Here is a 57,671-nt window from a genome sequence, read left to right as displayed (position 1 = left end):
AAGTCGCGGCGCGGTTCTTCCTGCGCCAGCTCGAACTCACTCAACTCCTGCACGGACTCGTCGGCGGGGCCCATGAATACGCTGCGGGCGCCGAGGTTTTCGGTGTCGAGGCCGAGCACGTTGCGCACATCGATACTGCCCGGTGCCCACACCCGCCTGAACAGGCTGCGCACGTCTGGCCCGCCGAGTGCCCAGGCCCGCATTTCAGGGTCTTCGAGGCCCGGTACGTGAATGCCCGGTGTTCGTGCCCATTCTTCTACCGCAGGGGCGCTGGATGAGCCGACGCTGGCCGTCGGTGGTTTGATCGTACCGCCGCGCAGTCCCAGTTGCGGGGCGATTTCCCATTGCTCCGCCGCATTCAGGCGCACCGGGATCGAACCGGAAAACGCATCGGGCCGTGCCGGGTCGATGATTGCCCAGGTCCCGCGACCATTGAGGTCGGACTCATAGCGCACGTAATAAGCATTGCCATCGAGCCTGATCGCCGATGACGGATTGGACGCGAGTTGAAAGGTGCCCTTGAATCGTCCTGCTTCAGTAATCAGCCGCGCGTCGTCGAGCACGGTGTCGATCTTGAATGTCTGCGGAATGGGCGTTTGCTCTGCGACAGGCTCGGGACTTTCACTCACGGCTTCGGCTGATACCGGTTCGGCGGGGGCTGCGGTTGCTGACGATTGCTTCAGATCGGCCATCTCCTGCGCCTCGGCGGTCTCAAGTTCAGGACCGACTTCTTCCAGCGAGCCGGGACCTTTGAGCACCAGCAGGTTGAACAGCAGATCAATCCCGGCAAACACCGCGCCGAGCACGCCGGCCTTGCGCTCCTGAGCGGTTTTCGCATTGACCGCCTGATCGATGTTCAGGCCCAGACTGGCGATACTCGCGCCGACCACAGGCAGTGCAACCGGCCAGCCGACGACGGCCATAGGGCCGAACACCTTTATTCCGGCAGTGAGATAGCCGATCCACAGTTTTTCGCGCAGATCACCGTTGGAGGTCAGCAAAAGGTCGGCTTCGGCAAACATCGCATCTTTGCTTGAGTCGCGCAGCCAACTGAACGCGTCACCGTCAACGATGAGGTTCTTGCCGTTGATCAGGTGATGGTCGTATTTGCCCCAGCTACTGACCAGGCGGTTCATCAGGTCGGTGATGTTGTCGTTGATGGTCTGCCGCTCGGCGAGGGGGAAATGCGTCATGAACGCTTTGCGCTCGGCGTCCGTGTTCATCCGCTGCAAGACCCAGTAGTGCATGTCCACCGCGGTTTCCAGCACCTTGAAGGCGCTGCTCTCGCCGGGCAGATATATGATCTGCCGTCCCTTGGGGGCAACGAAACGAAGGAGGTTGGTGGCCGCATGGCCATCGATGTCGACCGCGCGTACGGTGCTCGGGCACGCATACTCTGTTTGCAGCATCTTCAGAGTTACAGGCCAGGTGAGCGGGCCTGTGACGGCCTCGGTAATGAACTGGAAGTCCTCGTCGCTCAGCTCGCGCTTGTCCCGGGCCTTGACGGCTTCGATGAGGAAATTGCATTTGGCCAGGGTGCGGAAGTCAGCGGCAGAGGTCTGCCAGAACGCTGTGAGGCGCTTTCGGTACAGGGCACTGAAGTTGATGTCCCAGAACGCTTTCAATACTTCGTCGCCGTGCAGGCGCACTTCGTTGGTTTCATTGAACCGCTTGGCGCTCGGGCCGGCGGTATAGAAACCGCTGTAAACGTCCAACAGGTCGGCGTTGTCCTGATCGCTGGGCCGAAAGCGCTGGACGACCAACTGCGTCAGGGTGACGGTGGATCTCAGGGTGGCGGGCACGTGCTCCCAACCGGTAAAGGCTTTCGAACGGCTTTCCGCGGTGTCGAACCGGTGGTAGTACACCTGATCCGGGTCGAGGCCGGTGATGCCGAATTTTTTCAGCAGGTCACTGGCGACGTCGTGGGCTGCCTCTTGCACGCTCTGGCAATTCTTGATGACGGTGCTGGCGATGGCCTTCAGTGCGGCTTTGTCGGCAGCATTAGGTAAAGCACGCGCTTCGTGGGTGTCCATGGACTCTCCTTCCTTGGGATGAGGGGGCGCCAAGGATGAGTCGTTTCCGCCGGGTATGTGCACTACATATATATACCGGCGCGCAGGTGCGGTCGCAGGTCGCCCTTACCGTTTCGCAATTGCAGGTGTATCGTATTCGCCTTTTGCGGGCCGCTCGCCCGACGCAGATACGTGAGGTAGTTGAGTTCATGTCCTTTACCCGTCGCCAAATCCTCGGTGGCCTGGCCGGTCTTGTTGTCGTTGGTGTCGGGGCGGGAGGCGCGTCGCGTTACTGGCTGGGCAAGGTCGCCGAGGCCGAAGCCGGTCACGACTACGAGTTGATCGCCGCACCGCTGGACGTCGAGCTGGTGCCGGGGCACAAGACCGAAGCGTGGGCGTTCGGCCCGTCGGCGCCGGGCACCGAATTGCGCGTGCGTCAGGGCGAATGGCTGCGGGTGCGGTTCATCAACCACTTGCCGGTGGCGACCACCATTCACTGGCACGGCATTCGTCTGCCGCTGGAAATGGACGGCGTGCCGTATGTGTCGCAATTGCCGGTGCTGCCTGGTGAATACTTTGATTACAAATTCCGCGTGCCCGACGCCGGCAGCTACTGGTATCACCCCCACGTCAGCAGCAGCGAAGAATTGGGGCGCGGGCTGGTCGGGCCGTTGATCGTCGAAGAGCGCGAGCCGACCGGTTTCAAGTATGAAAAGACCCTGAGCCTGAAGAACTGGCACATCGACGAAGAAGGCAACTTCGTCGAGTTCAGCATTCCCCGTGAAGCGGCCCGTGGCGGTACGGCTGGGCGCTTGTCGACCATCAACGGTGTGCCGGCTCCGGTGATCGAATTGCCGGCCGGGCAGATCACCCGGGTACGGCTGCTCAACCTCGACAACACCCTGACGTATCGCATCAACATTCCCGGCGTCGAAGCGCAGATCTACGCGCTGGACGGCAACCCGGTCGAGCCGCGCCCGCTGGGCAAGGAATACTGGCTGGGCCCGGGCATGCGCATTTGTCTGGCGATCAAGGCACCGCCGGCCGGCGAAGAGTTGTCGCTGCGTAACGGCCCGGTGCGCCTCGGTACCCTGCGTTCGGTGGCCAACAACGATGCACCGACCGAGTGGCCGAAAGCCCTGCCCGCCAACCCGGTGGCCGAGCCGGATCTGGCGAATGCCGAGAAACTCAACTTCAATTTCGAATGGGTCGGTTCGGTGTCGGTGAATGTCGACAACGGCAAGCCGCCGAGCCTGTGGCAGATCAACGGCAAGGCCTGGGACATCACCGACAAGACCTGCGCCGATCGGCCGATTGCCAGCCTGAAGCTGGGCCAGAGCTACATCTTCGAATTGAAAAACATGACCCAGTACCAGCACCCGATCCACCTGCACGGCATGAGCTTCAAGGTGATTGCGTCGAACCGGCACAAGATCATTCCGTACTTCACCGACACCTACCTGCTGGGCAAGAACGAGCGCGCGCAAGTGGCGCTGGTGGCGGATAACCCGGGCGTGTGGATGTTCCATTGCCATGTGATCGACCACATGGAAACCGGCCTGATGGCCGCCATCGAGGTGAAGTGATGCGCCAGATTCGCCCCGCCGCGATCATCGACCGCAGCCGTGACCGGGATTTCATGCGCGAAGCCCTGGCCCTTGCCGCCCAAGGCGCCGCCCTCGGCGAAGTGCCGGTGGGCGCGGTGCTGGTGCAGGACGGCGAGATCATCGGTCGCGGTTTTAACTGCCCGATCAGTGGCAGCGACCCGAGCGCCCACGCGGAAATGGTCGCCATCCGCGCCGCCGCTCAAGCCGTCAGCAACTATCGCCTGCCGGGCAGCACGCTCTACGTGACGCTGGAGCCGTGCAGCATGTGCGCCGGGCTGATCGTGCATTCTCGCGTTGCGCGGGTGGTGTATGGCGCGCTGGAGCCGAAAGCGGGGATTGTGCAGAGTCAGGGGCAGTTTTTTACCCAAGGCTTTTTGAATCACCGGGTGCTGTATGAAGGTGGGGTGCTGGCGGAGGAGTGTGGGGCGGTGTTGACCGAGTTTTTCCGCGCCCGGCGCGCCAAACCCGCTGAATAAACACCATCTAAAACTGTGGGAGTGAGCCTGCTCGCGATAGCGGTGTGACATTCAACGTTGCTGTGACTGTCACACCGCTATCGCGAGCAGGCTCACTCCTACAGGGTTATGCGGCGTCATCGAGTTACTTGCGAGCGACAATCACCGCCCGCATCGGCGCCGGCAGCCCTTCGATCGTCTTGCTGTGATCTTCCGGATCAAGGAAATCACTCAACGACTGATACTTCATCCACTCGGTGCCGCGCTGCTCTTCAACTGTGGTGGTGCTGACGTCCACACAACGGATATCGCTGAAGCCGGCACGGCGCAGCCACAGTTCCAGCGCCGGCACCGAGGGCAGGAACCACACGTTGCGCATTTGCGCGTAGCGATCTTCCGGCACCAGCACCTGATGCTTGTCGCCTTCGACCACCAGGGTTTCCAGCACCAGTTCACCGCCCTTGACCAGGCAATCTTTCAGCGCCAGCAAATGCTCGATTGGCGAACGACGGTGGTAGAACACGCCCATGGAAAACACCGTGTCGAAGCCTTCCAGGTTCGGCGGCAGGTCTTCGAACGGGAATGGCAGGTGCCACGCATTCGGCTCGGACAGGTAACGCTGCACCGCCTGGAACTGGCAGAAGAACAGCCAGTTCGGATCGACGCCGATCACACTGTCGGCGCCGGCACCGAGCATGCGCCACATGTAGTAGCCGTTGCCGCAGCCGACGTCGAGGATGCGTTTGCCCTTCAGGTCCAGGTGCGGAGCCACCCGCGACCACTTCCAGTCCGAGCGCCATTCGGTGTCGACGTGTACGCCGAACAAGTCGAACGGCCCCTTGCGCCACGGCGACAGGCCCATCAGCGCGGTACGCATTTGCGCGCGGGTGGCGTCGTCGCACTCGGTGTCGAGTGTCAGGCCATTGAGCAGATCGACTTTAGTCGGCAGCAGCTTGGGCAGCGCGTCCAGCGCACTTTGCCAGCGCTCCAGATCGCCGTGGCCCTTCTCCATTTTCTTGTCGAGTTGCACTTGCAGGGTGTTGGCCCAGTCGGCCAGCGGGGTACCGGCCAGACGGCGGGCAAGGGGAGACAGATCAATCATGGCAAGGCAATCAACGAGGCAAAGTTAAGACACTGGAACCACGGCACGACTTTCGAGAAGCCGGCGGCCAGCAGGCGTTCGCGGTGTTCTTCGAGGCTGTCGGGCTTCATGACGTTTTCGATGGCGCTGCGCTTCTGGGCAATCTCCAGTTCGCTGTAGCCGTTGGCGCGTTTGAACGCGACGTGCAGATCGGTGAGCAGCGCGTGTTCTTCGGCATCGTTGAAGCGCAGCTTTTCCGACAGGATCAAGGCACCGCCGGGCAGCAGCGATTGGCGGATGCGCGACAGCAACGCGGTACGCTGCTCGGGCGCAATGAATTGCAGGGTGAAGTTCAGCGCCACCACCGAGGCCGGTTTGAAATCCAGCGCGAGGATGTCGCCTTCGATCACCTCGACCGGCAGCAACTCCTGGAACATCGAATCCTGACCGTTGAGGTATTCGCGGCAGCGTTCGACCATCGCCGCCGAGTTATCCACCGCGATCACCCGGCAACCGTCGGTGCGCACGTGGCGGCGCAGGGCCTGGGTGACGGCACCGAGCGAAGCGCCGAGGTCGTACAGCACGCTGTTCGGCTGGGCGAACTGCGCCGCCAGCACGCCGAGGTTTTCGACAATCGTCGGGTAACCCGGCACCGAGCGCTTGATCATGTCCGGGAACACCCGCACCACGTCCTCGTTGAAGGTGAAGTCAGGCACCTGGGCCATCGGCTGGGCGAAAATGCGATCGGGTTCTTTGCTCACGGCGGTTCCGGCGGTGTCGGTGGAAAAGGCCGGCATTTTAGCCAAAGTGGCGCAGGGATGCTTGGGTTGTCGGATAAACCGCCGCACACCAGCCTGAAACACACACCTGTGGCGAGGGAGCTTGCTCCCGCTGGGTTGCGAAGCGACCCCAAAACCGCTGCATACGATGCTGCAGGTATACCTCGTACACAGGTTTAGCGACTGCTGCGCAGTCGAGCGGGAGCAAGCTCCCTCGCCACAGGGGTTTAGCGAGTTTTCTGAGAGAACGCGGAGGCAGCGATGCCCCACTGGCCCAGCCAGTAGCTGAGGATGATCACATACGGCGCGGCATGAAATGGCGATACAAACCGGTCAATGCCAATCACGCTGTCAGAGAACACAAACGCCACTGCACCGCCCGCCGCCAGTAGCGCCGAGCGTTTCGGCACATCGGTGTCCAGACGAGCGAGGGCGCGCCAGAGCATGGCGCTGATCGCCGTGCCATAGACAATCACTGGCACCAGCAATGGCCCAAGACCGCTGGAAATCAGAAGACCCAGCAGCACCGCGCCAACACCGAGAGCGAGCACCAGCGGCAACACCGCCAGACGTTTGCAGTCGCTGAGGTAAGCCTTCAGATACGCCAGATGCGCGACCAGAAACGCACCGAGGCCGAACACAAACAAATCACCCGGCCACGCCAGCAACACATCGCCCAGTAGCGAGAAAATCAGACCGAGGCTGATCCAGCGCCGATAGTCGCTGGGCGGCGCGTCATGCAGCCAGCCGAGCAGTGCGAGGACGGGCAACGGTTTGACCAACAGGCACAGCAGCGCCGCATGGGTGCTGACCCCGTAGAGAAACGTCACCGCGCCCATCAGCGCCAGAATCAGCCAGCCCACGATCAGTTCACCGAAATCGCGCAGTCGAAGGTTTCTGCCGGCGTGACTTCAGGCTCCCATGGCTGCTGCGAAGTCAGGCGCAGGCGCCCGGTCCCCGTAGCGAAGGCCTGAAAGCGCCAGGTGGAAAAACCGCCCGCGCCGACCATGCCGGCATCTTTCGGGCTGCTGTAGACCTCCGGGCTCAGCGCGCGCAGGACGCCGCCGGCAGAATCCTGAATGGCCCAGCGATAACCGGTGGTGGGGTTGCTCGGTAGCATCACGATCAGGGTTTGCCCGTTGGTGAGGCGCACCGGACATTCGCTCTGTTTTTCCACGGTCACGTTCTGTTTCGGTTGCGTGGCGCAGGCGGCCAGCAGAGAAAGGGCGAGGGGGACAAACAGGCGAGTGGGGGACATAAGGTCAGCGGCTCCGACGTTGGCGACGAACGGCGAGCATAACTGAAGATGAGACAAAGTGTGACAGTCTGGGAGTGTTGGTGTCTGGGCTGACGCCATCGCGAGCAGGCTCACTCCTACAGTGGGTTGTGGCGTTCACAAATCAACTGTTCACCACAGAACCCTGTAGGAGTGAGCCTGCTCGCGATAGCGGGGGTCATGTCACCGCATAACTATCAGAAGAGCACCTTCGCCACATCCGCGAACTTCTTCGCGAAATGCACGGTAATCCCTTCCTTCAAGTAGTCCGGCAGTTCCTCGAAATTACCCCGGTTCGGCTCCGGCAAAATCAGTTCGAAGATCTTCTGCCGCCGCGCCGCGATCACCTTCTCGCGTACCCCGCCAATCGGCAGGACGTGCCCGGTCAGGGTCAGTTCGCCGGTCATTGCCACACCTTTCTTCGGCGGCTGGTTGCGGGCGAGCGAGAGCAGGGCGCTGGCCATGGTCACGCCGGCGCTTGGGCCGTCCTTCGGAGTTGCGCCTTCCGGCACGTGCAGGTGGACAAAGGCTTCGTCGAAGAACTTCGGATCACCGCCGAATGCCTTCAGGTGCGAGCTGACGTAGCTGTAGGCGATCTCGGCCGACTCTTTCATCACGTCGCCCAGTTGTCCGGTGAGTTTGAACCCACGGTTGAGCGTGTGAATCCGCGTCGCTTCGATCGGCAAGGTTGCGCCGCCCATGCTGGTCCAGGCCAGACCGGTAATGACGCCGATGCCGGACAGCACTTGTTCGTTGCGGAACACCGGATGGCCCAGCGAGGCTTCGAGGTCTTTCGGCCCGAGCTTGATCACCGCTTTCGGGTCGTCGATCAGCTTCATCACCGCTTTGCGCACCAGTTTGCCCATTTGCTTTTCGAGCTGGCGTACGCCGGCTTCACGGGCGTAACCGTCGATCAAGGCTTTGAGCGCGCTGTCGCTGATGCTCAGGCTGCCCTTGGATACGCCGGCCTTCTCGAGCAGTTTCGGCCACAGGTGGCGCTTGGCGATGGCGACTTTTTCTTCGGTGATGTAGCCCGACAGGCGAATCACTTCCATCCGGTCCAGCAAGGGGCCGGGGATCGAATCCAGGGTGTTGGCGGTGCACACGAACAGGACTTTCGACAGGTCCATGCGCAGGTCGAGGTAGTGGTCGAGGAATTCGACGTTCTGTTCCGGGTCGAGGGTTTCCAGCAGCGCCGAGGCCGGGTCGCCCTGGTAGCTCTGGCCCATCTTGTCGATCTCGTCGAGCATGATCACCGGGTTCATCACTTCGACGTCTTTTAGTGCCTGGACGAGTTTGCCCGGCTGCGCGCCGATGTAGGTGCGGCGGTGGCCCTTGATCTCGGCTTCGTCGCGCATGCCGCCGAGGCTGAAGCGGTAGAACGGCCGGCCGAGGGATTCGGCGATGGATTTGCCGACGCTGGTCTTGCCCACGCCCGGCGGGCCGACCAGCAGCACGATCGAACCGCTGATCTCGCCTTTGTAGGCACCGACCGCGAGGAATTCGAGGATGCGATCCTTGATGTCGTCGAGGCCGGCGTGGTGTTTGTCGAGCACCTTGCGCGCGTGCTTGAGGTCGAGTTTGTCCTCACCGTACACGCCCCATGGCACCGAGGTCGCCCAGTCGAGGTAGTTGCGGGTGACCGCGTACTCGGGCGAACCGGTTTCGAGGATCGACAGCTTGTGCATTTCCTCTTCGATGCGTTTCTGCGCCTGTGCCGAGAGGACTTTGCCCTCCAGGCGCTGCTCGAACTGTTCGATGTCGGCGCTGCGGTCGTCCTTGGTCAGGCCGAGTTCCTGCTGGATCACCTTGAGTTGTTCTTTCAGGAAAAACTCGCGCTGATGCTCGCCGATCTTGCGGTTAACTTCGGCGGAAATCTCTTTTTGCAGGCGCGCGACTTCGACTTCCTTGCGCAGCATCGGCAGGACTTTTTCCATGCGCTTGAGCATCGGCACGCAGTCGAGCACTTCCTGCAGCTCAGGGCCGGTGGCCGAGGTCAGGGCGGCGGCGAAGTCGGTCAGTGGCGACGGGTCGTTGGGGCTGAAGCGGTTGAGGTAGTTTTTCAACTCTTCGCTGTACAGCGGGTTGAGCGGCAGCAGTTCCTTGATCGCGTTGATCAGCGCCATGCCGTAGGCCTTGACCTCGTCGGTCGGCTCGGTCGGCTGGTGCGGGTATTCGACTTCCACCAGGTACGGCGGGCGATGGTGTTTGAGCCAGGTCTTGATGCGCACGCGGCTCAGGCCCTGGGCGACGAACTGCAGTTTGCCGTTTTCGCGGCTGGCGTGATGGACTTTGACCAGCGTGCCGTATTCGGGGAGGGCGCCGGTGTTGAAGTGGCGCGGGTCTTCCTGGGGCGTGTCCATGAAGAACAGGGCCAGGGAGTGGTGCTCGGATTTGCTCACCAGATCGAGGGTTTCGGCCCAGGGTTCTTCGTTGACGATGACCGGCAGCACTTGGGCCGGGAAGAACGGGCGGTTGTGGATCGGGATGACGTAGACCTTGTCCGGCAGGTTCTGGCCGGGCAGGGCGAGGCCTTTGCCGGAGGAGGTGTGTTCGATGTGTTCGGCTTCGGTGTAGTCGTCGGGGTTGTCAGGGAATTCTTGCTGGTCGCTCATGGGGCACCTGCGCAATGGGGTATGGGTCTTAGATGGGGCAGGGCTTGGGTGGTTTCAATGGGGGGCGGTGTTTCTGATTGTGTTCAGGGTTTTGACAGGGGTGTGTTTTTTGGACTTGGCGGCCTCTGGGCCGACCATGCTCTTGGGTTTTGGGTGAATATCCGTTTTTGCGGGTGTGGCGGCTGGCGGTTTCGCTTTTACAGCGAGTCACTTTTGCAGACGCCCAAAAGTAACCAAAACGCTGGGCCCCGGCGTTCGGCCCTCGCCGTGGCTCGGGTTCCTTCGTTGCGGGGTTCATCCGGGGGCAGCGCCTACGGTTTGCTTCGCTGCACCTCCTCTCGCTGTGTTCGACTTCGTCGAACGGTCGCTGCGCTCCCACCCCCGGATGAACCCCTCCACTCAGCCTGCCGAAGGGGCCGGTACGGCAAGATCAAGAGCTGCAGCCGAGCTAACGCTCATCCTGTTGAGTGGTGAGAAGCGGATGCGGTCTGCTGTTGATTTCTGTGTGGCTTGCCAGCGATGGCGGCCTGACAGCCGACCAGTCTCCAGCTGAACGCACCCAATCCAACTGTAGGAGTGAGCCTGCTCGCGATGGCGGCCTGACAGCCGACCAGTCTCCAACTGAATGCACCCAATCCAACTGTAGGAGTGAGCCTGCTCGCGATGGCGGCCTGCGAGCCGACCAGTCTCCAACTGAACGCACCCAACCCAACTGTAGGAGTGAGCCTGCTCGCGATGGCGGCCTGACAGCCGACCAATCTCCAGCTGAATGCACTCAATCCAACTGTGGGAGCGAGCCTGCTCGCGAAAGCGGTGTGTCAGTCACCAGAAGTGTTGGAGGTGCTAACGCCTTCGCGAGCAGGCTCGCTCCCACAAAGGTTCAGCTGTGTGCTGGGGTTTGTGCGATTTCGACATTATCCAGCACGCGATTCACCGCCAGCTCAGCCAGCATGATGATTTGCTGGATCGCGAGGAGGGTGTGCCGCTGCGGCGGGTCGACATAGGCCGCAATGTCGCTGGTCATGATGTTCGCCGAGGCCAGTGATTCGCAGGCGTGGACCAGCAGGCTCTCGTTGTCCATGCCCGGGGCAACCTGGAACAGGGTGCTCGGTTTGTGCAATTTGAGGGCGGCGGACGGTTTCAGGTAGTGGTCGAGAGCGCGTTCGCGGCGTCGTGAAGTTTTTTCGAGTCGATTGATTCGTAGGGCGAGGTGTCGTCGGTTTCAGGTGGGTTTGGTGTTGGCTTTTTCATGATCAAGTCTCAGTTTGTGAAATGGAGCTCCACCCAATTGCCGCGACGCAATGTGAGGTGGCAGCTGTACGCGGGTTCGCGGACCGATAACTGAGAAATCGGCATACCCCCAACGAAGGTATCCCACGCACAGCCGCCATGACACAAACTACAGGCACCGAGGTGCCGTGAGGTTGGCGATTATGCATCAGTTATCGGGCCGCGACGCCCGTTCGCTGAATTTGCAGCGACCCCCCGAGCCTATCCAGCCGATTTCCGAGGCACAACCGACGCGACTTGTCGGAAAACTCCGCGCAACTTTCAACGTCTGTAGGACAAGTACATTTCCCACAGGCCAACACATCTCAAACTGTGGGAGCGAGCCTGCTCGCGAAAGCGCTGTGTCAGGCACCGTAGATGTTGAATGTGCTGACGCCTTCGCGAGCAGGCTCGCTCCCACATGTTTCTCCTGTGGATGCAAAATTGGCGTGCACAAAAAAGGCGGTGCCCCCTGCGGGACATCGCCTTCATTTTTACCGCCGCTAAAACTTATTCCGGCAGTTTGTACGCAATCACGTAGTCACCCATCTTGGTGCCCAGCGAGCCGTGGCCACCGACGACCAGCAGGACGTATTGCTTGCCGTCCTTGCCGGTGTAGGTCATTGGGGTCGCTTGGCCGCCTGCCGGCAGACGCGATTTCCACAGTTCTTTACCGGTGTTCACGTCGTAGGCGCGCAGGTACTGGTCGAGGGTGCCGCTGAGGAAGCCGACGCCGCCCGCAGTCACCATCGAGCCGCCCATGCTTGGTACGCCGAGGGTGAAGCCGATCGGGATTGGCGAGCTGTCGCGGCTGGTGCCGTTCTTGCGTTTCCACACGACTTTGCCGGTGGTCAGGTCGATACCGGCGACGTAGCCCCAGGCCGGGGCCTGGCACGGTACGCCGAGTGGCGACATGAACGGGTGCATGATCACGGCGTATGGCGCGCCAGTGTTCGGTTGCACGCCAGCGGTTTCGCTTTCGCGTTTGCTGCCGGCGGCGACTTTTTCGCGTGGCACCATTTTCGAGACGAAGGCCATGTAGTTCGGGCTGGTGAACAGCATCTGGCGAACCGGGTCGACCGAGACACCGCCCCAGTTGAACACGCCAACGTTACCCGGATAGATCAGGCTGCCTTGCTCCGACGGAGGCGTGTACTGGCCTTCGTAGCGCAGTTCCTTGAACTGGATGCGGCACAGCATCTGGTCGAACGGGCTGGCGCCCCACATGGCTTTTTCGGTCAGTTCCGGTGCCAGCAGGTTGAGGTCCGAACGGGCCTGGGTCGGGGCGGTGTGGTCGCCTTTCACGGCGCCTTGCGGTACCGGGATTTCGCGGATCGGGATGATCGGCGTGCCGTCACGACGGTCGAGGACGTACAGGCTGCCCTGTTTGGTCGGAGCGATCAGCGCAGGTTTCACGCCGTCGGCGGTTTTCATGTCGAGCAGGGTTGGCTGGCTGCCAACGTCCATGTCCCACAGGTCGTGGTGGGTGAACTGGTAGTTCCAGCGCACTTTACCGGTGGCCAGGTCGAGGGCCACGATACCGGCGCTGAATTTCTCGGCGCCAGGGGTGCGGTCAGCGCCCCACTGGTCTGGGGTCTGGTTGCCCAGTGGCAGGAAGACCATGCCGAGTTTTTCGTCGACGCTGGCCAGCGACCACATGTTGGCCGAGTTGCGGCTGTAGGTTTCGCCCGGGGCCAATGGCTCGGTGGCGTCCGGCTTGTCGCTGTCCCAGTTCCACACGAGGTGGCCGTCGCGCACGTCGAAGGCGCGGATCACGCCCGATGGCTCGTTGGTCGATTCGTTGTCGGTAACGTGACCGCCCATGATCACCAGATCACGGGTAATCGCCGCTGGCGAAGTGGAGTAGTAGCCGCCGGCGGTGAACGGGCCGATGCCTTGGGTCAGGTCGACCACACCGTTTTTGCCGAAGCCTTCGCAGATCTTGCCGGTGTCGGCGTTCAGCGCGATCAGGCGGGCATCCGCGGTTGGCAGGTACAGACGACGCGGGCAGGCCTGGGCAACGGCTTTGCCGGCTTCGGAGATCACGGCCGACGCGGCGTTTTCAGACTTGGCGTAAGCGGCTTCGTCGTAGTACGACACGCCACGGCAGGTCATGTGGGCGAAGCCCTTGAAGCCCACCGGGCTCTTGATCTGCGGGTCGAAGCGCCAGATTTCCTTGCCGGTGTCCGGGTCCAGCGCCAGCACTTTGCTGTGCGCGGTGCAGGCATAGAGCATGCCGTTGGCTTTGAGCGGGGTGTTTTCGTTGGTCAGTTCCACCGGGTCATCAGCCGTCGGCAGGTCGCCGGTCTGGATGCGCCAGGCTTCTTGCAGCTTGCCGACGTTGGCCGGGGTGATCTGCTTGAGCGGCGAGTAGCGGTCACCGAATTCGGTGCGGCCGTAGGCCTGCCAGTCGCCATCCGGCATGGCTGGCGCGGTGCTGGTCATTTCCGCGGTGTCGCGGCCCAGTTCGCCGAAGGTTTCACCCGGATGGGTGAACAGGCTGGCCAGGGCCGTGACGCCGGCCAGGACCACAGCGACGGTCAGGCCACCGGTGCCCATCGGCGCCGGGCCTGCGAGCAGCAATGGACGGCGGAACCACGGCAGCAGCATCACGATGCCGAGCACGAACCACAGCGCCAGACGCGGCACCAGTTGCCACCAGTCCAGACCGACTTCCCACAGCGCCCACACGGTGCTGGCGAACAGCACGATGGCGTACAGGCCCAGTGCCGCGCGACGACGCAGCAGCAACAGGATGCCGGACAGGGCGATGCCGATACCGGCCAGCAGGTAGTACAGCGAGCCGCCGAGCATGCTCAGCTTGACTCCCCCGGCCAGCATGGCCAGGCCCATCAGTAGAAGCAGAATGCCGAGCAGGCTCGGTAGCAGACGGCCCCGACTCGAAGCACTTTCGGTGCTCATAGTGTGATTCTCCGTGACGTTTATGTAGTCCCGCGCTGTAGTCACTTTAGATGACGATTGGGCACAGGTATGGTTCAGATAAAACTTGTGTAGCTAACGAAATTCATCTGTAGGAGTGAGCCTGCTCGCGATGGCGGTGTGTCAGTCTCTGGAGATGTCGCCTGAAACACCGCTATCGCGAGCAGGCTCACTCCTACATTTGATCCGTGGTGTGCTTTAGAACGACGACTGGATCTTGATCCCCGCGATCAGCGCGTCATCGACCTGGTCCACACCGCCCGGATGGCGGATGTATTGCAGGTTCGGGCGCACGGTCAGCCAGTTGGCGACGTGCACGCCGTAATAGAGCTCGGCGCTGTATTCGGTGTCTTGCGGCGGCAGGAACGTCGGGTCGTCGTAGTCGTAGACGGCATTGGCGCGGTTGCTCGCTTCGGCGTTTTTGCGAAAGGCCGGGTTGACGTGCACGCGGGCCAGGGCAAAACCGATGTCGTCCTTGGCACGGGCATCGAACGGGCCTTTGTAGACCACCCCGGCCTGCACATAGTTGTCGATCGCGTTGGTTTTCTTGTCGTGCATCGTCGCGTTGGCGAACACGCTCAGGCCGCGCGAGTGGTCACTGGCGATGCTGGTGACTTGCTGTTGCGCGCCGAACCACACGCCGTGCTTGCTCGACGCGCTGCGGTAGGCTTCGCCGCTCAGCGCGGCAGGCTGGCCGTTCTGGTCCTTATAGACGTCGGCAGCCTTGGCGCTGCTGTAGTAGTAACCGGCGCGGTATTCACCCGGCAGACCATTGAGTTTCGGCGTCCACACCAGTTCGACCGGCAATACGGCGCCTTGGGTGCCGCTGCCGCTGAGTTTGAAGCCGTTGCCGCGATCGAGGTTCGACGGGTTCTGCTCGTAGGCGCCGACCTGGGCGTACAGCTCTGGGGTCAGGTGATATTTGACCCGCAGCGCCCACTGGCTGACCGGCCAGTTGTACCAGATGCCGCCGACCCAGTTGCCGACCTGCGAGCCGCAGAACGCCAGGTTCTGGAAGTCGCACGGGAAGCTGTTGAAGTCTTCGCCTTCACCGAACCGGCCGACCTTGATGTCGAGCTTCTGGTCGAAGAATTTCTGCTGGTACCACATCTGCGTCAGGCGCGTGGTCTGGCCACGGCCCCAGACTTCCTGGGCCGAGGTGAAGCCGCCGACGCGCGGATCGTTGATCCGGTCGTTGCTGATGTTGTTGCCGCTGCGCTTGGTGATCGTCAGTTGAAACTCGGCATCGTCCCAGCCGAGGATCTTTTGCAGATCCAGGTGCGTGCCCAGTCCGAACTGGTCGCTGTAGCGCGCGGTGCGATCGTGGTCGTAGCCGCCGCCCAGGTTGCTGCCCATTTCGCCGGTGTAATCGAGTTTGAAGTCGTAGCCTTTTTCCGAAAGTTCGGTACGGGTGCCGTTCCAGTCACCGAGCATCCACGGTGAGTCGCTGTCGAAGGCGGGGGCCGCCTGGGCGTAGGTGGCGAAGCCGAGCGCGGTGCAACCGCCGAGCAGGCGCAGGGCTGAGATAGCGCTGTCTCGAGAGAAGGAAAAATCAGGCATGGATCAGTCTTTTTTGGGTGTTTTCCGGGGGTGAACCGAGCGCTTCAATTTGACGCAGGCAGTGAAGCGATTCAGCTGAAGGGCGGCAGGATAATGATCTGTAACAAAAAGACAAAGGGCTTTTGCAGACATGCAGCGTTTCGGATTCGGTAACAGTGCGGCAAACGGGCGCATTGTGGCGCTGGGCGCAGGCTGCGATCTTCTTCGGTTGGCCTACATTTGATGCAAGGCCTTCCACCTGACCGGCCCCTCGGCTAAGGTGCGCGGCTTGTGCATTTTCACTCCGTCCAAAGGCCTGGCATGAACGACCACACTCCCGATCCGCTGCATGGCGTAACCCTCGAACAGATCCTCAATGCGCTGGTGGCGCATTACGAGTGGTCGGGGTTGGCCGAGCGCATCGATATCCGCTGCTTCAAGAGCGATCCGAGCATCAAGTCGAGCCTGACTTTCCTGCGTAAAACCCCGTGGGCGCGGGAAAAGGTCGAGCGCTTGTACGTGAAACTGATGCGCACCAAGCGACCGCTTTGAGATGGACGCCGTTGCGCGACGACGCCTGCTCACGGTAATCGCCAGCCTCGGCTGGGCCGGGTTGAGCATTCAGTTGTACCTGATTTTCCTCGCGCGGCTGAGTGTCGACGCCAGCCTGCTGGGTGGGCTGGTGAGTTTCTTCAGTTACTTCACGGTATTGACCAACACCCTGGTCGCGACCGTGCTGACCTGCGCAGTCACCCGCCGCGAATCCGCTGCGCAGCGCTGGTTTCTGCAGCCGTGGGTCAGCAGCGGGATCGCCGTCAGCATCGCGGTGGTCGGTCTGGCCTACAGCCTTTTGCTGCGGCACTTGTGGCACCCGCAGGGCTGGCAGTTTATCGCTGACGAATTGCTGCACGATGTCATGCCGCTGCTGTTTCTCGGCTACTGGTGGTGCTGCGTGCCCAAAGGAACGTTGCGCCTGTGGCACTTGCCGCTGTGGCTGATTTACCCGCTGGTGTATTTCATCTACGCCTTGCTGCGCGGGCATCTGCTGGGCGCGTATGCGTACCCGTTCATTGATGTGGCGACACTGGGTTATGCACAGGTATTCATCAATGCCGGGGGGATATTGCTGGGGTTTGTGCTGATTGGGCTGGCGCTGATCGGCCTCGACCGCTGGCGCGGCCTCCGATCCTGAGATCAAACAACATTCTGTGGCGAGGGAGCTTGCTCCCGCTCGTCTGCGCAGCAGTCGCAAAACCTGTACTTGCGATTTACCTGATGCAATGCGATTGCAGTTTTTGGGGCTGCTTCGCAGCCCGGCGGGAGCAAGCTCCCTCGCCACAAAGGTGTTCATTTTCACCGTGGAGTGAACGTCATTCCTCCTCGGAAGTACCCTCGGCCCGCCAGTAGCCGACGGCTTTGATGAGCTGCTCATCCAGCCCATGCTCATCAATCAGCACCCGGCGAATCTGCCGCGAAACCTTGGTCTCGGTCGCCACCCACGCATACAGGTTGCCCTTGGGCACCTGCAGTTGTTTGACGGTGGTCAGCAGGTTGTCCTTGCCGCCCTCGCGCAGCACCCAGATCACATTGACCTGCGCCGCACTCTCCAGCACCTGTTGCTCGGCACCGTTTTCCACTTCGATCACCACCAGCGCCTTGCGATTGGCCGCCAGGCCTTCGAGTCGGCGGGCGATGGCGGGGAGGGCGGTTTCGTCGCCGATCAGCAGATAGCTGTCGAAGATGTCCGGCACGATCATCGAGCCGCGCGGCCCGCCGATGTGCAGAAACTGCCCGGGTTCAGCCTGTTCCGCCCAGGTCGAGGCAGGGCCGTCGCCGTGGAGGACGAAGTCGATGTCCAGCTCGAGTGTGTCCAGATCGTAACGGCGCGGGGTGTAGTCGCGCATCTCGGGCATCGGCCCGGCGCTTTTGCCGGCGCCGAGCACCAGGGTCTCCAGCGCGGCGCTTTGCTCGGCGTTCTGCGGGAACAGCAACTTGACGTGATCGTCCGTGCCCAGGCTGATGAACCCGGCCAGCTCCGGCCCGCCGAGGGTGATGCGACGCATGCGCGGGGTCAGGTCGACCACGCGCAATACCTCAAGCTTGCGGCGTTTGATTTCGTGCATCACGCGGTGAATGGTTTGGGTATCGACTGCAGTCATTCGGCTTTCTCCGGGGCAGATTGAACGGCGGGGCCGTCGACAATGGCTTTGGCGGTGTCGTTGAGCAGGTCTCGCACGCGCAGGATTTCTTCGGCGCTCCAGCGCCCGTGGTGCAGTTGCAACGCATGGCGCAGGTTGTGCACCGCTTCGTGGATTTCCGGCGGCCGATCATGGCCGCGCAACGAGCGCTTGCTGACGTCGATGCGCATGCGCACGCCGTCCAGTGCAACGGCCTGCTCGCTTAAAGACAAACGACCGGCGTCGGTCACGCTGTAGCGTTTTTTGCCGCCGTCGGCATCGCCGCTGATCAAATCGCTTTCTTCCAGAAAGGTCAGGGTCGGGTAGATCACGCCGGGGCTGGGGCTGTAGGCGCCATCGAACATGCCTTCGATCTGGCGGATCAGGTCGTAACCGTGGCACGGCTGTTCGGCGATCAGCGCCAACAGCAGCAATTTCAGGTCGCCGGGGGCGAACACCCGTGGCCCGCGACCGCCGCGTTCGCGACCGGGACGGCGCTCGAGGCCGTCGCCGTGGGCGGGGTGATGATGAGGGTGGGGCGGATGATGGTCTCTCATGGTTCCTTCTCTCTGTCGTCTTTAGATACAACTTAAGATATATCTTAAGGATTGAGCAAGACCTTCTGACGGATGGTCGAGCGGCGTCTGCCTCGACAGCGAATCGACGAATGACACGCATTGACCCGGAAACGGGGCTTTTCAATGCACCGGCAAACGCGCAGATTAGTGCTAACTCTCTAAACTAACGATTCACTTCTTATTTACGGGAAGTGTGGTCCATGTCTGACGGAAATTTCGCTGTTAGTTGTGGCCTGCTCGGTCAGTTATTTGGCCTTTTGTAGTCTGGCTCTTACAGTCAGTCAGGTGTTTCTTTAAATATCGCGGTTTTTTCACTCTAATGTAATGACCTCCAGGCTACACCCCTGTGGGAAGTTTCCGGCTTACTTTGAAGAGCATTTGCTTGATCATCTTTCGGCATTAAAACTTTCGCGGGAACAAAACGCTTGATGACGTTTACTCTGGCGAAACTTTTAATACTTAGCCTTCTTATTTAAAAAACAGGTACTGAAAGATGTTCAAGAAAATCGCATTTGCTGCTCCGCTGGCTGTTCTGGCTTTGGGCTCCTCGATGGCGTTCGCGGCCACTGAAGCCAGGCACTCCATCAATATCGTTGCTAATGTGCCGACCGATGATTTCTATGCAGTGCCAGTCGATTCGGACCTGGTCAACAAGGACCAGGACATGAGCTTCAACCCGGCCACCAACTCCATGCGGGAAGTCAACGGGCACTTCGATGTGCTGCACACCGCCGGCAAGGTTCACGCCCGTCTGGAAGGCGTGCCCAAGTTGATCGCTGGCGCCAGCACGATCGACCTGAAGGTCGAACTCAATGGCAAGGAACTCACCACCACTTCGCAGGAAGTCGTCGGTAAAGAAGAGTCCAACACCCGTTACCGCGCGCCGTTCAAGATCTCGGCCAAAGGCCTGACCGGCAAGCCCGAAGCCGGTGACTTTACCGGTGTCGTCATGCTGGTGGTCGAACCTTCCGTCTAAGTATGACTGCGACGAAAAAACGCTGACTGTTAAAAGTCGCGTCATCGGTCGGCAAACTTTGCGGTTTGTCGGCCGAGCTTCGAATTATTGAAAAAAGAGTACTTTCCATGTTCCCGATGACGCCCATCGCGACAGCGCTTGCGCTGCTGTTATGTAGCAGTGCATTTGCGGCGCCCACGTCCGTTGATAATACGCCGCGAAGTTTATTGGCCCAGGCCAAAGGCTTGCCGGCGGAGTTCGAAGAACACTTCTTCGATGTGCCGTTGGCGGTGCGGGTGGAACTTGATCAACAACCACTGGGCGAAGCCATGGTGGTCTTGTCGCGTGATGACCGGGTGACCTTGCTCGAATTCACCGACACCAGCGACAGCCGCTTCAGTGCCAGCGAACGCGAGACCTGGGCCGAGATCCTCAAGCCCGGTGTAGCGCTGGGCAGTTGTAGCGGGCAATGCCCGGAGCAGATGCTCGCGGTGCACTACAACCTGGAAAACTCGTTGCTGTCGATCGTCACTGCCAATGCCGAGCGCGACAGTGAAGCCAAGCGTTATTACGACCAGCCCGACGGCGGCAGCAGCGGCCTGATGGTGCGTAATCAACTCAACCTCAACGGTGGTCAGGCGCAAGATCTGGGCGGTCGTTTCGGTCTTGAGGCCAGTGCCAGCCTGGGCAACTGGAGCCAGAGCTTCAACATGCAAGTGGCTCGGCTCGGCGGGCCTGACGACAAGACTTATCACGCCGTGCATGAGCTCTATACCCAGCGCGAGCTGCAAGGCAGTTTTTTCCGCCTGGGCTATTTCACCCCCAATTCCGAAGGCTTGACGCGGCAACCGCGCGCGTTCGGCAGCAGCCCCGACACCGCCGTGGGCGTGATGGTGGGCAGTTCCGACAGTCTGGCCATCGACAACCCGACACCCAGCGTGTACCCGGTGTACGTCACCGCCAACCGCCAGGGTTCGGTCGAGATCTACCGCGATGGCTTGCTGATCAATACGCAAGCGGTGCCCGCCGGCCTGCAGACGCTTGATACCCGCTCGCTGCCCGGCGGTATTTACGAGGTGGAGGTGCGGCTGATCGAAGACGGCCAGATCACGTCGACCACCCAGGAGCTGATCTACAAGCCCAATAACTGGCGCAACCATGATGAGCGCTGGCGTTACAACCTGTTTGCCGGGCAGGAAAGCAAACTGCTGAGCAACTGGGAGCAGCAAAACAACGGCGGCGCGACGGCGGGCGCCTCGATCAACTACCTGCTGCACCCGCGCGTGATCCTCGGTCTGTCGGCACGCCAGGTTCAGGACACGTTGCAATACGGCAGCTCCATCGATTGGACGCTGGGCAACAACGTCAGCCTTTACGCCAATCTCTACCAGACCCGCGATCACGGCACCGGCGCCGATCTGCAGGGCTTGTACAACTACGGCGCCGGCAGCCTGGTGGTCAGCCACAATCGCAGCTGGCTCGACACCACCAACCTGTACGACACGCTGCCCGATGGCACGCGTGTGCGTCAGCGCAATGTTTTCACCGGTGAGACCAGCAATTCGTCGCTGGCGCTCAATCACCGGATCAGCCGCAAGAGTTCGCTCAGTGCGCGGGTGTCCCACAGTGAGGGCAATGTCGAGGGGGTCGGCGTCGACCTGGGCTGGACGCAACGCACCGAACTGTTCGGCAGCGACTCCAACTGGCGATTGTCGCTGTTTGACCGCCCGGGCAGTTACAGCAGTGGCGATGCGCGCAATCGCGGGGTCGACCTGAGCCTCAACATGGCGCTCGGCGGTCCCGGTCAGCAGGTCTCCGCCAGCATCGGCAGCCGTACCGCCCGCGACGGCAGCCGCGACAACAATGGTTCGATCGGCTACCGCAAAAACCTGCAGGACCACGTCTTGCAGAGCGTGTCAGTGACGGCGCTCACCGACACTTATGGCGTCGGTCTGTCGAGCCTGGCGACCTTTCGTACCGACGCGATCAATGGCGACGGTTTTGTTCAGCGCTCGTCGTTCAACGACAAGTTCACCGGTGGCCTGAACCTCGACAGCACGCTGGTGGTCGGTGGCCAGCGCCTGGCATTGACCAGCCAGCATCAGGGCCGTGGTGCCGGGATGATCGTCGATGTCGAGTCGGATATCGAAGGCATCGCCTTGCGCGCCGACGACCTCAGCGGTGGCAGCGCCGCGCTACGTCCCGGACGCAATTTCATTCCGTTGACCGCCTACAAAAACAGTTCGGTGAGCTTCGACTTCGAAGGCAATCACGTGCCGGCGGCGAGCATCGAACCGGCGCGCGCCCGCTATCACCTGAACAAGGGCGGGGTGGAGTACCGCACCGTGCGGGTGATGAAAACCCTGACCGTACTCGGCCGCTTGCTTGACCCGCAGGGGCGTCCGCTCAAGGGCCATCACGTGATCAACCACGCCAGCCGCGGGATCAGTGAAGTCGATGGTTTTTTCTCGATGGAAATGAAAGCCGCCTCGCCGACCCTGGAAGTACGGCATGCCGACCAGTTGCTGTGCCAGTTCCGCGTCGACATCGACCAGCACCGCCGTGAAAACAACGTGCTGATGATCGGTGATCTGCGCTGTTCGCCGGACACCCTGGCGGACGCGACCCACAACGTAGCGACGGCGGGCTGAGCATGACTCTTTTCCATTGTTTGGTTTCACGCCCCAGCCTGTTGCTGATGAAGGGGGTGCTGCTTTGGGCTTTTGCCAGTCCGGTCATGGGCCAGGTCGCGACGATCACGGCATTGTTCAAGCCGGATTCGGCGCATCCGCACTTGAACAAATTCACCAACACCACACCGCCCAGCGGCTACTGCCAGAGCCATCCGCAACAGTGCGAGATCAACCGGTTTTTCAGTTTGCAGGTGCCGATTCAGTTCCATTCACGCGCGCCGATCCTGGCCAACCATGCGTCCGGCCGGCAAGGCCCGATGTTCAGGGTCCCGGCCGAGTGGCGTGACCTGACCGTGATCCACGAAGGCACCGGCGCCCCGCAACAGGTCCGCATACGCATCGCCGGCATCGGCACCCGCGTGGTGACCGATGACGTCAAGAAACTGGTGGGCGGTGCCGACGACTATCAAATTGCGCACAACCGTTTGTGGGGGTCGAGCTGGGTCTATGCACCTGCGCCCTGCCAATTCACAGGCAACGGTTTTTTCGACATCAATTTCTATGAGTTTTTCTGGCGAACGCCTTACGCGGGCGTTTGTGCAAAACAGGCGAAGTATGACGTTCCGTGGATGCGTTACGACTATCTGGATTTTGCCTACGAGCTGGAAACACCTGATCCGCTGAAGATGGCCTCCGGTAAATACACCGGCTCGATCTCCTACGCCGTCGGCCCCCTGGGCGATTTCGACTTCGGCGACGTCATGCTGCCGACTGATCCGATGGTGACCCTGGACTTCAGCCTTGATGTGCAGCACACCCTCAAGATCGACATCCCGCCCGGTGGTGAAAAATTCGAGCTGGTGCCTGCCGGTGGCTGGCAGGGCTGGTTACAGGCAGGACGCAAACCGGTGCGGCTGTTTCGCGACCAGACCTTTCAGATTTCCGCGTCATCGCGTTTCAAGATGTACATCGAATGCAAGCGATGGGCGACGCTCGATTGCGTGATCGAGGACGCCACAGGCCGGCGAGCGGTCGAGTTGCAGGTCAGCGTCAGCCTGCCCAATGGCTTGACCGATCTGGCCGGGCAACCGGTCAAGCACCGGCGTCTGCAGGCCGGAGCCAATAACGCGCAAATATTCGAGCCCGGCTTTTACGTCGATAGCGCCCCCGGCGTCCTGCACTTCGAAGTCCCGAAAGACGAAGTGGACTGGATGCTCAGCGCCAGCGTAGCGAGCCCTTATTCCGGCTCCGTCACGGTGATCTGGGACTCGGAAATCTGATGGGCCGCGCAAGTGTTGTGTTCAATGACTGGAGGTACAAGGGTATGAGACGGCTGGGATTGATGGTGGGATTGAGCGTGTGTTCTCTGGCGATTCAGGCCGGGCCGCAGATCAATGTCGGAACGGTTTACGACTATCTGGACGCAGACAAAAGCACCTATCTCAAGCGGGTATTCAACAGCGGCGACAGCACGGCCTTCGTCAAGGTCAACATCCTCGAAATCATCTACGACGCCGATGGCGGTCATCGAGAAGTGCCCGTCAAGACCCAGGCCGATGAAACCGGGCGTGATGGTTTGATGGCCAGCCCGGCGCGCTTGATCGTGCCGGCCAACGGCATGCAGGGCACACGTCTGCTGCTGATGGGCAACCGCGACACCGAGCGCTATTTCCGGGTGCGCTTCGTGCCGGTGGTGCCGGAAAAGGAGGACGAATTTGCCGTCTCCAGCGAAGAGCGGGAAACCTACAAGGAGTCGCTGACGGCGGGGGTCAACGTGATGACCGGTTTCGGCACGGTGTTTTTCGTGCGGCCGAAAAACGCGCGATTCGACAGTGTGGTCGAGGACAGCGCCGGCACTTACCGGTTGCGCAACAACGGCAACACGGTGGTGGTGGTCGATGAGTTTCGCAATTGCTCGTTGAAGAACGAAAACGAGTGCGAGCCGATCACCAAGCATCACGTGCTGGCCGGTAAAACCTTCGAGTTCGACAAGCAGCCGGGCCGTGAATACCGCTTCAAACTGATCGAAGGCTCGGCCAAAAAGACGCTGCGCATCGCCAGTCAGTAACGCCATCGCGAGCGTCTGGCGGGCCGGATATTTTTAACGCAACAGGTAACCCGACATGATCAAGCAATCACCCATTGCCCTGTGGATCGGCGTGATGGCGCTGATGAGTGCCCCGGTATTTGCGGCGAGGGAGGAGCGCACCTTCGAAGTGTCGGTGGATATTCCGACCCTCGGCTTCTATGTGATTCCCGCCGAATCGAACTGGATTCATCTGCAACAGACCCTGCCGTGGAACATCAGCAATTCGACACTGGGCGGGCTGCGCAAGAACTTCGACGTCAAACACGACACCAGTGCGCTGCAGGCACGGCTGGATGCGCAGCCCTATTTGTCCAACGGCCGGCAAGGGCAGGAAATCTACCTGCGCGTGAGCTTCAACGGCCGCGAGCTGAGCCACGACCCGCAACCGCGAGAAGTGGTGACGGCGGCGCAGGCCATGGCCGGCGGGCGCTTTCCCCTGGAAATTCAACCGGTGGTGCCCGCCGGTGGCTACCAACCGGGCACTTACTACGGCAGCGTCCACCTGATTTTCAGCGCCGCCGCGCCCTGATGCCGGCAGGCAGTCAGGGTGTCAGAAACGATAAAAGGATGAAGGTGACATGGCGCCAGATCTCATAAAACGAAGTGGCTGCGCGGCGCTGCTGATGGCATGTCTGGGATTGCCGCCAGTCATGGCGCAGGACGTGAGCATCACCGCCGAGTTCAAGCCGGATTCGGCGAATCCGCATTTCAACAAGTTCAAGAACACCACCCCGGCCAGCGGTTATTGCGCGCAATACCCACAGGAGTGTACGAACAACAACATGTTCAGCCTGCGGGTGCCAATCGTGTTCGAATCCAGCGGCCCTATCCCTGCCAATAACGCGCCACGTCAGGGCGCTACGTTTCAAGTGCCCGCACAGTGGCGAGAACTGATGGTTCTGCACCGGGAGACCGGCACCGCACACCGTCTGAAGGTACGGATTGTCGGCATCGGCTCCCGTTATGAAACAGAGGATGTGATCAAGCTGACCGGCAGCACCGACAATGATTATCGCCTGGCGCATAACCGTTTGTGGGGGTTGAGTTGGGTCTATGCGCCGGCGCCCTGCGGATACAGCGGCTTTGGTTACTACTACCCCACCAACTACGGTTTTTTCTGGAAAACCCCCGAGCAGGCAGCGTGCATCAAACAGGCGAAATTCGATGTGCCGTGGATGCGTTACTCGTATCTGGATTTCGCTTATGAGCTGGAGGCACCGGACCCTTTGCAGATGTTCGCCGGCGATTACGACGGCTCGCTGACTTACACACTGGGGCCCGGTGCGGATTTCGACTTCGGCGATGTCATGTTGCCGAGCAGTCCGGTACTGACCCTCAACTTCAACCTCAATGTGCAACACACCCTCAAGGTCGACATCCCGCCTGGCGGCGAAAAGGTCGAGCTGGTCCCCGCCGGAGGCTGGCAGCGCTGGCTGCACGGCGGGCGCAAACCGACGCGGCTGTTTCGTGATCAGACGTTCAATCTGTCCGCCAGCTCGCGCTTCAAAATGTTTGTGGAGTGTTCGCTCAGCGATGGAAAAGTGTGTTTCCTGACTGATCGGGATTCGATCCTGTCAGTGCCGATGAAAGTCAGTGTGAGCTTGCCGGGTGGCTTGACCGACAGCGTCGGGAGACCGGTCCAGCGCCAGGAACTGGTGACAGAGAGTGGGGCGTTGATTTTTCAGCCCGGCCATTATGTCGACCATCAGCCGGGCACGTTGCATTTCGAGGTCGAGCGATTCGAGCATCTCTTTTTGCCCGGGGCGCCCACACGCTACTCCGGCAACGTCACCGTGGTTTGGGATTCGGAAGTCTGAACCATGCGCGGCAGCGCTCCCGCGTGCTGACGGCTGCAATGGCCGTCAGCACGCGGGCGTGCTGGTGTTACAGGTCGGCGCGCTTCATCGCCTCACGGGTCAGTTGCCGCGAGAGTTCCTTTTCTTCGTCAACCAGATCGATCAGTACGCGGTTATAGATCGCGTCGCTGATCGGCTCGTCGGCAAACACCACGGTGTCCGGCACCGGCAGGTCATGGGCGAGCTCGCGCAACTGGTTGCGCAACGCGATGCGATGCACCCCCGATGTGCGCGCGTCGAGCCATTCGCGCTGGGTGCTGCGTAGCGCCTCGAGCTTGTCGAAGAGCTGCAGATAGCGCTGCTTGTTCGACGCCAGCCGCACTGGGTAACGCTGCTCCAGATGGGTTTGCCAGAAGGCCTGTTCGAGCATCTCGTTGACCAGACCATCGCCTTCGCCCAGCGCCAGCACGGTGTCGCCGGCCTGATCGATCATTGCGTCGGTGACCCCGGAGACCGGCCGGTAGAGCATGCCCCTGGATTGCCAGGGCAAGTCGAGGCGCTCTGCCAATCCGGTCTGATAAGCCAGGTAGACCTCCACATCGTCTGGCGTGCCGCCACGGCTGGCGACATCCGCGCGGGCAATCTCGTTCACCTGTTTGAGCCGCGCCGCGCCTTTGGCCAGGGTCACCAATTGCTGCTCCAGTTCCTTCGCATCGATGGCGTAGGCATAGGCCTCGGACGCCAGCACATGGATGCCCATCTGGTTGAACAACTGGGCGCCGGCATCGGCGCAGTCCACCGGTGCCACGACCATATTGAACAGCTTTTCGCGCAACTGACTGTCGTGATGCACGGCATCGAGCATGCGCCAGACCCGTTGCATCAATTGCTCGCGCGCCGCGCCACCGGCCCGATAGTCGTGGAATTCACGCACACTGAGCAGCGTCGCCATGAACGGCTCCGCAGCGGGTTCTTCCACCAGTTCCGACCACGGCGTTTCCCGGTCGACCCCCCAACCCGGCACATCGCCCCAGTAGTCGGCGCCGTATGAGGAAACGATGGAGGGCACTCGTGTCGGGTCGGCAGGCATGACCGCTTCCGGTGGCAGTGCCATCGCGCGACGATGAGCCTGGTAGCGAAGCTGATTGACCTCCGACAGCGCCGCGACATCCAGCCGCGTGCGCGCCACCAGCCATTGTGCATCCGAACCTTCGACCACTTCGGGCAATTGCGTGAGCGGGTTGCCGCGCAGATCAAGCAGAAACCCCCGAGGTCTGGGCTTGCTCAGAATGCCCAGCGGCCATTCGCTGAGCCCGGTGTTTTTCAGCGCCACCACTTTCAGTCGCGGCATGCGCGAAAGGTCTGGTGAAAGGCCCAGCGGGTTGTCGTCCATTTTCAGGACTTCAAGGTAGGTCAGATTGCGCAGCCGTTCGACGGCGGCAGCATCCAGCACGATGTGGTTGTTGTTCAGCCGCAGGCGTTCGAGGCGGCGCAGCGTGGTGCCGATGCGCACAGGCAACGTCGTCAGCTCGCAATATTTGGCACTGAGTTCGACCAGATTGGGGAAGTCCTTGAGCAGGCCGTTTTCGTCGGTGGCAAAGCGCGTGTTGTCGAGTTTGAGCACAGTCACCCGGTCGAGAAATTTTTTCAGCGCCGGGCGCTTGGCCCACCAGGTTTCGAGGTTAACGGACGTCAGCTCGCGGGACAGATCCAGGGCATAGCAAGCGGGATCCGCGCGGTTGCCCAGCTCCTGGTTCCTGCGCTCGAAGCAGTCGAGCAGGCGTTCATAGATATGCCGCCCGCCACCGCCGTTGAACCCTTGGCGGTCGGGGCCCCAGCTCTCCGGTTGCTGGTAGCGCCAGCGGTGGACAATCTTGCGTAACTCATCAAGGTCATTCTCCTGAGTTTCGATGGCCTTGAGCGGTTCACCCCGTTCGGTCAATGCAGCGGCGAAGGCATCGACCTCGCGTGGACTGAAATGCGGGTGCAGATCCGCGATCCGTTCGTGCAGCGTGGCGCCGTCACGGCTCAGACCGCCGCCGCGTACCAGCAGCAAGGTGTCGGGCTGGGCAACCGGGCGTATCGGCGGTTCGGCCAGCACGGTGCGCCGTTCACTCGGCGCGGCGGTCTTGGCGATGATCCATTGTTTGAATTGTTCGGTTTCACCGGTGCGGTAACCCAGCGAACTGCGCCCATCCTGTTCGACGGCATGGAGCATCGCTTCGTACAAACCGCTGGCTGGATGAACCGGCTGGTCATTGCCATCGCGCACGGCATAGCGGTCGTCGGCGAGGCGCACCAGGACGCGATGGCGTTCGGCCGATTCGGGCCCGGCGCTGCAACGCAACTCGCCGTCGAACGTGCCGTCGCGAATGTCGATGCGCAGCGTCGCAAAGGTATCGCTGTGGTGGCGCAGGGTGCCCAGGATCAGGCGTTCACTGTCGATGTTGCTCAGCGCCTCTCGATGCAAACCCTGAGCGGCCCTGACCGATTGCACCTCGAACTGCAGTTCGCGGGCGGTGGTTTTCAAGCGCAAAGGCACGGTGCGCCGTTGGGTGATCTGCTGCAATTCCGACGGGCGCGCCTGGGCGATCACCCGCTCGGCGAGCACCGTGGTCAATTGCGGGCAATCCACCAGCAGCTGTTTCACCTCGGGCGTAGGTGCGGCGGCGGCTTCGCTCGGTGCACCAGCGTTGCCCAGCCGCTGCAGGGTATCGGCGAGCAGGGGCGGCGGCGGGGCGTTTTCCACGTGCATGCGGCGCAGGATGTCTTCGTCGGTGCCGGTCAGTTGGCGGACCTGCTCCAGTTGCTTATCGGTGAAACCCTCGGTGGCATGACCGATTCGCCGCATCAGTTGCGACCCTTGCCACTGCCGCGGATTCTCCGTTTCGCAGACCCAGGCACCCCGTGTGTTGTGCTTGAGTGTTGGCGAGTACGCCTCGGGGCGTTTCGGGTGGCGGACGCGGTGTTCATTGGTCACCGGGTCCTTGGTCACTTCAAACACCTGCTGGTCGACACGCAGCAGTCGTTTCTTGCCGTGCGTATGCAAACCTTGGGCATCGGGTCGGCTTTGCGATGGCAGCGCCGCTTCAGGCTGGCGATAAGGGCTCAGGTCAGGGTTCCACAAACGGGTCTGGCCGTCGGACAGTTTCACCGGTTTCAAGCCTTCGAAGAAGGACGACAGTTTCGCCTGCGCGACATTGCCCAGCGTCGTGCCTGCGGCGAACACCCCCAGTTGCACCACGCTCTCCAGCACGCTGATGGTCTGCTCGCCGGCTTCCGCCAACCGGCCTTCAGCGAGGTCGACAATGCCTTCGATCACCTGATCGGTCAGTTGATAAGCGGTGTACGCCAGCATCAGGGTGCCCAGCCCGGGCACAAACGGCAGGGCCACCAGCAACGCGGCATTGAGGATGTCCGAGAGTATTCTTTCCAGGTTGTCCCACCAGGCCCAGCGCGCCATGCGGTCGGCGTATTCGGTGGAGATGGCGACTTCCCGGCCGTCGTTGAGGATCTTGTTCAGCTTCTGCTGGTAGAGGTATTTCCACAGATCCCCGGTGAAACGGGTCTCGCGATCGTCCTCGATCCTCGACACGCGAAATTGCAGCCTGGGGTTATCCACCGCCCACTCACGCCAGGTCGGCAAACTGGAGCCGGCGGGCACCGGTTGCCATTTGACGTTGCTCAGTCGTTCGTTCAACCGGGCAAAGAAATATCCGCGTTGCTGATGCGCGACGAACTGGCTGAAGAACTCTTGATAGGACGGTTTCGATTGCGTATCGCGCAGTTGGCGGGACAGTTCGTTCATCAACGCCAGCGCCGTCGGGTATTGCTTGAGCGGGTGCTCTGGATCATTCGGGACGTAAGCGATCACCGGAACGGGGTGGGTGGCGCAGAGCAGGTCGCTGGCAATCAGGACGATGCCTGACAGCGAGGTGTCCATCATGCTCAGCGTGTGATAACGCACGGGCCGGCCATGCCACAGCACCTGGGCGCGGTCTTCGAGCATGCCCTGAATCACGTCGAAACCGCGCTGGTCGATGTCCTTTTTCAGCAGGGCCAGGCGCGCGGCAACCCGCAACGCCTGCTTCTGGCTCTCGATGACCTTGATGCGCAGGTAGTTGCTGGCCACACGGTTTTTCGACAGCACGAACTCGCGCAGATGGCGCTGGTAACTGGCGCCGATATTCAGCTCGCGGCACAACGTCTGGAACTGCTTGATGCTGAGTTTGCTCTTCAGCGGCTTGATCTCGAAATGCCCTCGAGTATCGGGCCGGGTGATGAACTCGGAGTCGGCGCTGAAGGATTCGTCACGGGAAAAATTGTGCAGGGCTGCATCGAGCAGGGACACCGTGCGGCTGCGTTTGCCCGAAGCAAAATCATACGTCCACCACGACGTGTTGACCGGCATGTACAGGCGCACCCAGGTCTCTTCGACGTCATCCTCGACGCCGAAGCGGTCCTTCAAGGCCTTTTGCAGCAAGGGTCTGGCGAAGGTGTAGACATCCTGCAGGTCGCTCAGGGCGCGGTCGACATCGTTCTGGGCGCTCCAGGCCTTTTGGATCTCACCCTTGAGTTGGGCGTGGGCGCTCGCCGCGGCCTGGCGGTGCCAGTCGGGCAGGGTCAGTTTGACGCGTTTCAATGCTGCGACCCGTGCTGGCGACGTTTTCAGCAGCCAGTCCGGGAGGGCTGTCTGGATGATCTTGTAATGGACACTGTGTTCGGCCGAGGCCGACGGGGCCTGCGCTGACTGTTCCACTGTCAGAGGGGGATTGGGCATGGTCTGATCGTCCGTTGATCAAGAATGGAGCGATCAGACTAGGTAAGCGCCTTGCCCGAAAAAAGCGCAAAAAGCCGTTTGAAACGCGGCGGGTTTGCGCGGTGAAACACCCACATTTCAACGCTAAGAAATACAGGAATACCACCCGGTTTTTTACAACTGTGCCGTCACCGTCTCCGGCGGTTGGCACAGGGTGTGGGTGCCCGGTTGCAGATAGGGTGAGAGGATCGGCGCCATGCCTTTGAGCACCTGCACGGGGAGCGCCGAAGTGAACTTGAAGTTCTCTGCCGAGCGCCCGGGGACGAAGGCGGTGAGCGTGCCGAAATGGTTGTTGCCGATGTAAAACACGAAGGTCGCGGTGCGGTTGATCGACTTGGAACTGAGGATGCGTCCGCCGGAGCCGATGGCTTCAATGCGGTTGTCACCGGTACCGGTCTTGCCGCCCATCACCAAAGGTGTGCCGTCGGCAGTCTTGAAGCTGCCGGAGACCCGCTTCGCTGTACCCGAGTCCACCACTTGCGACAGCGCCTCGCGCATCGCCGTGGCGACTTCCGAAGGCATGACCCGTTTGCCCACATGCGGGTCGTTGGTCAGGCGCGTTTCATACGGTGTGTCGGCGGCAAAGTGCAGGCTGTCGATGCGCAGGGTCGGCATGCGCACGCCGTCGTTGAGGATGGTGCCGATCAGCTCGGCCAGTGCCGCCGGGCGGTCGCCGGAACTGCCGATGGCGGTGGCCAGTGAGGGCACCAGATGATCGAACGGATAGCCGACTTTCTGCCAGCGCTGGTGAATCTCGAGGAACGCTTCGATCTCGAGCATGGTGCGGATACGACTGTCGCGAGCGCCCTTGTGCTTGCTCTTGAACAACCAGCTGTAAACCTCCTGGCGTTCGAACTGGCTGGCCTTGACGATCTGAGTGAAGGTGGCGTCCGGGTTGTGCAGCAGGTAGCCCATCAGCCACAGGTCCAGCGGGTGGACCTTGGCAATGAAGCCCTGGTCGGGCAGATCGTAGGTGCCCGGGCCGTAGGCGTCGTACAGCCGAATCAGGCGGTCGTCAGTGAGCTTCTCAGTAAGCTTGGCGCCTTTGAGGTGCGCGCGCACAAAGCTGTTGAAGTCTTCCTGGCTGGCGTTGGGCAGCAGGTAGCGGTGCACGGCGGCCATGCGGATCGGGGTCGGGCGCATGCTGTCGAGGAACGTGTCGAGGCGTGCCTGGGTGTCCTTGTTCTTGTACTTCTTCCAGAACTTGAGCAGGAACGAAGTGCCTTCGCGATCGGCAAAATTGGCCAGGTATTCCTGACGCCGCGGGTCGCGATCATCCTTGAGCAATTCGGCGCTGCTGTTGGGGCCGGAGTAGGTGACGTAGCGCACCACATCGCGCATCAGGCGAATGAACGGCAGGTTGATCGACTCACGCAGGGCATCGCGCAGGGTCGGCATGCGGCCGTTGTCTTCCTTGCGAAAGTTGTGGAACACGTGCAGGCCGCCACCGGTGAAGAACGCCTCGCCGGGGCTGGCCGAATATTTGCGGTCGAGTGCGGCGCCGAGCATTTTCGACAGGTCGTGGTCCTTGTTCTGGATCAGGTAGTCGATCACCCACTGGCTCAAGCGATCCTGATCCGGCACCTCGACTTTCTTCAGCTCCGGCACGCTCATGGCGCCGTACTTGTCGTGCAGCTCGGAGATGATCTGCAGGTAGGTGGTCAGCACGCGCATCTTCGCCGTCGAGCCGAGCTCCAGTTTGCTGCCCTCGTTGATGTCGAACGGCTGGTCAGTGCTGTCAGTCTGCACGCGCACCCGTGAGCCGTCCGGGGTCAGCTCGAACAGGGTGAAGCTGTAGCGCACCTGGGTGGTGCTGGTGGGGGTGAGCAGGCGTTCGCCGATCAGCCCGATCTGCCCGGCAAACCCGGGATCGGCAAGTTTTTTCAAGTACTCGGTGGCCTGGGTCTGCAGATCGCCCTGCAGGGTGCTGGTGGCCGACAGGTCGAGGCGGTCGAGGTCGTACAGCGGGCGATTGAGCATGCTCGCCAGACGGCTGCGGGCGACGCTGATGCCCTTGTTGGTTTCGATCGGCTGAATGGTCGGCTGGGTCTGCCAGTCGCGGTAAGTGACCTTGCTCGCCAGCGCGGCATCGGCCAGGGCGCTGTCGATCACGCCGCCCTGTTTGAGCAGGCGCAGGTGGCTGTCGGTGAGGTCGGCAAGTTCTTCACGGCCCTTGGTCAGGTAATGCGAAGGGCGGCGCTGGGCGATCATCAGCGAGAGCATTTCGCGCAGGGCCAGGCCTTTGTCGGCCATGGTTTTCGGGTCGCTGGCCGGGCTGTTCAGCTGTTCATTGGCCTTGTTGAAATCGCTGCCGTACCAGACCCGCAAGCCTTCGGCCATGCCGTGCACTTCACCGTGGCCCGGCACGGCAGAGAGCGGCACGCTGTTGAGGTAGTCGCGAATGATGTTCTGCCGGGCGCCGAGGGTCTGCGGCCCGGGTTGATAGGCGCGCACGCTGGCGGAAATCATCTGGCGGATCTTTTCGGCGCCGGACACCGTCAGGCCATCGGGCGAATGCCGGTACTTTTCCAGTTGCGTCGCCAGCGTACTGCCACCGGCCGATTGCCCCGGCAGGTGGAGCAGTTTCGCCACCTGCGACCACGCCGCCATGCCGAAGCGCGGCCAGTCCACCGCCGGGTTGGCCAGCGGTTGCCTGGGGTCGAGCAGAAAGCGGTTTTCGATAAACAGCAGGCTGCTGACCACCACTGGCGGGATCGCTGCAAAACTCGCATACAGCTGCTGCGGATACTTGTACTGATACAACGGCGCGGCGCGGCAATCGGTGATCGACAGCCCGGCCTGGATTTTTTCCGAGTAGGGCACGAACAGGCCTTTGTCGGTGTAGCTGAGCAGCGCTGGGGAGAACCGGGTCTGTTCGGTGATCACATAATCGCGCTTGAGCAGGCGTGGCAAAAATTCATCGAGGGAGCTGTAGCCCAGGCGCAGATCGAACGGCCCGTTGCCCGGGTAGCGGATCGCTTCGCTGGGACCGGGTTCGAGCTGATACTTGAGTGAGGCGGCGTATTGGCTCAGCTCCCGGGACTGAAAGCGCGAGGTGCGCATCTCCTTGCTCGCGGCCAGCCCCACCACGATGGCGATTATCACCAGCAATAACCAGAACGCCTTCCAGCCATGCCGGTTGCGGCGTTTTTTTTTGGAGATAGGCGCTTCATCCACACGTTCAGTCGGAACCACGGCTTTACTCGAATCGGTTTGCCACAAAGCGCCCATAGTCGATTGATCCATTCACGCAGATTGATCGGACTTGACTGAAGCTTAGACGGTGGTTGGGGATGGGGAAGAAAAAGTGCGGGGGCAATCGTCTGAACAAAACTGTACCTGTGGCGAGGGAGCTTGCTCCCGCTGGACTGCGCAGCAGTCCCAATCCCTGTAGTCGCAATTTGTCTGAAACACAGCGTGCGCGAGTATTGCGACGGCTTCGCCGCCGAACGGGGCGGTGCGACGATTCGACAAGCTCCCTCGCCACAGGGGAAGCGGGAGCTTTAAAGCCAGCAGGCGTCCCAAAGTGGATAGTCGCCAATTTTTTCCACCAGGCCAGCCCGCAGCGGATTGGCGATGATGTAACGGGCAAACGGCTTCAAGTCCTCATCGTCGCGTATGGCGCGGTCGTGATAACCGGTTTGCCAGAAAGCGCCTTTTCGATTCAGGGCGCGATTGATCGACAATGTGCTTCGGGACTTCACCGCTTGCATCAGGCCTTCCATGTGCATTGCTTCCAGCTGGACCAACCAGTGGAGGTGATCAGGCATCACCACCCAGGCGATCGAGTCGATCCATCGCTGATCATGAGCTCGCCTGAGCTCCGCTACCAATAAACGGCCTACCTGCCAATCGCTGAATATCCTGCGGCGCTGATACACCACTGCAGTGATCAGATAGGCACGCCCCGATTCCGAATAGCGCCCTCGGCGTAGCCTATGTGAATGTAGATGTTTACGCATTCCGTCGCGTCCTTTGTGATTTCAATCCTGATTCACGCTAGTCGCCTCATTCAAGAGGTGGGTCTGCGATGACTGTACGAAGTTTCTGAAAGTATCCAGATGTCGCGCCTTCTGTGGCGAGGGAGCTTGCTCCCGCTGGACTGCGTAGCGGTCCCAATCCCTGTAACCACCGTGTAACTGAATTACCGTGTACCGAGGTTTTGCGGCTGCTGCGCAGCCGGGCGGGAGCAAGCTCCCTCGCCACAGGGGGGAGTAGACAGTCAAGTTCATCGAAACAGCTGTGCTAGAGCTATCATCCACGCAATTCCACCCACGCAGGGGCATGACGATGCACCAACGCTGTGCAATACTCGCCGGCCTTTTTAGTGGGGAAAAATCCTACGGAGTCCAGGTAATGCCTCTCCGTAAACCGGCTTATTGCCCAGACTTCCCGCTGAATGTTGTGGTTTATAGAGTGAAAAGCCCTGTCACAAGCTTTTTATACTGCACGCCCCGCTGATCTTGCAGGTTGGGACCTGCGAGACGCGTTTGCCCACGAGGCTGGCGCGGTTTCGGGAGGCTGAGGCCTATCGGTCGACGCTTCGATACTCGGTGGTCATATCCAATAACAAGACGAGGTTGTATCCCTATGCCAGTCGGCAATCACCTGCCCCATGGCGAGACCGCTCACGGCGGCCCGCTCAAACGCGAACTCGGTGAACGGCATATCCGCCTGATGGCGCTCGGCGCCTGTATCGGTGTCGGCCTGTTCCTGGGTTCGGCCAAGGCCATTGAAATGGCCGGTCCGGCGATCATGCTGTCCTACATTCTCGGCGGTCTGGCGATCCTGGTCATCATGCGCGCCCTCGGTGAAATGGCCGTGCACAACCCGGTGGCCGGCTCGTTCAGCCGCTACGCCCAGGACTACCTCGGCCCGCTCGCGGGCTTTCTCACCGGCTGGAACTACTGGTTCCTGTGGCTGGTGACCTGCGTCGCGGAAATCACCGCCGTCGCCGTGTACATGGGCATCTGGTTCCCCGATGTACCGCGCTGGATCTGGGCGCTCGCGGCGCTGGTCAGCATGGGCTCGATCAATCTGATCGCGGTAAAAGCCTTTGGTGAGTTCGAATTCTGGTTCGCCTTGATCAAAATCGTCACCATCATCGCCATGGTCATCGGCGGCATCGGCGTGATCGCGTTCGGTTTCGGCAACGACGGCGTGGCGCTGGGGATTTCCAATCTCTGGGCCCACGGCGGCTTCATGCCCAACGGCGTGACCGGTGTGCTGATGTCGCTGCAGATGGTCATGTTCGCCTACCTCGGTGTCGAGATGATCGGCCTGACCGCCGGTGAAGCGAAGAACCCGCAGAAGACCATTCCCGACGCCATCGGCTCGGTGTTCTGGCGCATCCTGCTGTTTTACGTGGGCGCGCTGTTCGTGATTCTGTCGATCTACCCATGGAACGAAATCGGCACCCAGGGCAGTCCGTTCGTGATGACCTTCGAGCGTCTGGGGATCAAGACCGCCGCCGGCATCATCAACTTCGTGGTCATCACCGCGGCGCTGTCGTCGTGCAACGGCGGCATCTTCAGCACCGGGCGCATGCTCTACAGCCTGGCGCAGAACGGCCAGGCCCCGGCGGGCTTCGCCAAGACCTCCAACGGCGTGCCACGCCGGGCCTTGCTGCTGTCGATTTTCGCCTTGCTGATCGGCGTGCTGCTCAACTACCTGGTGCCGGAGAAAGTCTTCGTCTGGGTGACCTCGATCGCCACCTTCGGCGCGATCTGGACCTGGGTGATGATCCTGCTGGCGCAACTGAAATTCCGCAAAGGCCTGAGCGCCAGCGAACGAGCCGGCCTGAAATACAAGATGTGGCTGTACCCGGTCAGTTCGTACTTCGCACTGGCGTTCCTGGTGCTGGTGGTCGGCCTGATGGCGTACTTCCCGGACACCCGCGTGGCGCTGTACGTGGGGCCAGCGTTCCTGGTGCTGCTGACCGTGTTGTTCTACGTGTTCAAGCTGCAGCCGACCGGTGAATCGCAAGGTGCGGTGCGTTCGGTTTCGTAAATTGAACGTGCGCTCATAAAGAAGCCCCGGCCAATTGGTCGGGGCTTTTTCATGGGGGCTGCAGGTGCGTCAAGCGCCGGTCTGCAAGAGCGATACTAACCCCCGCAAGCGGCAGGTTGTTGCAGTGGTAAAGCTGACCGTCCGTCGCAATCCAAGGCGCACCTGTAATTTCTGACAGTAGACCGCCGCAGGTTCATGCCCTAGTTTCAACGTCAGCCGGACGAAGCCATGGCGAGGAACCGTTATGAAGGGATTTCCTGCGCTGACCGTGATTGGAATTGCCGATGCACTTATCCACTGGCAGATTTTTTTTGTCCTGTGCAGTGCTGCCGGGCTGAGTCAGGCCGCGAGCAATCTGGCTGCTTTTTGTGTGGCGGCGGCCTTTTCGATTTACGTGAATATGCTCTACACATTCGACGGCAAGACATCGGTGTTCGGCTATTTGCTGTTTATCTGTGGGATGGGGGGCGCAAGCTTCGCGATTGGCTCGATGGCCGATACGCGCAGCTGGAATGGGTTGCTGACGGTGACGGTGTTTACCGCGCTCAACCTGACGTTGGGGTACTGCTTTTTCCGCTTCGTGCTGTTTCGCCAGCAACGATCCTGAGGCGCCAGCCTGTCGATCAGGCTGGCGCATCGCTCATCATGCCGCCGCCACTTCCTGTGGCTCAAAACTGTCCGCCCGCGCCATCTGCCACATCCGCGAATAGAACTCGCCATTCACTTCCCCGGTGAGCAATTCCCCCGGTTTCAGAAACACATGCAGCTGCGAGAACAGTTTGATTTCGGTCGCCGACATGCGCCGCACCAGGTGCTTGGCCGACAGTTGCGACGGGTGTTCAAGGCCGGCGGCGGCGAGCATTTCTGCCAGCGCCTTGAGCGTGTTGCGGTGGAAGTTGTAAACGCGCTGGGCCTTGTCCGGGACGACGAGGGCGCGTTGGCGCAGGGCGTCCTGAGTGGCGACGCCGGTCGGGCATTTGTTGGTGTGGCAGCTTTGCGACTGGATGCAGCCGATGGCGAACATGAAGCCGCGTGCCGAATTGGCCCAGTCGGCGCCGATGGCCAGCACGCTGGCGATGTCGAAGGCGCTGACGATCTTGCCGCTGGCGCCGAGTTTGATCTTGTCACGCAGGTTCAGGCCGACCAGGGTGTTGTGCACGAACAACAGGCCTTCGCGCATCGGCACGCCGATGTGGTCGGTGAACTCCACCGGTGCGGCGCCGGTGCCGCCTTCCTTGCCGTCGACCACAATGAAGTCCGGCAGGATGCCGGTTTCCAGCATGGCCTTGGCGATGCCCATGAACTCCCACGGATGACCGAGGCAGAACTTGAAACCCACCGGTTTGCCGCCGGACAGTTCACGCAGTTGCTGGATGAAATGCATCATCTCGATCGGCGTGGAAAACGCGCTGTGACGTGACGGCGAGACGCAGTCTTCACCCATCATGATGCCGCGGGTGTCAGCGATTTCCTGGGTCACCTTGTGTTTGGGCAGGATCCCGCCGTGGCCCGGTTTGGCGCCTTGGCTCATCTTGATTTCGATCATCCGCACCTGTGGGTTCTGCGCCTGGGTGGCGAAGCGCTCCGGGTCGAAACGGCCGTCGCTGGTGCGGCAGCCGAAGTAGCCGCTGCCCAGTTCCCAGGTCAGGTCGCCGCCGTGTTCACGGTGGTAGGGGCTGATGCTGCCTTCGCCGGTGTCATGGGCGAAGTTGCCGAGCTTGGCGCCCTGGTTCAACGCGCGGATGGCGTTGGCGCTGAGCGAGCCGAAGCTCATCGCCGAGATGTTGAACACCGAGGCCGAATACGGCTGGGTGCACTGCGGGCCGCCGACGGTGACGCGGAAACTGCTCGGATCGCTCAACGGTGCCGGGCGCATCGAGTGGCCGATGAATTCGAAGCCGGACTGATACACGTCGATCAGCGTGCCGAACGGTTTGTCGGCGGTTTCGTTCTTCGCTCGCGAATAGACCAGCGAGCGCTGGGCGCGGGAGAAGGGCAGGGCGTCGCTGTCGGATTCGAGGAGGTACTGGCGGATCTCCGGGCGGATCGCTTCGACCAGATAGCGGATGTTGCCCAGGATCGGGTAGTTGCGGCGCACCGCGTGCGGGCTCTGCAGCAGGTCGAACACACCGAGCAGGCTCAGCACGGCGGTCACGGCGGTGATCGGCCACAGCCAGTCGTGTTCAAGAAAAGGCAGGCTGGCGAGGGTGAAAATCACGCAGACGGCAAAGAAGGCGTAGCGGCTCAGGAGTGACAGGCTCATACGGTTTCCTTGGTTCGGACTCAATGGTTACCCATGGCGCGCAGACTGGCTTGCTCTTGTGGCGAGGGAGCTTGCTCCCGCTGGGTTGCGCAGCAGCCCCAAACTTGTCTGTCACGGTCTGTCTGAGGCATCGCGTGTCCAGGTTTGCGACTGCTGCGCAGTCGAGCGGGAGCAAGCTCCCTCGCCACAGGGGATTCCAAGCCGCAGGGCTCTCCCGCGTGCCGAGGCGTTTCAGGCGTTCTGCGCCTGGAGAAAAATCGAAAACAGCTCCGACTGGGATTTGATCCCCAGCTTGCTGTACATGTGTTTCTTATGGACTTTCACGGTTTCTACGGAGATTTCCAGCTTACGGGCGATTTCTTTACTGGAGCAACCGCTGAGCATCAAGCGCCCGACATCCAGTTCCCGGGCCGTCAGTTGCGCGCCCTTGAGTTGCTGCACCGACGCCTCCAGTTGCACTCGCCAGTCGGCCGGCGCAGGCGCGGCAGCGAGGGCCACGGTTTCGTTGATCTCGTAGGGCAGGCGCTGGCGCAACAAACCCAGCACCCACGGCTGAATCAAAGACAGCACGGCAATCTGTTCGCCAGTGAAACGTTTTTCACTGCCCAGCGACAGGCACAGCGTGCGCTCGCCTTCGAGCTGGCAATTGAACTGGATTTCGTCGGCGACCACATTCAGACGAAAGTATCGCTGGTAATACTCAGTCAGCTCGAAATGCTCCGGCGCCACCTCCGACAGGCGGTACAGACCGGTGCGCGACTGCTCGCGGCAGGCGATGTAGAACGGGTCGAGCAGGTACAACCCGCGCAGATAATCCTGAAACAGCTGGTCGGGGCTGCCGTCCTCGCCGGGGCATTCGGCGAAGACCTGCGGGTGCTGATCGGCGCTGAACAGCAGCGCCACCCAGCTATCGAACGCCACGTACTGATCGAGCAAACGCACCAGTTGCGCCCAGAAATTCGGCTTGTCGAGCGCGTCGATCAATTGGCCGACGGCGCGGTGCCAGGTGATGTCATCAAACGAAACGGACATGAACTACCCCTATCGGGTTACCCCGGCCGCGTGATTCCCTGGCCGGTTGCTTGCTGCGCATACTGGCCCACAGACAGCCACCGGGCAATCTTTCGGCGCCCGCTGCCCATCACAAGGAATTCTCATGAAAGTCGAACTCGCCCAATTGGCGGGCCGTGACAATGGCACCGCGTACAACCTCGAACGCGCCCTCGCGGCGATTGCGGCTTGCGCGGCCGACACGCAACTGATCGTGTTCCCGGAAACCCACCTGATGGGCTTCCCGACGGCCGAGACCGTGGCGCAGATCGCCGAGCCGGTGGACGGCCCGACCGTCAGCGCGGTGCTGGCCGCCGCCCGCGAGCGCAACATCGCCGTGGTCATTGGCATGGCCGAGCACGACAACGGTCGCTTCTACAACACCACGCTGTTGATCACCCCCGAAGGCATCGCCCTGAAATACCGCAAGACCCACCTCTGGGCTTCGGATCGCGGCGTGTTCGAGGCGGGCGACCGCTATGCCACGTGCCTGTGGAACGGGGTGCGGGTCGGCTTGTTGATCTGCTACGACATCGAATTCCCCGAGTCCGCCCGCGCCCTGGCGCAACTGGGCGCCGAGTTGCTGATCGTGACCAACGGCAACATGGACCCGTACGCCCCGACCCACCGCACCGCAATCACCGCCCGCGCCCAGGAGAATCAGGCGTTCGCGCTGATGGTCAACCGCGTCGAGGCCGGGGATGACGGCTTGATGTTCGCCGGCGGCAGTGCGCTGGTCGATCCGCTGGGGACGTTGCTGTTCGAGGCGGGGCGTGAAGAAGGAACGTTCAGCGTCGAGCTGGACTTCGCTCGACTGGGGATTGCGCGCAAGGATTACCGCTATCTGGATGACCAGCGCTTGAAGCTGCCGGGGGAGGTGCTGGAGCGCAGCGATGGTGTTCGCGAATTGTTGATTCCACATCATTGATCGATGCCCTCACCCTAACCCTCTCCCAGGGGGAGAGGGGACTGACCGAGTTGATTGTTCGAGATACACCGACCTGAAGGACCCAGTCGAACTCAGGATTTGAAACTGCGAATTCGAGTCGAACTCAGGATTTGAAATCCATGGAGATTGTCTCCCTTTCCCCCCTCTACCCCCTGGGGGAGAGGGCTGGGGTGAGGGGGAAGGGATTTCAAATCGAACATAAAACTCAGCAACACCCGAACAACAAAAAGAACCGAAACATTCGCCGAACTCGGCTCTGCCATAAATCCAATAAAATTCGGAGTAAGTCGCTCATGGCTCGTTTGCAACGTACCCTGTCATTAGGGTCGGTGGTGCTGTTCGGCATCGCCTACATGACGCCGATCATTGTCCTCGGCACCTTTGGCATCCTCGCGCAATCCACCGCCGGCATGGTGCCGGCCGCGTATCTGGCGGCACTGGTGGCGATGTTCTTCACCGCCCTGAGCTACGGACGCATGGCCGCCGCGTTCCCGGTGGCCGGTTCCGCCTACAGCTACGTGCGCAAGGCGATCAGCCCCAAGCTCGGCTTCATCGCCGGTTGGGCGGTGCTGCTCGATTACCTGTTTCTGCCGATGGCGATCTGGCTGATCGGCGCCGCGTACCTGGCGTCGGCGTTCCCGTCGATTCCGCAGTGGATCTGGGTGCTGGCGTTCATCGGCATCACCAGCGCGATCAACGTCATCGGCCTGAAACTGGCCAACGGCATCAACGCCTTGCTGATGCTGGTGCAATTTTTGGTGCTGATCGCCTTCGTTGCCCTGTGCGTGCACTACGTCGGCGGCGATGCGAGTACGCCGTTGTGGTCGATCAAACCGTTTTTCAACGGCGACATGCAGATGCCGCTGATCATGAGCGGCGCGGCCATCGCCTGTTATTCGTTTCTCGGTTTCGATGCCGTCAGCACGCTGACCGAAGAAACCCGCGACCCACGCCGCACCATTCCACGCGCAATCATGTTGATCACCCTGATCGGCGGGCTGATCTTCGTCGGGGTGTCGTACTTCGTGCAGATCGCGCACCCGTCGCTGCAGTTCGCCAGCGTCGACTCGGCGGCCTATGAAATCGCGCGCAATATCGGCGGCGACCTGTTCGTCTCGATCTTCCTCATCGGCCTGATCGTCGGCCAGTTCGCTTCGGGGCTGTCCGCCCAGGCCAGCGGTTCGCGCCTGTTGTTTGCGATGGGCCGCGACGGCGTGTTGCCCAAGTCGTTCTTCGGCACCCTGCATGCGCGCTTCGGCACGCCGGTCAACAGCATCCTGCTGTGTGCGGTGGTGGCGTTGCTGGCCCTGAAACTCGACGTGACCACCTCGACCTCGTTCATCAACTTCGGCGCGTTCCTGGCGTTCAGCCTGGTCAACCTGTCGGTGATTTTTCACTACTGGATCGGTGGTGAGAAAAAGGGCCTGCGCGAGCTCGTGCTGTTCCTGGTCTTCCCGTTGATCGGGCTGGTCGCGGACTTGTGGCTGATGGTCAGCCTGGATCACCTGGCGGTGTATCTGGGCCTGAGCTGGCTGGCGATTGGCGTGGTTTATCTGGCGGTGCTCACTGGCGGGTTTCGGCGGCAGCCGCCGGAGATGGATTTTCAGGAAGCGACGTAAGATCGCCAACCGTGGCTTTGCTCGGTAACGGCAAGCATGTGATGCTTGCCGTTTTTGCGCCAAAGGCTTGTCTTGCATGTCGACTTTTTCCGCTCCACCTTCCGGCCTCATCCGTATTGCCGCCGCGCTGTTGCTCAACGCCAAAGGCCAGACCCTGCTGGTGCGCAAGCGCGGCACCACGGCGTTCATGCAACCGGGCGGCAAGATCGAGGCGCATGAGTTGCCGGTACACGCGCTGGCCCGGGAGCTGGAAGAAGAGCTGGGCCTGCAGATCGATCCGGCGCAGGCGGCTTTTCTCGGCCAGTTCTCGGCGCCGGCGGCCAACGAGCCGGGGTGTGTCGTTCAGGCCGAGATCTTTCAGCTGACCATCGACGCCGATGTCACGCCGGCCGCCGAAATCGAGGAAGTGCTCTGGGTCGATCCGGCCATTGATCCTGCTGTGGTTCTGGCGCCATTGACACGTGACCTGATCCTGCCGTTTTATCGCAACTCGCTCACCGCGCTCGTCTGACCGTTCACGCAAAGGACATTGCCATGATCCCGCTTCAAGACTTGCTGATCTTCGCCGCCGCTGCGTTGTTGATGGTACTGACGCCGGGGCCGAACATGATTTACCTGATCTCGCGTTCGATCTGTCAGGGACGCAAGGCCGGGGTGACGTCGTTGCTCGGTGTGGTGAGTGGATTCTTTGTGCACATGTTCGCTGCGGCGGCGGGTTTGACCGCAGTGTTTCTGGCGGTGCCGCTGGCTTATGAAGTGCTCAAGTGGGCCGGTGCGTTGTACCTGCTGTGGCTGGCCTGGCAAGCACTGAAACCCGGCGCGCGCTCGCCGTTCGAAGCGCAGCAATTGCCGCCGGACTCGTCACGCAAACTGATCACCATGGGCTTTCTCACCAGTGCGCTGAACCCGAAGATTGCGGTGTTCTACCTCTCGGTGTTTCCGCAATTCATCACCCCGGAACACGGTTCGGTGTTCACCCAGAGCATCATCCTCGGCCTGACCCAGATCAGCGTCAGTTTCAGCGTCAATCTGCTGATCGCGTTGTTTGCGGCAGGCATTGCCTCATGGTTCGTGCGTAACCCGACGTGGCTGGCCATCCAGCGCTACTTCATGGGCCTGGTGCTCGGTGGCCTGGCGGTGCGGCTGATGCTTGAACAACGCCGGACGGCCTGAGCATGTGGATCGAACGGCTGGATGCCAGCCACGCCCTGGCTTACCGCGAGTTGATGCTTGAGGCCTACGACCGCCATCCGCAGGCGTTCACCTCCAGCGTGCGTGAACGCGCGGTGATGCCGTTGAGCTGGTGGGAAGCGCGCCTGACCAGCAAGCTCGATGTGGTGCTGGGGGCATTCGAGGCGGGCACCTTGGCCGGCATTGTCGGCCTGGCATTCGAACCCCGTGAGAAGGCGCGCCACAAGGCGACGCTGTTCGGCATGTACGTGTCGGCGGATTTTCGTCAGCACGGCCTGGGTCATGAACTGGTGCAAGCCGCACTGGCCGAAGCGCAGCAGCATCCCGCGCTGAAAGTCATCCAGCTCACGGTCACCGCCGGCAACGATGCCGCGTTCAACCTGTATCAGCGTTGCGGCTTCATCCAGTTCGGCCTTGAGCCGCTGGCGGTGCGGGTCGGTGAAGACTACTTCGACAAGATCCACATGTGGCGCCAGCTCTGACTGCACGCTGACCCCACATGGGCAGGTGTGTTTCAGGCTGGAGGATCGAGGTTGTCGAGCACCCGGTTCACCGCCAGTTCCCCGAGCATCACCACCTGCTGAATGCCGAGCAACGTGTTGCGATACGGCGTGTCCAGCAACCCGGCGAAATCGCTGAGCATCACGCTGGCCGAGGCCAGCGACTCACAGGCGTGGACCAGCAGGCTTTCGTTATCGGCGCCGGGGGCGACGTGGAACAGTGTGCTGGGGTTGCGGTTGAGGTCTGGCGGCGTGGGCGGCTTGAGGTAATGGTCGAGGGCGCGGTCGGCGGCTTCGTGGAGTTTTCTGGAATCGATGGATGCATAAGGGGAGACCGGGTCTGAATCCGGCGGGTTGGGCGTGACCTTGAACATGGCGAATCTCCTGACCTGGGTTACCCACCATGAGTTGTCGCTAAACAAATTATGGTGGTGGCTGTACGCAGGTTAGCGAACCGGGGGTACAGGAACCCGGCAGGCCCGAAGGCCTCCCGCGCACAGCCACCATAGCGTCAATTGCAGAACGACCATCCTGCAAAGGAGTCTGGAGTGCTGTAGCGCCTGTATCCATTCGAGTCGCTAAACCCGATCGCTGAATGAGTCAGCGACCGATCCACGATAGAGAGCGGGCCACAGGTGCACAAGCCGGCGGATTCTGGCGTAGCCGTAGGCAACGGCGCAAGGTTGTGTAGCCTGCGAGAGTGTCTGGAGGTGTTGCTTAAACAGCGCTGTTTAAGAGCCAAAGATCGCAGCGTCAGCGAACGGCGCTGACCCCGTCCAGGGTCGAGAACGACGTGTCCTTGGCGGTGAGCAGGAAGTCGCGCATGTACGGCGCATCGAGCATGTCCGCACGAATCGCCGCGTACAGCGTGGCAAACAGACCTTTCTCGCCCAGCCGCTTGGCCTTCACATAGCCGCGCGAGCTGTATTCATGCAGCGCCCAGTGCGGCATGCCGCACACGCCACGGCCGCTGGCGACCAGTTGCATCATCATCACCGACAGTTCCGAGGTGCGCACTTGCGCCGGTTCGATGTCGGCCGGTTCGAGGAAGCGGGTGAAGATGTCCAGCCGATCGCGTTCCACCGGGTAGGTGATCAGGGTTTCGGTCAGCAGGTCTTCGGGGACGATGTACGGTTTGCTCGCCAGCGGGTGCTGGTTGGCGACGGCGAGCATCGCTTCGTAAGTGAACAGCGGCACGTACGTGATGCCCACGATGTCCAGCGGATCGGAGGTCACCACCAGGTCCAGATCGCCCCGGGCCAGCGCCGGCAGCGGGGCGAAAGCGAAGCCCGAGGCCAGGTCGAGTTCAACCTCAGGCCAGGCGTCGCGGAACTGGTCGATGGTCGGCATCAGCCACTGGAAGCAGCTGTGGCACTCGATCGCCATGTGCAGGCGCCCGGCGGTGCCACCGGCCAGTCGGCTGATGTCGCGTTCGGCGGCGCGCAGCAGCGGCAAGGTCGCATCGGCCAGTTGCAGCAGGCGCAAACCGGCGCTGGTGAAGCGCACCGGTTTGGTCTTGCGCACGAACAACGGCATGCCCATGCGCTCCTCCAGCTCCTTGAACTGGTGGGACAGCGCCGACTGGGTCAGGTGCAGGCGGTCGGCGGCGTCCACCAGGCTGTCGGCTTCGCGCAGGGCGTGCAGGGTTTTCAGATGACGGATTTCAAGCACGGCTGGCCCCATGAGGAAAATTTGTGATTAAAGCGAATGTGGTGAGTTTGTCTCATGTTGTGGGCGCTGTCGATCCACAAAAAAACAGCGGAGCACGAGGGTGTGCTCCGCTGTGTCTGGCTTACAGCGCTGAAAACAGGCGTTTGCCCAGCGGTTTGCCGATGTCACCGCGCCAGATCGCTTCAACCTGAGCGCCGCCGGCCGCTTGCGCCTGCTGCCACTGCAGACCGAGGTTGCGTTGCTGCGGCAACTTCAAGTGGGCTTTGACGAAGTCCTCGAACGGCACCTTGTCCGAGGTGTAGTGGAAGTGCGCATACCACAAGGTGCGCGGCGGATTGCTGCTGAGGTCGCGCACTTCGTATTCCTGCAGGAAGTCCTTGCGCCCGTCGGGACGCTTACCCAATGCGCGCAGGCCACCTTCTTTGCGGATGTCGACCACCTGTTGCTGTATCAGGTAGTCCAGATAGCCTTCAGTCGGGGTGTGGCTGCGCATCGATTGCTCGATGCGCAGTGTCCGGCCGGCGCTGCGCAGTTCCTGAGCCTGGGCATTCAATTGCAGCACCAGCGATTCGTCGGGTGACAACCGTTCGATGGAGTCCGCCCGGGTACTGAGTTCCAGCGCCTCACTGCTCAACACGTGTTCCAGGTCCACGGGCAGCATGTCCTGCCGGGCGTAGCCCATGACTTTGTTGCGGTAGGCCGCAACACTGGCGAGGCGTTTGCGCGCTTCCTTGAGCAGTGATTGAACATCGGTCGGCGCGGCGGACGCCGTGACGGTCGGTTCGGTCTGCAGGAGGTATTTGCCGCTCGAACGCGGCAGCCAGGTTTCCCGATAGCCGTCGAGACCTTCGACGGTGAAGCGTCGTTGTCGGGTGACGGCATCGATGGTCTGGGTGCCGATCAGCAATTGATTGTCTTCGGTTTCGAACAGTTGCCTGTTGCCGCTCGCCTTGGGTTTGATCGGCTGGCGACTCTTGATGGCCTGTCGTGCATGGGCTTCGATCTTGCTTAGCCCGTCGAGAAACGGCGTGACCTGTTCCAGGTCCAGATGCTGCGGATAGCCAATGCGCCAGGCATTCAACTGGCGACGGAACCCGGCGTAGGTCTCAAGGCACTCTTCGAGTACGCGATTGCGCTGCGCCGCGCTGGCCTGAACCTCGGGCAGATAATGCTGGGTCAGCAGTGTGCGACCGACCTTGGTTCGGGCCTTCTTCATCTGCACCTGAAAGTAGGTCCAGGATAAATCATCGACGGCATCGTAATGGGTGATGAGCTCCAGAATGTGGGTGGTTTTCAGATAGTCGTAGGTGGCCTCGCCAAGGTGCTGATTAAGCGCGGCCACGTTCTCGGCCATCTTCGCCCTCTGGCTCCGGTTGGTGATGCGGGCATTCCACCGGTTGGCTTCTTCGGTGCACGCGCGCAGGTGATCGAACTCTTTCAGGAACTGCTTGCGCACCGCTTTTCGGCGGGTGACCAGTTCCAGATGCGCTGCGGTCTCGGTAAACGGGATGGCGTCGGATTGTGCGACCAGTTCGTCAATCGTGCTCAGATAGTCCAGCAGCCTGGCCCGGGACACATTGAGACGCTGGATGGTGCGGTCGGTGGCGACCCACGCGCAGCGGCTCTGAAAGTCTTCGATCTGTACGCGTCGCCTGCCGTGGCTCATGGGCAGCAGTTCGGAGAGATTGTGATACACGGCTTCGACGGTATCGATGTCGTTGATGCACGCCGCATCGACCTTGGTTTGCAACGGTTTGCGCTCGGCGACGGTCAGGCCCTGGTACTGCTCCAGCAACTGGTTGGAGTTTCGGGTCTGGGTATCCAGGCGCCGGGTGCTGGCGTCGATGCTGTGGGTCAGGGTCAGTTGGCGGCGCAGTTGTCGATCAACCCACCAGCGCGGCAACAAGGCCCGAATGGCGGCAGGCCACAGTGGGTCGAGGCCGTCGGCCACGTGCCCGAGTACCGCGCCACCGCCGACACCGCCGCCGGCGATCGTTGTGCCGTAGACCGCGTAGTGACTGTTCCAGTGGCCCGCTTCATCCAGTGCGACAGGTTGCTTGTAGGTGCGCGTGCGGGTGCCGCTCAGGCGCCATTGCGGCGGGTTCTGGCTCAGTTCGACGCGGTAGATGCGCCCGTGGCTGAGGATGAAGTCGCCGTCGGCATGGCGATAGACCTGACGATAAATGCCTTCGCTGCCCGGCTGCAGGCCGGCGAGGGAGATTGGCCGTTCATACTCGTAACCCTGAAAGCGCTCCAGTGAGTATCGCGCCCGGCGTTGTGTCGCGGCGACCAGGCTGGCAGGGCGTTTGCCCAGTGTCTTCAACTGGCGCAGGCGGGTCAGCGAACGGACGCTGCCGGCAGCGCTGGTGCCGGGCAGCGTGTCCATGGCGGCATCGATCAGCGACAGCAGCACCGCTTCGACTTCGGCCAGGCCATGTCCGACCTCGCCCCGCAGAAAGGCCGCCACCGCCATGTTCGCGCTGTTCCAGGCGTCGTACAGGGCAATGGCGCTGCCGACAAAGGGCAGCATGCCCAGGGCCATTTTCAGGTAGTTGAAGAGTGCCCCGCATTTCAATGCGACGCCCTCCAGGTACAACGCGTCGTTGGAGCGCGAGGTCTCGCGATGTGCCTTGAGCAATCGTCCCATGTGCACGTTGAGCAGGTGCGCGGCCAGCGACGTGCTGGCCGGCCAGGCCTGACCCGTGCCAATGATCGTGTCGAAGTTTTTCAGCTGCGCCTGATTGATCCGGCTGACATGCCGGTCAAACTCGCCAGTGACGGCCCGTCCGGCCAGATACGCGGGCATGGCGCTTTTCAGGCACAGGTTGTACAGCGCCTTGCGCGCCGCTTCGAGGCTGTCGAACTGGCGCAGAAATACCCCGTCAGGGCTGTCGGGCAGGTACAGCAGCGTCTGCCCGCTGATCTGTTCCTCGATGAAGGTAATGCCCGCCAGTGTGCTGGGCCCTTGCGCGTGCGTGTCGTCGCCGCCTGCGCTCAAGTGCGCCGGCAGCAACACGATGCGCCGGCCGTTGGCTGTGTAGGCCGCGCGACTGTCGGCATCGATGGCGATGTCGAGGATTTGCTGGCCATTAGCGTTGATCTCACCTTGTAACCGCGCGAACTCGCCTTGCAGTTTGAGCATCAGCCGCAAGGGTTCGCTCAGGCACTCACGGCGATATTGATGGTTGAAGGCCGATTCCCCCGGCGGGCCGAGAAACGTCTCACGGATCAGTGTTTCGTATTGGCCGGCCAGATCCTGATCGGTCACGAGTGTGCGCAGCCACGGCTGGTTGATTGCCGCTTTGACGGTGCGACATTCCGTGGCGACTGCACCGCTGACCTCGACCTGCATGAACGACAGGCGCCACCACATCGATTGATCGATGTTGCCTTGCAGCAGATCGGCGAGCGCCAGCTTGCTGCGTTGTGCACTGGCGATCAGCCTGTTGCGCTGCGGCGTCCCGGGCGCCGGGGCGGCGATGAGTTCTTTGCGCCAGGATGTGCTGTCGGGAATATCCAGCAGCACCTCAACGTTGGCGCTCAGGTCGAAGGCCTTTTGCAGATAAGCGAAGATCGCCCGGCGGCTGAAGGTGTCGCGCGGTGGCAGTTCGCGCTCGACTAACCGGTGGGAGTGCTTGATTGCCTTGATGTAGGCGCTGAGCAGGGACTTGAGCGATTGGCGTCGCTCCTGTGGCAGCGCGCTCAACCACGACGGCAGGCGCCTGGCCAATGCCGCGCTGTGGTTCTGTTCGACGAGGTGCGAATACGTCAGGTCCCGGGAGGGGGCAGCCGGTACCGTCAGGCGAGCGAGCGCCTGTTCGCGAAGCGCCTGCAGGGCCGACTGGCGTTGCGCCGCGCGCGCGGGAAGGGAATTGGCGCTGAGGATCTGCCCGGCTTCCTGAACGCAGGCGTAGAGCTGCATTTGCAAGGCGTACTCGAACGGATCGCCGCTCAGCGCCAGCAGCTGCAGCGCCTGGGTTTTATCGTTGGCCTGAACCTTGAACAGCGTCGCCTCCAGCGCCTGCCGCGAGTCGAATCGCTGCAGGCCACCGAAGCGCCCGGGCCAGTACAGCAGCAGGCTCTGTTGGGAGGCTGGCGACAATACCGAGGGGTGGCTGAACAGCAGGACGCCATCCAGTTCCTCGGTTTGCCGGCGATGGGGATCGCCCTCGGTATCGTTCGCTGCCAGGACCAGTCGCGCCACCACGACTGTGTCCGGGCGTGGTTGAGCCGGTGCATCCAGAACGGATTCGAGCCATTGGTGCTCTTCAGGGCTGATCTGGTTCAGGGTCAATTGCAATTGGGCTTCGGCGCGCAAACCGCTCAGCCGTGCCTGATGAAGCGCGGTGTATGGCGGGTGGGTCTTATGGCGCAGTTCAAGCATCTGCAAGTCGCTAGCGGGGTTGAGCAACTGCGTGGCGGCCGTATGGCTGGCCTGTTCGGCAGCCTCGAGCGTATCGAGCTGTTGTTTCAAGCGTTGCAGACGCGGGTCGCTGCGGTCACCTTGAAAGTCGCTGCCGAGCAGGTTTTCCAGTGCGCTCTGTTGCAGGCTCAGGGCCTTGAGGCGTTGGCCCAGTGGAATGTCGGGACTGAGCTGGTAGAACGGCGCGAGAGGGTCTTGCCCGTCGATGGCCGGCTGTTCCGGGGGCGACGAGAGCACGGTTTCGCAACGTTGCCGGTCTGGTGCCAGGCGCTTGAACTGCGTCAGCAGCGCCTCGGCGCCTTTGGTCAATGCCGGGGCTTCGAGCGCACTGTATTCAACGCGGATGGCCGTGGTTTCCAGGCGCTGCTGACCGAGCAATTGTGGCTGCTGTTCAATCAGCCATTCCTGCAACTTCTGCCGCTCGGTAAAGCTGATCCAGGCCAAGGTGGACGACGGCAGGTACAGCCAGTGCGCAGCCGGATCGCTGCTCAGGGTGATGAGCAACGCACCGGACAGCTCGACCGTCAGCTGATTCGCGTCTTTGAGCCGCAGTTGCTGGACCGACACGCTGGCAGTCGTCTGCACGGTCGGCTCGATCAGCGTCTGCAGTGCTTTGAGTTGTTCGCCGTTCAATAGGCCGTCGGCGAGTGCCCATAGGCTCGACACTTCGAAATGCTGGCGATACAGGCTGATGGCGTGGGCCTTGCGGCTCACCCGGGTGCCGCGTGCCCGAGCATTCCACCACGGCTCATCGAGCATGGAGGGCGGATCCTGGGCCATGAGCTCAAGCCACTGATCGTGGCAATCGCGCCAGCGCGCCGTGGCGCTCAACAGCAGGTTCAGGTCCTGATCGGCGGATAGCGAGGAGGCGAGGCCGAAGTCGCTCGGTCGCTGCGAGAGTTGGTCGAACATGAAAGTGGCTCTCCAAGAGCGTGAAGGCCGGGCAAACCGGCGTTCGCGCCATTAGAGGTCAGGGACGGCAGGGGCGGGTGGTACATAGTTATCGCGTTGCTTTTTGTACGGTGCTGACGACCGCTCGGCAAACTTCATCAAACTGTCACGCAACTGTGGCAGCGCGCTTGAACAAACTTCATCAGACTCGCGCTCTACTGGGGTTCTGCGTTTCGGTGTTTTTCATGATCAAGGGATTTTTTTCGCTCGCGGCTGTTTTGGTCGCGTTGTTATTCGGTACGCCTTCGTTCGCGGCCGCGCGTTGTGACGTGAACGTGCCGACCGAGCATGTCGATCTGCAACAAGTGAGCATTGCCTACCAGAGCATCGGCCGTGCATCGGATCCGGCACTGTTGCTGGTCATGGGCCTGGGCGGCCAGTTGATTCACTGGCCGGACGAAGTGGTGGTTGCGCTGTGTCAGCAAGGCTTTCGGGTGATCCGCTATGACAACCGTGATGTTGGCTTGTCGACCTGGCGCCAGGCACCGGCCGAGGCCAACCTGACGTTTGAAGTGCTGCGCTACAAGCTCGGCTTGCCTGTATCGGCCCCGTATTCGCTGACCGACATGGCTGACGATGCGCTGGGCCTGATGGACGCGCTGCACATCGACCAGTTCCACGTACTGGGCGCAAGCATGGGCGGAATGATCGCCCAGCATCTGGCGGCGATGGCACCACAACGGGTGGAGAGCCTGACGCTGATCATGACCAGCTCCGGCGCCGAAGGCTTGCCGGCGCCGAGCGCGGCACTGGTGCAATTGCTGGCGCGCCGTGGTGCGCCGAATCGCGAGGTTGCACTGGAGCAACAGGCTGACTTGCTGGCGGCGCTCGGCAGCCCGGCCGTGACCGATGACCGGCAGGCGTTGCTGCATCAGGCGGCGATTGCTTACGACCGCGCGTTCAATCCAGAAGGCGTGAAGCGCCAGATCATGGCGATTCTGGCCGAGCCGAGCCGGGTGGCCTTGCTCAATCAATTGCGCGTGCCAACGCTGGTGGTGCACGGCACGGCCGATCCGCTGTTGCCGGTGATGCACGGCGTGCACCTGGCGGCGCACATCCGTGGCAGTCAGTTGAAACTGATACCGGGGCTGGCCCATCGTTTTCAGGAAGCGTTCAAGGCGCCGTTGCTGGCGGCGGTGTTGCCGTATTTGCAAGAGCACCGTGAAGACACCTCGCACTGGGCGCAGATCGAGCCGGTGGCGGCGGGGAATCTGTTGTAACCGAGGCGACCTTATCGCGAGCAGGTTCACGCTTACCTTGGCATGCATCCCTTGTAGGAGCTGCTGAAGGCTGCGATCTTTTGCTTTTGAAGATCAAAAGATCGCAGCCTTCGGCAGCTCCTACAGGTGTATCTTTCAGACTTCGCGATGTGCGATCTGTCCGCGAGGTGTGTGATGAGTTCCGCTTTGAAAATCGATTTTGTCAGCGACGTGTCTTGCCCGTGGTGCGTCGTCGGTCTGTACGGCCTGTTGCAGGCGCTGGAGATTCTGCGCGATGAAGTGCAGGCCGAGATTCATTTCCAGCCGTTCGAACTGAACCCGAAAATGGGCCCTGAGGGGCAGAACATCACCGAGCACATCGGCGAGAAATACGGCTCGACCCCGGAGCAGTCGCAGAAGAACCGCGAGGCGATTCGCGCCCGTGGCGCCGACGTCGGGTTTGCCTTTCGCACCGATGGCAACAGCCGCATCTACAACACTTTCGATGCCCACCGCTTGCTGCATTGGGCGGGGCTTGAGGGTTTGCAATTGCCGTTGAAAGAAGCGCTGTTCAAGGCGTATTTCACGGACGGCGGCAACCCTTCCGATCACGCGCAACTGACGCAGATTGCCGAAAGCGTCGGTCTCGACCGCCAGCGCGCGGCGGCGATTCTGGCCTCCGACGAGTTTGCCGAGTCAGTGCGCGAAGAAGAACAAACCTGGCTGCAACGCGGCGTGAGTTCCGTGCCGACCGTGGTGTTCAACGGTCAGTACGCGGTCACGGGCGGGCAGCCGGTGGACACCTTTGTCGGAGCGATCCGGCAGATCATGAGTGAAGCCCGCGGCGGCACGGTCAGCTGAAGCGCTGGCCTCAACGTACGATTTTGTCGACGTGGATCCCGAGCTTCTTCAGGCGATACCAGAAGCTGCGCTCGGAGATCCCGATCAACTGCGCCGCGGCAGCCTGCACGCCGTTGCTCTGCTGCAGGGCGGCGAGAATGTAAGCCTTCTCGACTTCTGCCAGCGCTGCGTCGAGGTCCGCCGGCACACCGTTGATGTCGCTCAGCGGGCCGCTGCTGTCAGACGCTTGCGCAGCGAACAGATACGCCGGCAGATCGTGCTCCTCGATGAGGTTGGCGGACGCGACGATGGTCGCGCGCTCGACGCAGTTCTGCAGTTCGCGAATGTTGCCCGGCCATGAATAGCGGGTCATGGCCTGCAAGGCCTGCGCGCTGAAACCACTGATGCGTTTGCCGGCAGCGGCGCCCAGTGTGTGGGCGAAATGCCGGGCCAGCGGTGCGATGTCTTCGACCCGTTCGCGCAGCGCCGGCAGTGGAATGGGGAACACGTTGAGGCGGTAGTAGAGGTCTTCGCGAAACTCTTTGTTCGCCACCGCTTGCAGCAGGTCTTTATTGGTGGCGGCGATCACCCGCACATCGACTTTGCGCTCCTTGGTATCGCCCACTGGCTCGATCACCCGCTCCTGCAGGGCGCGGAGGATTTTCGCCTGTAGCGCCAGCGGCATCTCGCCGATCTCATCGAGAAACAGCGTGCCTTTGTCGGCCTGCTGAAAGCGCCCGATGCGATCGGCCACGGCGCCGGTGAATGCGCCTTTGCGGTGGCCGAACATCTCGCTTTCCAGCAGCCCTTCGGGAATCGCCGCACAGTTCACCGCGACAAACGGTTTGTCGGCGCGATTGCCATGTTTGTGAATGGCCCGCGCGACCATTTCCTTGCCGGTGCCGCTCTCGCCGCTGAGCAGCACGGTGGCGGTGCTTTCGCGGACCGAGTCCACCGCTTGCAGCACGCAGCGGAAGCTCGGGCTGTCGCCGATCAGGCTGTCGATCTGCTGATGTTCGTCGAGTTCGGCGCGCATGCGCTGGTTGTCTTTGAGGATGTCGCGAAACTGCAGGGCCTTGCTGACGGTGATGTCCAGTTCGTCGATGTCGAACGGCTTGGCAATGTAATCGAACGCGCCATTGCGCATCGATTCCACGGCGTTTTTCACCGTGCTGTAGGCGGTCATGACAATCACCGGCATCTGCGGAAAGCGGGTTTTCACTTCCGCCAACAACTGCGGACCGCCCATGCCGGGCATGCGCCAGTCGCTGATGAGCAGGTCGATGTCTTCGCTCTCCAGCACCTTGAGCGCATGCAGGCCATTGCCGGCGGTGAACACGGTGACGCCGTTCTGACCAAGGGCCGAGGCCAGCAGGTCGCAGAGTTTCGGTTCGTCGTCCACCACCAGAATGTTATGCGTCATCGTCAGTCTCGTCGAAGTCTTCGCCATTGGCCGGAATGTACAGGCTGAACGTGGCGCCGGCATCTTTTTCACTGACGCACTCCACGCGTCCGTTGTGGTTTTCCATGACCGAAAACACTTTCGCCAAGCCTAGGCCGGTGCCCGAAGCCTTGGTGGTGACGAACGGGGTGAAGATACGCTCGAGCATGTCGGCTTCTATCCCCTGGCCGGTGTCCGCGACGCTGATGATGGTGTAGTGCGCATCGCTGGCGATGCTCAGCGTCAGGCGACCGCCATCGGGCATGGCGTCGATAGCGTTGACGATCAGGTTCAGGCCGGCCTGTTTGAGTTGCTTGATATCGGCGTAGATCGTTGCGCCGGGCGCCTGGTCGTCGATGTGCAGGTCAATCTTGTGGCTGGCCAGTTCCGGCTCGCAGAACCCGGCCAGTTCATCCACCAGTGCCCGTGCTGACTGGGTGGCGCGGATCGGCGCACTGGGTTTGGCGAAATCGAGGAACTCGGTGATCAAATCGTTGATCCGGCTGACTTCCTTGACCACGTATTCCAGATGGCGCCGGTCGGTCTCCGGCAGATCGGCACGCCGGTGCAGCAGTTGGGTGGCGGTCTTGATGATGCCCAGCGGATTGCGGATTTCATGGGCCAGGCCCATGGCGACCTCGCCCAGCGCATGCAGGCGGTCACGGCGGCGCAGTTGCGACTCCAGATGCTGCAACTCCTCCAGACGCTGGCTCATGTGGTTGAAGGTGCTGCTCAGTTCGGCCAGTTCGTCGCCGCCGTACACGCTCAGGCGCTGATGATAATCGCCGGCGATCACCGCTTGTACGCCCCGGGCCAGACCGCGCAAGGGCTTGGTCAGGCGTTGCGAGACCAGCCAGCCGACCGCCAGCGAGGCTGCCGAGCTGAGCAGGAAAATCAGGATGAACAGGTTGCTCTGATTGACCAGACCGACGAGGCTGGTGTGGCGCAGCAGACCACTGAAAATCACCCCTTGCAGCTGGCTGTTCTCGTTGAAGATCGGCCGGTAGATGCCGCTGTAGTTATTGGTGAACTGTTCGTACGGGCCTTTGGTCTTGCGCAGGATCTGCTCGATGTCTTCCGGCACTTGCAGGGGATGATCCTGGAAACGCTGGGTGGAGAAAATCTCCGAGAAATCATCGCCCTTGGCCAGGTACAGGCGCAGGTCCAGCGAATGCACATCGGCAACGCTGGTCAGGAAGCTGTTGTCCAGATAAGTGCCGACGATCATTTTGTAGTCGACGCCGTCCTGAGCGGTTTCGAACGTCGAGATCACCGTGCCGGTGGCCACGCCGCCCACTTGCAGGGTTTGCAGCACCGCCTTCGGTGCGGTGCTGATCTGGCTGACGATATCGTCGGCGGCGGTGCTGAACACCACTTTTTGATCGCTGTTGCGGATCAGCGCCACGACGTCGATGCCCATCGAGTCGGCGATGTCGGCGGTCAGTTTGTCTTGTCGGGCGGAATGGCGGTCGACAGGCGGGCGGGTGTGGCGCATGAACAACTGCGCGGCCCGGGCGTTGTCACGGAGGATTTCACTGATCTCGTCCTCGACGATCTTCGACGATTCCTGCAGCCAGATGCGCACGTTGCTGTCGAAGATCTGCGACAGCGTGGTGGCCGCCAGTTCGGCCGCGATCATGGTCGGAATCACGCTCACCAGCCAGAACGCCAGCACCAGTTTGCGTTGCAGGCTCCAGCCGGAAAGGGCGAAAGGTCGGGGCGTGGTGCGGCGGTCATTGATCATCGGATTTCGCTTATTGCAGCGGCCATGGCCGGATCGGAGCGATCCGGGCGAACGAATATTTTCACCAGACGCAACAGTTGATCGAACAGCGGGTTGCGATGGCGGAAGAACACGGTGTTGCCAACAAACGAGCAACCCAGGCGCAGCTTACTGGCATAGCCGGCCTGCCCGCACGCGTAGATCGCCAGGTTGTGTTCAATACAGTAGTCGACATTGAACAGCCAGCTGCGGGTGTAAAGGTTGTATTCGCGGGTACGGGCAAGATCGTGGGCAAAAAACTTGTCGACCATCCGCCGCCCGTCGAGCAGCACCAGGTTGAATGCCACCAGTTCATCGTCGAGCCAATAGAGCACGCACGCCGCGCGTTCGTCGAGGTGCGCGAGCACTTCGCGAAAGTACGCGGCGGGCAGGCATTCGAAGGCCAGGTCACTGCGGGCGAGGGTGGCTTCGTAGAGCTCCATCATGCGCGGCAGCACGTCGTGCACCGAACGTCGCCACTCCGTGCGCGGGCCGTGGTTGCGCAAGGTCCGGCGCAGGTCTTTGCGCGTGGATTTGCCGAGGCTGCCGAGGTACGCATCCACCGAGGCGAAGGTGATGGGGAGCTCGGCGCCGGGCAGGCCGGGCATGCTTTGCAAACCGGCCTGGGCGCAGACCTGCAGCCATTGTCGGTCGCGATGCGAGGCGTCCTTGACCGCGAACAGGCCGATCCCGAGCTGATCGGCATCCTCTGTTGCCAGCGCCAGCAATTGCGCGAGCAACGCCGGGCGCCGCGCCTGATCAACCTGCGACGCGGTACCGACATGGCATTGCTCGGCCACCGGCGAGCCGAGGGCGTACAGACGGATGTCGAACAGCCCGGGCAGGCACCGGCGCAGCCATTGGCTGACGCGTTTGCCCGTGCCCTGCAGCGTGGTGTCCAGCGAGTAGGCGGTGGTGAACGCCACGGCGGCTGCGATCACTCGGCCGTCTTCATGCAGCGTCAGGTAACGCCAGTGAAAACCGTCAATCCCTGCACGTTCTACCGCGCGGTAGTAATCCCAGTCTTCCAGCTCATCGGCAAAGCAGTCATTCCAGGCGCAGCGGTCGATCGCTTCGATCGTTGAAAAGGCTTGAGCGGTGATCACGTCGGTTCCTTGTGTCGGCGAGTCGGCTGCAACTGCTCAAGCCAGTTGCCGGGTTTCCAGTGACGGCGTATCGGCCA

The 57,671-nt window shown here is 61.6% G+C and carries 41 protein-coding genes and 1 pseudogene (2 of these 42 only partly in view); 19 read left to right on the top strand and 23 right to left on the bottom strand.

Going from position 1 to position 57,671, the window contains the following annotated elements; all coding sequences use genetic code 11:
- Nucleotides 1-2,033 carry the beginning of a membrane-targeted effector domain-containing toxin gene (locus HBN98_RS08515; protein WP_083368005.1) on the bottom strand. 2,758 nt of this gene lie to the left of the window's left edge, so 2,033 of the gene's 4,791 nt are visible here — the first part of the coding sequence; its start codon is at nt 2,031-2,033; its stop codon lies beyond the left edge, outside the window.
- A 188-nt stretch (nt 2,034-2,221) separates the two neighbouring features.
- Here HBN98_RS08515 and HBN98_RS08510 point away from each other — a divergent pair, with 188 nt between their 5' ends.
- Together HBN98_RS08510 and tadA are read left to right on the top strand one after the other, a co-directional pair.
- A complete protein-coding gene (locus HBN98_RS08510; RefSeq protein ID WP_064589055.1) occupies nt 2,222-3,598 on the top strand; it encodes a multicopper oxidase family protein in 1,377 nt (458 codons plus the stop codon).
- Nucleotides 3,598-4,095 (top strand): tRNA adenosine(34) deaminase TadA, encoded by a 498-nt coding sequence (gene tadA, locus HBN98_RS08505; protein WP_064589054.1) that lies wholly within the window; start codon nt 3,598-3,600, stop codon nt 4,093-4,095. Before HBN98_RS08510 ends, tadA begins: the two co-directional genes overlap by 1 nt.
- A gap of 124 nt (nt 4,096-4,219) precedes the next feature.
- Here tadA and cmoB read toward each other — a convergent pair whose 3' ends face one another.
- From cmoB to HBN98_RS08465, 8 genes and pseudogenes are all read right to left on the bottom strand, one after another.
- Nucleotides 4,220-5,176 (bottom strand): tRNA 5-methoxyuridine(34)/uridine 5-oxyacetic acid(34) synthase CmoB, encoded by a 957-nt coding sequence (gene cmoB / locus HBN98_RS08500; RefSeq protein WP_083368006.1) that lies wholly within the window; start codon nt 5,174-5,176, stop codon nt 4,220-4,222.
- The gene (gene cmoA, locus HBN98_RS08495; RefSeq protein ID WP_169844041.1) at nt 5,173-5,952 is read right to left on the bottom strand and encodes a carboxy-S-adenosyl-L-methionine synthase CmoA; all 780 of its coding nucleotides are present in this window, start codon (nt 5,950-5,952) and stop codon (nt 5,173-5,175) included. The genes cmoB and cmoA overlap by 4 nt, the downstream gene beginning before the upstream one ends.
- 209 nt (nt 5,953-6,161) lie before the next feature.
- Nucleotides 6,162-6,797, bottom strand: a complete 636-nt coding sequence (locus tag HBN98_RS08490; RefSeq protein ID WP_169844040.1) for a lysoplasmalogenase — start codon at nt 6,795-6,797, stop codon at nt 6,162-6,164.
- Nucleotides 6,798-6,799: 2 nt separating this feature from the next.
- Nucleotides 6,800-7,192: a protease inhibitor I42 family protein gene (locus HBN98_RS08485; protein ID WP_064589051.1), complete on the bottom strand. Its 393-nt coding sequence runs from the start codon at nt 7,190-7,192 to the stop codon at nt 6,800-6,802.
- A 215-nt stretch (nt 7,193-7,407) separates the two neighbouring features.
- Complete coding sequence (gene lon / locus HBN98_RS08480) at nt 7,408-9,825, bottom strand: endopeptidase La (RefSeq protein WP_064589050.1); 2,418 nt, start codon at nt 9,823-9,825, stop codon at nt 7,408-7,410.
- An 880-nt stretch (nt 9,826-10,705) separates the two neighbouring features.
- Nucleotides 10,706-11,076 (bottom strand): annotated as a pseudogene (locus HBN98_RS08475) (DUF6124 family protein).
- Nucleotides 11,077-11,604: 528 nt separating this feature from the next.
- On the bottom strand, nt 11,605-14,016 hold the full coding sequence (locus tag HBN98_RS08470; RefSeq protein WP_064589048.1) for a glucose/quinate/shikimate family membrane-bound PQQ-dependent dehydrogenase: 2,412 nt from the start codon (nt 14,014-14,016) through the stop codon (nt 11,605-11,607).
- Between the two features lie 216 nt (nt 14,017-14,232).
- Entirely contained in the window at nt 14,233-15,594 is a 1,362-nt protein-coding gene (locus HBN98_RS08465) for a carbohydrate porin (RefSeq protein WP_083368008.1), read from the bottom strand.
- 300 nt (nt 15,595-15,894) lie between these two features.
- Between HBN98_RS08465 and HBN98_RS08460 the strand changes: the two genes are divergently transcribed.
- On the top strand, nt 15,895-16,125 hold the full coding sequence (locus HBN98_RS08460) for a VF530 family protein (RefSeq protein ID WP_003227831.1): 231 nt from the start codon (nt 15,895-15,897) through the stop codon (nt 16,123-16,125).
- 1 nt (nt 16,126) lies between these two features.
- Nucleotides 16,127-16,765 (top strand): Pr6Pr family membrane protein, encoded by a 639-nt coding sequence (locus HBN98_RS08455; protein WP_064589046.1) that lies wholly within the window; start codon nt 16,127-16,129, stop codon nt 16,763-16,765.
- 178 nt (nt 16,766-16,943) lie between these two features.
- On the opposite strand, the gene HBN98_RS08450 is transcribed toward HBN98_RS08455, so the two are convergent.
- Nucleotides 16,944-17,732 carry a siderophore-interacting protein gene (locus HBN98_RS08450; RefSeq protein WP_083368009.1) on the bottom strand — a complete coding sequence of 263 codons (789 nt, stop codon included), beginning with the start codon at nt 17,730-17,732 and terminating at the stop codon, nt 16,944-16,946.
- Nucleotides 17,729-18,307: a PadR family transcriptional regulator gene (locus tag HBN98_RS08445; RefSeq protein WP_064589044.1), complete on the bottom strand. Its 579-nt coding sequence runs from the start codon at nt 18,305-18,307 to the stop codon at nt 17,729-17,731. Before HBN98_RS08445 ends, HBN98_RS08450 begins: the two co-directional genes overlap by 4 nt.
- 514 nt (nt 18,308-18,821) lie before the next feature.
- Between HBN98_RS08445 and HBN98_RS08440 the strand changes: the two genes are divergently transcribed.
- The 6 genes from HBN98_RS08440 (at nt 18,822) to HBN98_RS08415 (ending at nt 25,822) form a co-directional block, all read left to right on the top strand.
- The gene (locus HBN98_RS08440; RefSeq protein WP_083368010.1) at nt 18,822-19,304 is read left to right on the top strand and encodes a CS1 type fimbrial major subunit; all 483 of its coding nucleotides are present in this window, start codon (nt 18,822-18,824) and stop codon (nt 19,302-19,304) included.
- 107 nt (nt 19,305-19,411) lie between these two features.
- A complete protein-coding gene (locus tag HBN98_RS08435; RefSeq protein ID WP_083368011.1) occupies nt 19,412-21,934 on the top strand; it encodes a TcfC E-set like domain-containing protein in 2,523 nt (840 codons plus the stop codon).
- A 2-nt stretch (nt 21,935-21,936) separates the two neighbouring features.
- The gene (locus HBN98_RS08430; protein ID WP_083368012.1) at nt 21,937-23,196 is read left to right on the top strand and encodes a hypothetical protein; all 1,260 of its coding nucleotides are present in this window, start codon (nt 21,937-21,939) and stop codon (nt 23,194-23,196) included.
- A 44-nt stretch (nt 23,197-23,240) separates the two neighbouring features.
- A complete protein-coding gene (locus tag HBN98_RS08425) occupies nt 23,241-23,984 on the top strand; it encodes a hypothetical protein (RefSeq protein WP_064589040.1) in 744 nt (247 codons plus the stop codon).
- A 55-nt stretch (nt 23,985-24,039) separates the two neighbouring features.
- Nucleotides 24,040-24,534, top strand: coding sequence for a CS1 type fimbrial major subunit (locus HBN98_RS08420; protein ID WP_064589039.1), 495 nt, complete (start codon nt 24,040-24,042; stop codon nt 24,532-24,534).
- Nucleotides 24,535-24,583: 49 nt separating this feature from the next.
- Nucleotides 24,584-25,822: a hypothetical protein gene (locus tag HBN98_RS08415; RefSeq protein WP_083368013.1), complete on the top strand. Its 1,239-nt coding sequence runs from the start codon at nt 24,584-24,586 to the stop codon at nt 25,820-25,822.
- A 67-nt stretch (nt 25,823-25,889) separates the two neighbouring features.
- Here the strand turns inward: HBN98_RS08415 and HBN98_RS08410 are convergent, their stop codons facing one another.
- The 3 genes from HBN98_RS08410 to HBN98_RS08400 all read right to left on the bottom strand — a co-directional run bounded on the left by HBN98_RS08410 (nt 25,890) and on the right by HBN98_RS08400 (nt 34,582).
- Complete coding sequence (locus HBN98_RS08410; protein WP_083368014.1) at nt 25,890-30,581, bottom strand: dermonecrotic toxin domain-containing protein; 4,692 nt, start codon at nt 30,579-30,581, stop codon at nt 25,890-25,892.
- A gap of 153 nt (nt 30,582-30,734) precedes the next feature.
- Nucleotides 30,735-33,851, bottom strand: coding sequence for a transglycosylase domain-containing protein (locus HBN98_RS08405; RefSeq protein WP_083368015.1), 3,117 nt, complete (start codon nt 33,849-33,851; stop codon nt 30,735-30,737).
- A 272-nt stretch (nt 33,852-34,123) separates the two neighbouring features.
- Nucleotides 34,124-34,582: an REP-associated tyrosine transposase gene (locus HBN98_RS08400; RefSeq protein ID WP_083368016.1), complete on the bottom strand. Its 459-nt coding sequence runs from the start codon at nt 34,580-34,582 to the stop codon at nt 34,124-34,126.
- A 628-nt stretch (nt 34,583-35,210) separates the two neighbouring features.
- Between HBN98_RS08400 and HBN98_RS08395 the strand changes: the two genes are divergently transcribed.
- Together HBN98_RS08395 and HBN98_RS08390 are read left to right on the top strand one after the other, a co-directional pair.
- Complete coding sequence (locus HBN98_RS08395) at nt 35,211-36,629, top strand: amino acid permease (RefSeq protein WP_083368017.1); 1,419 nt, start codon at nt 35,211-35,213, stop codon at nt 36,627-36,629.
- 244 nt (nt 36,630-36,873) lie between these two features.
- Complete coding sequence (locus HBN98_RS08390; RefSeq protein WP_083368018.1) at nt 36,874-37,236, top strand: GtrA domain-containing protein; 363 nt, start codon at nt 36,874-36,876, stop codon at nt 37,234-37,236.
- 36 nt (nt 37,237-37,272) lie between these two features.
- Here the strand turns inward: HBN98_RS08390 and HBN98_RS08385 are convergent, their stop codons facing one another.
- Together HBN98_RS08385 and HBN98_RS08380 are read right to left on the bottom strand one after the other, a co-directional pair.
- Nucleotides 37,273-38,892, bottom strand: coding sequence for an FMN-binding glutamate synthase family protein (locus HBN98_RS08385; RefSeq protein WP_064589032.1), 1,620 nt, complete (start codon nt 38,890-38,892; stop codon nt 37,273-37,275).
- Nucleotides 38,893-39,123: 231 nt separating this feature from the next.
- Nucleotides 39,124-39,924, bottom strand: coding sequence for a helix-turn-helix transcriptional regulator (locus tag HBN98_RS08380; RefSeq protein ID WP_064589031.1), 801 nt, complete (start codon nt 39,922-39,924; stop codon nt 39,124-39,126).
- Nucleotides 39,925-40,048: 124 nt separating this feature from the next.
- Between HBN98_RS08380 and HBN98_RS08375 the strand changes: the two genes are divergently transcribed.
- The 5 genes from HBN98_RS08375 (at nt 40,049) to HBN98_RS08355 (ending at nt 44,183) form a co-directional block, all read left to right on the top strand.
- Nucleotides 40,049-40,870, top strand: a complete 822-nt coding sequence (locus HBN98_RS08375; protein WP_083368019.1) for a carbon-nitrogen hydrolase family protein — start codon at nt 40,049-40,051, stop codon at nt 40,868-40,870.
- A gap of 314 nt (nt 40,871-41,184) precedes the next feature.
- Nucleotides 41,185-42,510: an APC family permease gene (locus tag HBN98_RS08370; protein ID WP_083368020.1), complete on the top strand. Its 1,326-nt coding sequence runs from the start codon at nt 41,185-41,187 to the stop codon at nt 42,508-42,510.
- Nucleotides 42,511-42,586: 76 nt separating this feature from the next.
- Nucleotides 42,587-43,021, top strand: coding sequence for an NUDIX hydrolase (locus HBN98_RS08365; RefSeq protein WP_083368021.1), 435 nt, complete (start codon nt 42,587-42,589; stop codon nt 43,019-43,021).
- A 23-nt stretch (nt 43,022-43,044) separates the two neighbouring features.
- Entirely contained in the window at nt 43,045-43,683 is a 639-nt protein-coding gene (locus tag HBN98_RS08360; protein WP_064589027.1) for a LysE family translocator, read from the top strand.
- Nucleotides 43,684-43,685: 2 nt separating this feature from the next.
- Nucleotides 43,686-44,183, top strand: a complete 498-nt coding sequence (locus HBN98_RS08355; protein ID WP_083368022.1) for a GNAT family N-acetyltransferase — start codon at nt 43,686-43,688, stop codon at nt 44,181-44,183.
- 32 nt (nt 44,184-44,215) lie between these two features.
- Here the strand turns inward: HBN98_RS08355 and HBN98_RS08350 are convergent, their stop codons facing one another.
- The 3 genes from HBN98_RS08350 to HBN98_RS08340 form a co-directional block, all read right to left on the bottom strand.
- Complete coding sequence (locus tag HBN98_RS08350; protein WP_083368023.1) at nt 44,216-44,575, bottom strand: DUF6124 family protein; 360 nt, start codon at nt 44,573-44,575, stop codon at nt 44,216-44,218.
- Nucleotides 44,576-44,954: 379 nt separating this feature from the next.
- Nucleotides 44,955-45,872, bottom strand: coding sequence for a transcriptional regulator MetR (gene metR, locus HBN98_RS08345; RefSeq protein WP_064590075.1), 918 nt, complete (start codon nt 45,870-45,872; stop codon nt 44,955-44,957).
- A 121-nt stretch (nt 45,873-45,993) separates the two neighbouring features.
- A complete protein-coding gene (locus HBN98_RS08340) occupies nt 45,994-51,207 on the bottom strand; it encodes a dermonecrotic toxin domain-containing protein (RefSeq protein ID WP_083368024.1) in 5,214 nt (1,737 codons plus the stop codon).
- 224 nt (nt 51,208-51,431) lie between these two features.
- On the opposite strand from HBN98_RS08340, the gene HBN98_RS08335 reads away from it, so the two are divergent.
- Nucleotides 51,432-52,466, top strand: coding sequence for an alpha/beta fold hydrolase (locus tag HBN98_RS08335; RefSeq protein ID WP_083368025.1), 1,035 nt, complete (start codon nt 51,432-51,434; stop codon nt 52,464-52,466).
- A gap of 174 nt (nt 52,467-52,640) precedes the next feature.
- The gene (locus HBN98_RS08330) at nt 52,641-53,306 is read left to right on the top strand and encodes a DsbA family oxidoreductase (protein ID WP_083368026.1); all 666 of its coding nucleotides are present in this window, start codon (nt 52,641-52,643) and stop codon (nt 53,304-53,306) included.
- Between the two features lie 10 nt (nt 53,307-53,316).
- On the opposite strand, the gene HBN98_RS08325 is transcribed toward HBN98_RS08330, so the two are convergent.
- The 4 genes in view from HBN98_RS08325 to HBN98_RS08310 are tightly spaced (at most 36 nt apart) and all read right to left on the bottom strand, a layout consistent with a single transcriptional unit that may run on beyond the window.
- A complete protein-coding gene (locus tag HBN98_RS08325; RefSeq protein ID WP_083368027.1) occupies nt 53,317-54,708 on the bottom strand; it encodes a sigma-54-dependent transcriptional regulator in 1,392 nt (463 codons plus the stop codon).
- Entirely contained in the window at nt 54,698-56,470 is a 1,773-nt protein-coding gene (locus HBN98_RS08320) for a sensor histidine kinase (protein WP_083368028.1), read from the bottom strand. The genes HBN98_RS08325 and HBN98_RS08320 overlap by 11 nt, the downstream gene beginning before the upstream one ends.
- Nucleotides 56,467-57,594 (bottom strand): GNAT family N-acetyltransferase, encoded by a 1,128-nt coding sequence (locus HBN98_RS08315; RefSeq protein WP_083368029.1) that lies wholly within the window; start codon nt 57,592-57,594, stop codon nt 56,467-56,469. The genes HBN98_RS08320 and HBN98_RS08315 overlap by 4 nt, the downstream gene beginning before the upstream one ends.
- A gap of 36 nt (nt 57,595-57,630) precedes the next feature.
- A protein-coding gene (locus HBN98_RS08310) for an alpha/beta hydrolase (RefSeq protein WP_083368030.1) crosses the window boundary here: on the bottom strand, nt 57,631-57,671 show its 3' end. Its footprint extends 838 nt past the window's final position; 41 of the gene's 879 nt are visible here — the last part of the coding sequence; its start codon lies off the right edge, out of view; the stop codon is at nt 57,631-57,633.

It is taken from the genome of Pseudomonas koreensis (assembly GCF_012986595.1).
Taxonomy (GTDB): domain Bacteria; phylum Pseudomonadota; class Gammaproteobacteria; order Pseudomonadales; family Pseudomonadaceae; genus Aquipseudomonas; species Aquipseudomonas koreensis.
The sequence above is the reverse complement of the archived record's forward strand: the minus strand, read 5'-3'. Positions and strand labels throughout refer to the sequence as shown.

Excerpts from the sequence above, each read along its gene's own strand:
- HBN98_RS08510 (WP_064589055.1), top strand. The coding sequence starts at position 2,222 with ATGTCCTTTACCCGTCGCCAAATCCTCGGTGGCCTGGCCGGTCTTGTT.
- tadA (WP_064589054.1), top strand. The coding sequence starts at position 3,598 with ATGCGCCAGATTCGCCCCGCCGCGATCATCGACCGCAGCCGTGACCGG.
- cmoB (WP_083368006.1), bottom strand. The coding sequence starts at position 5,176 with ATGATTGATCTGTCTCCCCTTGCCCGCCGTCTGGCCGGTACCCCGCTG.
- cmoA (WP_169844041.1), bottom strand. The coding sequence starts at position 5,952 with ATGCCGGCCTTTTCCACCGACACCGCCGGAACCGCCGTGAGCAAAGAA.
- HBN98_RS08485 (WP_064589051.1), bottom strand. The coding sequence starts at position 7,192 with ATGTCCCCCACTCGCCTGTTTGTCCCCCTCGCCCTTTCTCTGCTGGCC.
- lon (WP_064589050.1), bottom strand. The coding sequence starts at position 9,825 with ATGAGCGACCAGCAAGAATTCCCTGACAACCCCGACGACTACACCGAA.
- HBN98_RS08470 (WP_064589048.1), bottom strand. The coding sequence starts at position 14,016 with ATGAGCACCGAAAGTGCTTCGAGTCGGGGCCGTCTGCTACCGAGCCTG.
- HBN98_RS08465 (WP_083368008.1), bottom strand. The coding sequence starts at position 15,594 with ATGCCTGATTTTTCCTTCTCTCGAGACAGCGCTATCTCAGCCCTGCGC.
- HBN98_RS08460 (WP_003227831.1), top strand. The coding sequence starts at position 15,895 with ATGAACGACCACACTCCCGATCCGCTGCATGGCGTAACCCTCGAACAG.
- HBN98_RS08455 (WP_064589046.1), top strand. The coding sequence starts at position 16,127 with ATGGACGCCGTTGCGCGACGACGCCTGCTCACGGTAATCGCCAGCCTC.
- HBN98_RS08450 (WP_083368009.1), bottom strand. The coding sequence starts at position 17,732 with ATGACTGCAGTCGATACCCAAACCATTCACCGCGTGATGCACGAAATC.
- HBN98_RS08445 (WP_064589044.1), bottom strand. The coding sequence starts at position 18,307 with ATGAGAGACCATCATCCGCCCCACCCTCATCATCACCCCGCCCACGGC.
- HBN98_RS08440 (WP_083368010.1), top strand. The coding sequence starts at position 18,822 with ATGTTCAAGAAAATCGCATTTGCTGCTCCGCTGGCTGTTCTGGCTTTG.
- HBN98_RS08435 (WP_083368011.1), top strand. The coding sequence starts at position 19,412 with ATGTTCCCGATGACGCCCATCGCGACAGCGCTTGCGCTGCTGTTATGT.
- HBN98_RS08430 (WP_083368012.1), top strand. The coding sequence starts at position 21,937 with ATGACTCTTTTCCATTGTTTGGTTTCACGCCCCAGCCTGTTGCTGATG.
- HBN98_RS08425 (WP_064589040.1), top strand. The coding sequence starts at position 23,241 with ATGAGACGGCTGGGATTGATGGTGGGATTGAGCGTGTGTTCTCTGGCG.
- HBN98_RS08420 (WP_064589039.1), top strand. The coding sequence starts at position 24,040 with ATGATCAAGCAATCACCCATTGCCCTGTGGATCGGCGTGATGGCGCTG.
- HBN98_RS08415 (WP_083368013.1), top strand. The coding sequence starts at position 24,584 with ATGGCGCCAGATCTCATAAAACGAAGTGGCTGCGCGGCGCTGCTGATG.
- HBN98_RS08410 (WP_083368014.1), bottom strand. The coding sequence starts at position 30,581 with ATGCCCAATCCCCCTCTGACAGTGGAACAGTCAGCGCAGGCCCCGTCG.
- HBN98_RS08405 (WP_083368015.1), bottom strand. The coding sequence starts at position 33,851 with ATGGGCGCTTTGTGGCAAACCGATTCGAGTAAAGCCGTGGTTCCGACT.
- HBN98_RS08400 (WP_083368016.1), bottom strand. The coding sequence starts at position 34,582 with ATGCGTAAACATCTACATTCACATAGGCTACGCCGAGGGCGCTATTCG.
- HBN98_RS08395 (WP_083368017.1), top strand. The coding sequence starts at position 35,211 with ATGCCAGTCGGCAATCACCTGCCCCATGGCGAGACCGCTCACGGCGGC.
- HBN98_RS08390 (WP_083368018.1), top strand. The coding sequence starts at position 36,874 with ATGAAGGGATTTCCTGCGCTGACCGTGATTGGAATTGCCGATGCACTT.
- HBN98_RS08385 (WP_064589032.1), bottom strand. The coding sequence starts at position 38,892 with ATGAGCCTGTCACTCCTGAGCCGCTACGCCTTCTTTGCCGTCTGCGTG.
- HBN98_RS08380 (WP_064589031.1), bottom strand. The coding sequence starts at position 39,924 with ATGTCCGTTTCGTTTGATGACATCACCTGGCACCGCGCCGTCGGCCAA.
- HBN98_RS08375 (WP_083368019.1), top strand. The coding sequence starts at position 40,049 with ATGAAAGTCGAACTCGCCCAATTGGCGGGCCGTGACAATGGCACCGCG.
- HBN98_RS08370 (WP_083368020.1), top strand. The coding sequence starts at position 41,185 with ATGGCTCGTTTGCAACGTACCCTGTCATTAGGGTCGGTGGTGCTGTTC.
- HBN98_RS08365 (WP_083368021.1), top strand. The coding sequence starts at position 42,587 with ATGTCGACTTTTTCCGCTCCACCTTCCGGCCTCATCCGTATTGCCGCC.
- HBN98_RS08360 (WP_064589027.1), top strand. The coding sequence starts at position 43,045 with ATGATCCCGCTTCAAGACTTGCTGATCTTCGCCGCCGCTGCGTTGTTG.
- HBN98_RS08355 (WP_083368022.1), top strand. The coding sequence starts at position 43,686 with ATGTGGATCGAACGGCTGGATGCCAGCCACGCCCTGGCTTACCGCGAG.
- HBN98_RS08350 (WP_083368023.1), bottom strand. The coding sequence starts at position 44,575 with ATGTTCAAGGTCACGCCCAACCCGCCGGATTCAGACCCGGTCTCCCCT.
- HBN98_RS08340 (WP_083368024.1), bottom strand. The coding sequence starts at position 51,207 with ATGTTCGACCAACTCTCGCAGCGACCGAGCGACTTCGGCCTCGCCTCC.
- HBN98_RS08335 (WP_083368025.1), top strand. The coding sequence starts at position 51,432 with ATGATCAAGGGATTTTTTTCGCTCGCGGCTGTTTTGGTCGCGTTGTTA.
- HBN98_RS08330 (WP_083368026.1), top strand. The coding sequence starts at position 52,641 with ATGAGTTCCGCTTTGAAAATCGATTTTGTCAGCGACGTGTCTTGCCCG.
- HBN98_RS08325 (WP_083368027.1), bottom strand. The coding sequence starts at position 54,708 with ATGACGCATAACATTCTGGTGGTGGACGACGAACCGAAACTCTGCGAC.
- HBN98_RS08320 (WP_083368028.1), bottom strand. The coding sequence starts at position 56,470 with ATGATCAATGACCGCCGCACCACGCCCCGACCTTTCGCCCTTTCCGGC.